Below are 57,671 nucleotides of genomic sequence, written 5' to 3'. Positions count from 1 at the left end.
CAGCCTGATTTTATCAATTAAATACAAATATTTTGTTTGGTTTGTTAATAGTTTGTTTATTGAGATTATAGGAATAAAAGGTGTTTTAACTATCTTTAGTATTTTTTTTATATTATTATTGAAATCATTACCTAGAATTAATTCGTAAAATTGACCATCCAAAAAGTTGAATTCTTTAAAATATGACAAGTTTTTTGCTTTATTTTCATAAATATATAAATTAATTCCAACACTTTTTTTTGTCAGATTTAGGTTATTGAATAAATAATGTTTAACATCATTTAGTTCTTGTTTTTTTATTTTATCTATTTTTTTAGAAATATTATTAATTAATAAACCTGAAATATTAAATAAATCTATTAATTCATTAATAATTTTCTCAAGTTGATTTTTTAATTCTAGCTTTGATTCTAAAATATTATTGAAATCGAATTCCTGTGTATATAACAAATCATTTATTTCTTCAAAATTATTATCTTTAAGTTTATGGTATTCTTCTTTTAACTTTTCATTATTAATAATTTCATATTTTTCTATTAATTTACTGATGCTTAAAATACTAGAGAATTTTAAGTTATATAAAATATTTACATTTTCAAATTCTGATATTGTATTGATTAAAATCCTTAAATTATCTAAAGATTTCATTTTTTGATTTTCGATATTATGATTTTCATTAGAATACAACATATCTTTATTAAAATAATATAAATATATATCTGGAATAATTATGTTTATATTATGTGAAACTAATGCAGTTTGTTTGATATCTTGAATTAATTTTTCATAATAATTAATAGTATTATTTAAATTTAAATCTGTGACTATTTTTTCTTCTAAAAAAATATAAGTATTATTCTTCTTAAAAGAAGTTTGTAATCAAGTATGTTTCAAATATGTCAACATCTAGAATCTCCGTAGTTTTTAAATCAAAGTCAACAAAAGAAAGGTTAGTTAAAATATTTTTAATTTTATTTATTTCATAGGTTCTTAATATTTGGAGTAATTTCTTATACCTTCATTCTTGTATATTTAGTTCTTGTGCTATTTTATAATCTGAATATTTCAGTTGTTTTAATAAATAAATAGAAAAACATAAATTAAAAATATTAAATAATTGAGATACTAACAAAATAATTGAATCACCTTCGTTAGTTCTCTCTTTGTATTTTTCATAAATTTTAGATATATTATTTGTTTCTAGGGAATTCATAAAAGCAAAAGTTTGGTTTAAGTTAAGATCAGAAATGTAATTATCTATAAATTCTCTTGTTATGATTTGATTTGTTTTTAGAGAATTCAATTTTTCTAATTCATTTAAAACAAAAGTTAAATCCTTTGGGTTTTTTTCTATAAAATAGAATAAATCTGTTTGTGTTATCTTGATATTATTTTTGAATATAAATTCATTTATTTTTTGATTTCATTGATTTGATATAGTTTTTTTGAATTCAAATACTTCAAAATTATTTATTATAAAGTCAGTGAATTTGTTATTTGATGGTTTTTCTTTATTTAATACAAAAATCAGGGTATTTTTTTGTTTTTTAGAAAATGTTTGTATAAACAAATCTATAAAATTACTTTCTTTTTTCGTTAGTTTAGAACTTAAAAACAAAGGAAAATCATAAACTATATATAATTTTGGAATATCAAATAATGATTCGGATAAAAATGAATCTAAGAATTCTGTTATTTCATAATTTTCTTTTAAAATTATGATATTTTCTTGTTTGTATACTTTTTGCAATTCAGAAAGTTTTTCATTTATATAATAATCTTCTTGTCCATATATGAAATACATAGAAATTATTATATATTATTTTTATAATAAAACATTATGAACATAGTTTTACCATATAACACACAAGAAAAAATTTCTTTACTATATAAAAAGTCAATCTTAATATGAATAATAAAATAAGATAAAAAGTAAACTAAATCATATAATAAATCACTTAAAAAATATGAAGCAAAAGGAAATCAAAATAAAGCTAAAAACATTATAATAAAACATTCAAAAAATATGGATAAAAAGAAGTTAATAAACAATGATAAAATGTTTATGCTTTTATTATTTATGACTAAAAATAAATTAGAAACTATTCACAAAAAAATCATAAAAAGAATTTTCTCTTTTATTTTAAATTTCTGATTAAAAAATAGAAATAAATAACTTAATGTAAAGCTTATAAAATAACCGATTCCAACATTCAGACTATTATGAAAAACAAGACACACAACTGAAATATATAATAATTTTGTTTCTTTTTGAATTTTTTGGTTTTTTATTTTATTAGGTAATATCTTTTGTAAAATAGCTCTGTTTGAAGAAATGCTTCAAACTGTCAAAATCCAAAACAAAAATAAAATTGCTTTGATTAATTTCTTTTTGTTTTTAAAAATCTTTTTCAATATATTATTTAATAAATTAAAATGTAAACCACTAATAATCAAGAAATGCAAAATCCCTATGTTATTTGCGTTTTCAAATAAAGTTGATTTTGAATATGTATAACCAAAGGTTATTGGAATAACTATTTCTTTATAATTTTTAAAAGAACTAAAAAACTTAAAGATATAAAATCTAACATCAAAATTATTTATATAGACTATGCTTGGTTTATCAATATAATAAATATTATCTGAATACTGTAAATAACCATTAACATTAATTAATTGATAAAGATGCAAATCATAATTCTTTTTTAGTATAAATTTTAAATTATAAATATTTCTAACTTCTATAAATTTTTCCTTTATAGAAATGACTTGAAATGTTCCATTTATATTTGAGAATAAAGAAATGTTATACAAATATTTTTTTATTTCATATAAAAAAAATAAAATAAGAAGACAAATAATTATACTTATTAAATATGTTCTAAAAATAAGTATTTGTATAACAATTAAAATAATTATAGAAATAAGAAAAACACTTGATTGATTATTTAAAAAAGCATAAAAAAGTGAAATAATTAAAAAGACATTAAATGAACTTATTCTAGTATCAAAAAACTTTGGAGTTTTTCAATTGTTTTTACTCCAATACCAGATATTTTTAAGATATCGTTTCAACTAGGAACTCCTTCATTTTTTTCTTTGTAATCCATTATTAATTTCGCATATTTATTAGATAAACCAAATGAAATTAATTCATTAGCACTTCTTAAAGAATTTCAATAAAGAATCAAATTCTTATATGGAACATATATTTCTTGATTTTCAATTGCTATATCATCTAAATTAAAATCCCTTATGTCTGCATCAGACTTTAATTGTGTGAGAAAAAATAATTCTCTGTAAGTTAATTTTTTATCACTTATGTGGATTCCTGGTTGATCAAAAGCACCTTTAACTATATATCTTTTTGATTTAAACTTATCAACTGTTGTTATTTTTTGTTGACTAGAAATAAAAAAATAAGTTGTAAACCCTGTTATAAAAATTAAGAAAATACCTACTAAAATTCATTTAAAATAAACTTTCACATTAATTAAATATATTAATCATAAAAATTTACTAAAAAATAACTATATTTTATGTTTAAATAAAACAATTTTTAAGTAAAATATAGAAACATAAGGAGAAAATATGTCATTAAAAGCAGGAATAGTTGGATTACCAAATGTAGGAAAAAGTACTTTATTTAGTTCGATAACTAAAAAGGAAGCAGAATCAAGTAATTATGCCTTTACAACAATTGAACCAAATGTTGCTTCTGTTCCATTAATAGATGAAAGATTGCAAAAAATAGCAAATTTAGTGAAACCAAATAAAATAATATGAGCAACTTTTGATTTTGTGGATATTGCTGGTTTAGTTCAAGGTGCATCTAAAGGTGAAGGTTTAGGTAATAAATTTCTTGCAAATATTAGAGAAGTAGATGCAATTATTCATGTAGTAAGATGTTTTAATGATAATAATATAATTCATGTAGCAAATTCTATAGACCCAGTAAGAGATAAAGAAATTATAGATTATGAATTAATATTAGCTGATTTAGAAACAATTAATAATGTGTTAAATAGAATATCTAAAAAAGCAAAATCTGGTGATAAAGAGGCAATATTTGAACAATCTACTGCATTAAAAATAAAAGAGAAACTAGAAAAAAACATAGCAGTAAGAGAAATTCAATTAAATGAAAATGAAAATAAAGTTATTAAAGGGTATCATTTATTAACTCATAAACCTATTATTTATGTTGCAAATCTAAACAATGAACAAATTAAAGATTATGAAAACGATGTAAATTATAGTGCTCTTAAAAATTCTTTAAATGAAAATGAAAAAATAATTCCCATATCAGTTAAATTAGAATCTGAGTTAATTGAAATAGAAAACGAAGAAGATAAAAATGAATTTTTAAATTTATACGGAATTAAAAAAAGTGGTTTAGACTTGTTAACAAAAGAAGCATTTGAATTATTAAATTTACAAACTTATTTTACAGCGGGAGTTCAAGAAGTAAGAGCTTGAGTTTTCCATAAAGGTTGAAATGCACCTAGATGTGCTGGTGTTATTCATAGTGATTTTGAAAAGAAATTTATTAAAGCTGAAGTCATTTCGTATGAAGATTATATTAAAAATAATGGTGAACAAGGTGCAAAAAACTCTGGTAAATTAAGACAAGAAGGTAAAAATTATATTATGCAAGATGGTGATGTATGTCACTTTAAATTTGGAAAATAATTTTTTATTTTTGGGGGTTTAGTATAATGGCAATATAGTGGTCTCCAAAACCGATGATAAGGGTTCGATTCCTTTAACCCCCGCCATTTTAATACAAAAAATCTACCTATTAAAAGGTAGATTTTTTGTTATGTTATTACTAAATCGTCATCTGCACCAGAACTTCTAACTACATTAAATCCTGATAATGAATTAATTAGGTTAGTTTCTGTTGGATCTACTAAAATTTCTGTATTTGAATTAAATGTGTTATCGGATCAACCAAGTAATGTTCTTAAGTTGTTTATTCCACTACTATTTAATGAATGACCGTTTTCTTTTGCTTTTATTCTTATTTTTCTTGTAGTTTTACCGTTACTAAAGATAATTTTACTTTTTGGTCTTAAGTTAGGGTCTTTTTCTAAAATTTCATAGAATTGAGCATTGTTTAATTCATCAGAATCTATTTCTCAAACATCTGAATTATTATATAAAACAATTCTTGTTAATTTACGTACTTTATCTGGTCTTGTACCATCATTTTCTTGATCATAAAAGATTAAATTACGTAATGATTTAGCTGCCTTAATTCTTGATAAATCTAAACCAGTTGGATAACTATTTCCTGCATTATCTCTATCAGGATGATTACCTGGACCAAATTGTCCTTGGAATATTCTTTCATTATTTCTAGAGACATAGACCATTCTTAAACCATTGTTAATTCTTGTTGTATCTTCAATACCGTTTCAATCTGATTCATCAAATGAAATACTATTGAAATTAATACGAGAAAATGATTGAACACCAGGTAAATAGCCACCATATGAATTATAATCTAGTGTATTGACAAAATGAGTTTGTTTGAATGCTCAAGGATTAAATGAAAATCTTTCATCATTTGGATTCAATGAACTAAATAATGATAATTCATCGATAACTTTATTTTCAAGAGCAATTAAAGAAGATGTATTTGGTGATTCAAAGAATAATTCTAAAAATGGCAATTCATTAGGTAAAGCACTTAGTATCTCTTTGAATTTTTGAGTTGAATCTGATTTACCCATATTAGTTATTCTATAACCTGTAATAGGAATTTCTTTTTCTTTTAGTTTATTAATTAAAGCTAGTGTTTTACTATACCCACTTGGGTTAGAAGCATTTATTGAAACTAATACACCTTTATCAATAGAAGTTTTTGCTTTATTATCAGCATTTTTAGTTAATTCATATAATAAAATACCATCATTGTGATTTAAGTTATATTCTGGATTATTGTAGTATTCTGTTGATATATCCCTTTTTGTTCAACCAGGATAATTCCCGTTCCTAATATCCTCTGGGTTCCTTGATCAAACACTGTTTATACCAAAAACTCTCTTTTCTGAGTTATTACGTTCTCTTTCTGCAGTAACTTTATTAAATATAGGACTATATACTCTTGAATCCAATTTTCCATTTGCATCAATTATTATTTCGTTGTTATCTTCTGCTATATAATAACCATTTTCTAACTGTTTTTTTGCATTATCTGTTAGTTCAGTAAACTTTGTAAAATCCAAATATGAAATAATCGCTAAATAACTTAATTTAATTGGACGTAATTGACCATTTCTAGTTACATATTGATATATTCCTGAAATTGATCTTAATTGATTGTAATTAGCAACACCTTCTGGTAATAAAAACTCTTTAACTTTGTCTCCATTTTCTAATAAAGCACTGAATTTATCATATAAATGAACAAAGTAATCTTCATTTGGTCCTTTTAAAATACTATCATATGATTTTTCATGTAAATTAGGGTCCCTAAATAAAGCAAAAATATGTTGATTAGTATTAATTTGTCTATCTAGATTTTTTTGTCCATTTGCTATTGTTTTTTGTCTTGTTTCTTCTGTTACTTCTACACTTGTTACATCAGGAACTATTTCTGCATAATATGGTTTTCTATTTGTTATTCCTTTTTCAATATCAGATCTTAAATCTTTTCTTAAAGGAACATCTTTAACTTTAACTTTGATTGTGTAATTATCTCTTTCAATAACCACTTCTTTTTCTTTAGGTTTTGGAGTTTCAACTGGTTTTTCTGGTTGATTTTGTGGTTTTATTTCTACTATTGGTGAAACTTTAGGTTGTTCTATACGGGGTTTTTCAATTGGTTTTTCAGGTTCTTTAATAATAGGTTCTTCTTTTATTGGTTCAACTTTCGGAGGTTCAGGTAGTTTTGGTTCTACTTTTTTTTCTGGTTGTTTAATTCCCCTATCGAAAATAGATAAAACTCCACCATCTGCATTATCAATTGGAATTAGTGTTCCATTTTTGTAAGATGGATAATTGGAATCTTTACCTTGTCCTATTGATGAAGTGCTTTGATATAAAGTCAATGCAACTGATGAAGATGCAACAATAGTTGTGCCTGTTAAAATAGTAAAAAATTTATTTTTACGTTTCAAAATTTTATTCATAAATTTCTCCTACTTATTTTTTAACTATACATTAATATTATAAACTTTTATTATTAAAGTTTCATAGTAATTTATTTATAAGAAAAAATAACTATTCTGTCTTTTTTATTGATATCTTTGATTATTTTTATTTCATAATTATTTTTTTGTTGGTTCCATCAATTAATATGTTTAGGATTAATTTCAAAAAATATTTTACCTTCTTTAGTTAAGTATTGCTTTGCTTCTTTAATAATTTTTTCATAAAAATAAAGTCCATCGTTTTCTGCAAATAATGCATTATATGGCTCAAAATCAATAACTGATTTATCTAGTTTTTCATTAAAAGAAATATAGGGAGGATTGCAAACAATAAAATCATAAGTATCATTTATATTTTCGAATAAATCTGATTGAATAATTTTTACTGACAAATTATTTTTTAATTTATTAATTCTGCTTTGAATTATAGAATCATTTGAAATATCTGACATAGTAACTTCTGAATTTATAAAATGTTTTTTTAATGCTAAACCAATGAAACCTGAACCTGTGCATAAATCAAATATTTTTAGATTCGCTTCTTTTGGATAATTATTAAAAATTTCATAAATTAACTCTTCTGTTTCATATCTTGGGATTAAAACATTTTGTGATATATCTATAATAACATTAGCCATTTCAATATAACCAATTATTTTTTGAACTGGCATAGATTTATCTAATCATTCTTGTTCTTGTGTTGATAAAGTTTGTGGTAAACCATATCTTCTTTTTTCTAATAATAAAGTTTCTTTATTATGCACTAAATACCAGCTTCTTTTATTTTTTCGTTTTGCTCTTCTGTTAATAATGCTTCAATAATAGAATTTAGTTTACCTTCCATTATTGGACCTAATGAAGTTGAAAATGATATTCTATGGTCTGTAACTCTATCTTGGGGATAATTGTATGTACGAATTTTTTCTGCTCTAGCTCCAGAACCAGCTAGTTTTCTAAATTCTGATTCTTCTTGTTGTTTTTTTTGAATTTCAATATCATATAATTTTGATTTTAAAATTCTCATTGCTATTTCTTTGTTTTGAATTTGACTTTTCCCTTCTTGACAAGATACAACAATTCCACTTGGCATATGTGTTATTCTTACAGCTGAATCAGTTGTATTAACAGATTGACCACCGTTTCCACTTGATCTAAAAACATCAATTCTTATGTCATCTGATTTAATATCTATTTCAATATCATCATCTATTTCAGGCATAACAGTAACTGTTGCAGTTGATGTGTGAACTCTCCCTTTTGTCTCAGTAACTGGTATTCTTTGAACTCTGTGTACTCCTGATTCAAACTTTAGTTTTGAATAAGGTTTTTCACCTTTAACTGAAAAAGTAACTAAAGTAAAACCTCCTGATTCAGCAACTATTGAATCTAATAAAGTTGTTTTCATATCATTTTGTGAACATCACTTTAGATACATTCTATATAAATCACCTGCAAAAATGTTAGCTTCATCACCGCCAGCTGCACCTCTTATTTCAACTAAAACATCACGTTCATCATTTTCATCTTTAGGTAAAATCAATATTTTTAATTCATTTGATAATGATTCCATTAAAACTTCGTTTTCTTGTATTTCTAATTTTGCTAAACTTAATAATTCTTCATCTTTTTCTGTTTTTAATATTTCTTTAGCTTGTTTTAATGTATTTTCGCTTAATAAATACTTGTTAAATACAGTCACGATATCCTTAATAGAATTTATTTCTTTTGTAATTTTTGTGTATTTTTTTATATCAGAAATAATTTCTGGACTCATTGTTTGTTCTTCTAATTCAATATATTTTGATTTGATTTGCAACAAGGATTTATACATTGTTTGTTCCATAGTTCCAACTTTCTTTTTTTTATTTTAAATATTTTTCTGGTATTGAATATAAATTTATATGACAATAACCTTTTGGATTTTTCTTTAAATAATCTTGATGATAACCTTCTGCTTTTGTATCATCTGAAACAGGTAAAAATTCTATATAATTATCTTTTTGTTCATTCTTTTTAAATTCTTCATTTAATTGCTTGTATTCATTTAATAAACTTGAATCGTTTGTATAAAAACCAATTCTATATTGAACTCCTTTATCATTTCTTTGTTTATTTAATGAATATGGGTCTACTATATTGACAAATAACTCAAATATAGTAGATTCAGAAATTAAACTATCATCATATTTAACTTTTACCGCTTCAACATGACTTGAACCAAGACAAACTTCTTTATATGATACTCCTTCAAAACCACCATTTAAATAGTGAACTGAAGTTTCTAACACTCCTTTTAATCTATCATAGTAAGCTTGCACACCTCAAAAACATCCACCTGCTATATAAATTTCTTTAACCATTATATCTCCTTTGATTATTTGATATATCAAGAATTAAGACATAAAATATCTTAATATTAAACATATATATAAATATATTATAATTATAACATACAAAAATTTAATAATTTGATTAGTAAAGGTTGATATGTTAAAAAAAATAAATAAAAAATGATTAACAATAGCAGGAACAAGTTTATTTATTATTACAGCTGCATCAATTACAGCTGGTGTTGCTATTTCAAGTAAAAAAACTTCTGATGAAAAGAATGAAAACCCAGAATTAAATACAATCTATAAAAGTATTTCTGAAGTTATTAGAAAAGAAATAGATGATAAAGAAAAACCAGATGTTTTTTGAAATAAAGCTACTACTATTTATAAATCTGATGCTAACTTTGAAGAAAAAATTCAAAAACTTAATATGATAATGTCTGAAATAAAAAACACTATTATCGAAGAAATTAAACCTAAAATTATCAATAATATCAATAGATTAAAAAATCCAGAAGATAACACTGAATTCAGTATGCAAGTAAGAAATTTTTACACTAAAACACTTGATGAATTTTATAAAAATAAATACCTTGATCCATTGAAAGCACTAAGAAGAATAACTGGTTATATGAATAGAATTTATGAAAAATATGTAACTGCCGTAAGAGAAAATAATCAAGAGAGAATTTCATTAATACAAAGTTCATGAGAAAAATCTAAAGAAAAATATTCTGAATTACAAGAATTATTTAAACAATTATAACTATTTTAATATAGTTATTTTTTATACTTTTTTTTATATAATAAAAACATAAAATTAAGAAAGGAAAATTTTGATAAATAAAGATTATATAAAAAACAGAATAGGTTTAACTAATGAAGTTGCAAATAAACTATTAAAAAAAAATGGTTTAAATCAAATTAAGAACGAAAAAAAAGTAAATATCTTTAAATTATTCTTAAATCAGTTTAAAGACTTTATGATTATTTTATTATTAATTGCAGCTGTATTTAGTTTATCTGTTGCATTTTATGAAACATTTGGTAAAGCAGAAACTCCAAAAACACAAGATATTATAGTTTCCTTTGTTGAACCATTTATTATTTTAATAGTAATAGTATTAAACTCTTTATTAGGAACTTATCAAGAAATAAAATCTGACCAAGCAGTTAAAGCATTAGAAAAAAATAATGAATTATATGCAAAAGTTTATCGAGATGGAAAATTAATAAATATTCCGTCAACTGAACTTGTTATTGGTGATTTAATTGTTTTAGAAGCAGGTGATTTAGTTCCAGCTGATTGTAAACTTGTTGAATCGTTTAGTTTAGCTGTAGTAGAATCAGCATTAACAGGAGAATCACTACCTGTAGATAAAAAAGTTATTGATGAAAATGTAGAATCAAATAAAACTTTAGGAGATAGAAAATCAGAAGTTTTTGCGGGAACTCATATTACAAATGGTCGTGCTATTGCTTTAGTTATAAAAACTGGAAAAAATACTGAAATAGGAAAAATTAACCAATTAATCCAAGAACAAGAAGTAATATTAACACCATTACAAATAAAATTAAATAAATTAAGTAAGATTTTTGGAATCTTAGGTGTGTTATTATTATTTATAACTACAATTTTACAACTTGTATTAACTAACTCTTTTTCAGGAATATGAAATAATCCTGAAACTTATTCAAATTCAATTATTATCGGTATTTCTTTAGCAGTTGCATCTATTCCTGAAGGGTTGATTACATTTACAACAGTTCTTTTAGCTATTGGTGTATCTAAAATGACTAAAGAACACGTTATTATAAAGGCATTTCCTGCTGTTGAAACACTTGGTTCTACTAGTATCATTTGTTCTGATAAAACAGGAACTTTAACAGAAAACAAAATGAATGCTCAGAAATTTTTTGATGCTCAAAATAAATCAATTAAACCTTCTGATTCATTTGCTTTAAGTTGTTTAGTTGCTTGTTGTGATGCTTCTGTTTCTATAAATTCCAATAATGAATATATAGAAGTTGGTGATCCAACTGAAACTGGAATTTTAAGATATGGTTTAATGAATGATAATTCAGCAGACAAATTTTATAAAACTTATAATAAACTAGATTCCATACCTTTTGACAGTGATAGAAAAACAATGTCTGTGTTAGTTGAAAATATAAATAAAGAAAAAATGATTATTGTCAAAGGTGCTCCAGATGTTATTTTAAGTAAATGTATAAATAAAGAAGATAGGTATTTTGAAATAAATGAAGAATGATCAAAATCATCTTATAGAGTTATTGCTATTGCTTATAAAAATATAGACAAAGACAAAATAAGTATCGAAGATGAAAACGACTTAATTTTTCTTGGTTTAATTGGTATGATTGATCCACCAAGACAAAATGTCTTAGAAAGCGTTAAACAAGCAAGGCAAGTTGGTATAAAAACAGTTATGATAACTGGAGATCACTTAACTACTGCAATAGCAATTGCAAAAGAATTAGAAATATATCAAGATGGAAATCTTGCAATTAATGGAATGGAATTAAACAATATGTCAGACCAAGAATTAAAAGACAAAGTTAAAAATATTTCAGTATATGCAAGAGTAAATCCGATTGATAAATTAAGAATAGTTAAAGCATGACAATCACATAATGAAGTTGTATCAATGACAGGTGATGGTGTTAATGATGCAGCAGCATTAAAAGCAAGCGATGTAGGTATTGCAATGGGTATCACAGGAACTGATGTATCCAAACAAGCTGCTGATGTTATTTTAACTGATGATAATTTTGCTACTATAGTAAAAGGAATTAAAAGCGGGAGAGAAACATTTAATAGAATTAAATCAGTTATTTTAAATCTGTTAATTTCTTCATTAACTGAAATAATAGTAATGTTAGTTGGTTTATTTGTTTTTTCTTTTGTATTTAAAAATCAAATAAAAGAAAGTGAAATAATTATTCTGTCTGCTTCTCAATTACTTTGAATTAATTTATTAACTCATGGATTACCTGCTATTGCGCTTGGAATGACACCAACTGATGAAAATGTAATGTCTCAAAAACCATTGAACAAAAAAGATAGTATTTTTGCAAATGGAATGGGAAAAGAATTAATTATCCAAAGTTTAATTATTTCTCTTGCTTCATTACTATCTTATTTAATAGCAGCGTTAGTTGCTAGCAATAAAAATATCACTGGAGAAGATTTTATAAAAATAACTTCTACTTCAATGTTTATTGCTTTAGGAGTTGGTGCAAGTATTAATTCTATTAATTTAATGTCAAAAAACTCTATTTTTAAATGTAGTGTTAAAAAGTATAAATTAGTATATTTAGCAAGTTTATTCTCATTAGTTTGTGTTATTTTTGTTGCTTTTACTCCTGGAGTAAGGGAAATATTTAAAATGACTAATATCACAGAATTGAGTAATAATAACTTATATGATATAGCATTTTGATTACCTGCTTTATTACTTGGTTTTTTATTAACAATTTATAATGAAATAGTTAAGTTTTTTAAAAATACTTTTTAAAAAAAATAAAATTTAATTTTAAATATTCAAACAGAAACAACGTTGTTTCTGTTTTTTGTAAAATAAGAGAACTAATTTATAATGCTATAATTAAATTATTAAAAATAAATAAGGATAATTATGAAAAAAGTTTTAGTTCCAAAAGTTAGATTTAAAGGGTTTGGTGAAGAGTGGAAAGAGGAAAAATTGGAAAACATATATTCATTTGCTAGTGAAGGTGGTACACCTGATACAAATAAAGATATTTATTACAAACCTGGGTTATTTTATTTCACAAAAATAGAAGATATGGCAAATAAATATATATACAATACAAAATCAAAAATAAGTGAATTAGGACTGAAGAATTCATCTGCTTGAATAATACCTAAAAATAATATTCTTTTTAGTAATGGCGCAACAATTGGTAATGTGTCAATAAATAAGGTAGATTTATCAACTAAACAAGGAATTGTTGGAATGATAATAAAAAAGAAATTTAATCTTGAATTTATTTATTATCTACTTAAATCGGAAAATTTTCAAAGTAAGCTAGCAGAAAAAATAACAGTAGGAACTATACCAACAGTAGCAATTTTTAATCTTAAGAAAATAAAATTGTTATTAACAACAAACTCAATCGAACAACAAAAAATAGGAAAACTTTTAGACCAGATTTCTAATTTAATTACCTTAGAACAATCCAAACTCAATAAACTTAAGCAACTTAAACAAACTCTCCTACAAAAAATGTTCCCAGATGGTAATTCAAAAACACCTAGAATAAGATTTAAAGGGTTTGAGGGAGAGTGAGAAGAAGAGAAATTAGAAGAAATAGGACAAACATATACTGGTTTGTCGGGAAAAACAAAAAAAGATTTTGGTCATGGTAATTCAAGGTATATTACATATTTAAATATTTTTAATAACCCTATTGCTAATCTAAAAGGACTAGATAGAATCGAAGAAGATTGTAAGCAAAACAGTGTAAAGTATGGAGATATTTTTGTTACAACTTCTTCTGAAATACCAGAAGAAGTTGGAATTACATCGATTTGACCTTTTAAAGATAAGGAAAATATATATTTAAATTCATTTTGTTTTGGCATAAGGTTAAACAACATAAATAATTATTATATAAACTTCCTTGCATACAACTTAAGAAACAATGAACTAAGAAAATACATAGTTTTACTTGCTCAAGGTATTTCAAGATTTAATATATCTAATAGAAGATTTATGAAACTAAATATTCTATTACCGGATATTTCCGAACAACAAAAAATCGGAGACTTCTTTAGTAAGATTGATATACTCCTCAATCTTTACAATTCCAAACTCAACAAACTCAAACAAATTAAAGAAGCTTTATTACAAAAACTGCTCATATAATTTTATTTTAATTAAGATATAAAACTAATCACTTTGTTTTATATTCAATATATTAAACATCTTTTGTGGTAAAATTAGCATTATGAAAAATAATAATAAAATATCTATGGCCTGTAGTGAATGCAGAAGAAAAAATTACATTACAAATAAAAGTTTAGGTAATGTAAATAGAATTAATATTAAAAAATATTGTGTTCACTGTCAAATTCACACATTACATAAAGAGGAGGTTTAATGTCTAATAAAGAATTAATAAATAAAACAAAAGAGCCTCGTAAAAAAAGATATTGATTTAGAAAATTTATTAAAGAAATGAAAAGGGTTAGATGACCTGATACTCAAACTAATTTAAACAATTTAATAAAAATTATTATTTTTACTATTATTTTTACAATTTTTGTTTCTCTACTTACTTTTGGTTTTACAAAGTTATGAGAATTTATTAACATATAGGAGAACTATGAATAATTTTAAATGATATATGATTTCAACTGTTAGAGGGAAAGAAAAACAAGTTTTAGAATCATTGAATAATAGGATTGTAGCAGAAAACTTAACTCATGACTTTGATTTAAATGCAATACAAGATACAGGTGCTTTTAAAATGTTTTTAAGACCTTCTCTAACTGCAAAAGAAAATGAAAAAAGACTTAATGGACTTGATTATACAACTAGTTATATAAACTTATATCCAGGTTATATTTTTGTTAAAATGCATATGTCAGATCCTGCTTGATTTTTAATACGTAATACCCAGTATGTAACAGGGTTAGTTGGTTCATCAGGTAAAGGGGCAAAACCTACTCCTGTTAGTTCTTTAGAAATTAAAAAAATGTTTAAAAAAGAAGAACAAGCAGCAATTGATTTTCAAAACGGTGAAAATAACTTTGGATATACTAAAGGTGATATTTTAGAAATAATTGAAGGTTCATATAAAGGTTGAAACGGTATAGTAAATTCTGTAAACCATAAAAATAAAACAATTATTATGACAGTTGAAAAATACGGACAAAAAATTGAAGTCGAAATAAACATTACATCTGTTAGATTTGCAGAAAATGAATAGAATAAAAAAGCAACAATTTTAAAATTGTTGCTTTTGTTTTTCCTTATAAAACTAAGTATTTTTAACAATTATGGTCTTTTTAGACTTTCTTTTCTTAATAAAATAATATATACCTCATAAGATATAACCAACAAGCATAACTCCTAAATAACTAGGTAATAAAAATAAAGATTCAATTGTAAATTTCTCACCTACTAGTATTGGGAATAAATTTGATAATGTAATAAAAGCAATCAATAATAAAGCAATTATATAAACGATAATTTCTCAAATAGGTAATTTAAAATGTTTGTGTTTTAATGAGATTATTAAAATAGATAAAATAGTTAAAAAGTATTGAACTAAAAATACTATATTACCTGCATTTAAGATAAATGAAAATTGATCTTTGACTCCTAATATTATAGGAATCACTGTGAAAATAATCATAGAAATAAATGAAAAAGATGTTGATAAAATTAAAGCGTTTTTATATTCACCATTTTTAGATTTATGTGCAAATGTTTTTGGTATAAATCCATCTTCTGCTAATGGAACTATCATTCTAGCATAGTAAATATTTGATGATAATGTACTTGATATTCTATTAAATAAAGTACCTATTGCAAAAATTATTAAACCTGTAATTCCTAAAATCTTATTATATAAAATAGAAAATGTTAATGAACCTTTAAAAACTGATAAATCTAGTCCTAATAATAAAATATATAAAGTAAAATAAATACTTAAAACAGTAATAAATATTAGCATTAAAATTTTCTTGAATCTATTTGTTTGAACTTCTGCTCTAATTCCTGCTAGACCTTCTGCACCACCAAAAGAATAAATAAAGTTTAAAACTGATGTAGTTATTACAGAAACACTAATTTTATCAACTAATAAGAAATTATTTGAAAAATTATTAGTATATAACGATAAATATACACCAAATATAACTCCTAATATTATTGTACTTCATTTAATTATTGCAGATGCTAAAATAAACATCTTGGATACTTTAATACCAAAAGTAGTTATAACTGCTAACGTTAAAAAGAAAATTAAGGAAACTATTTGATAAATCAACTGGTTACCTTTATCAAATTCAGCTAGTAAATTAGAAAAAAACAAAATTGTTGTAGCTGAAAATAACGGGACTTGAGCAAATTGGTTTCATCCATTAAAAAATACTCATCATTTATTCTTTGATGCTTTTTTAGCATATACATAAGTTCCACCTAATTCTGAACTATATTCTTGTGAACCCCTTGCAAATGCTAAAATAACACTAAAACTAATGAAAGCAGTTAATGAAAAAATTAACATACCCCATAGTCCACGAGAAATAACACTAGTTATTGTTGCTAAAAAACCAAATCCAACAATATAATTTAATCCATATAAAAAAAATTGTTTTTCTGTTAATTTATTTTTCATAAATACCTTTTAAAAACATTATATTAAATTTTTAAAAATAAAAGTTATTATTTAAGTATTTTTTAACCTTTTTTATAACTTTTTTATTTTTTCAATTTGTTTTAAAAAACTTTTTTCAAATAACTTTATTATTAAATATTAAAAATTATAATTATTATAAATTGGAATTAATATGAAAAGATTTGCTATTGTTGGTAAAATAGGAGTAGGTAAAACCTGATTGCTAAATAAATTAAAAGAATTAAATTATTTAACTATAAATTTAGATGAATATATTAATAATTTATATTCTAATGATTCTGTATTAATAAATTTATTTAAAAATAAATTAGATAATTTTTTAATAGTTGAAAATAAAATTAATAAAAATAAGATAAAAGAATGGATTTTATTAGATAACAGAAATTTTAATAAAATTGAAAATATACTATATCCATATTTATTAGAAAAACTCAAAAAAGAAAAATATCATTTTGTTGAAATACCAATATTAAATACTGAAGTTGTTGATTTTAGTATTTTGTTTGATGAAATATGGAATTTAACCATATGTCCTAATTTTAGGAAAGAATATATTAAAACCCTTTCACTAAACAACCCAATTATTACTATATTAGATAAAAAAAATTCATATAATTGAAAAAAAGATGTTAATTTTAAAAATTTACCAATTGTTAATATTTCTAGAAGGAATAGAGATAATATAAAAAAAATTAATAAAATATTAGAAAAATATAATAAGTAATTTAAAATATAATTACACTCATAAATAGTTAGAAGGAATAAAAATGAAATCACTTAAGTTAGACTACAACAAATTTATAGTATCTAAAAAATTTAATATTACATATGATGATTTACATAACTTAAGACAATTTTACGGTATTTTCTTGGGAACTACTGCTGTTTGTTTATACCAATACTTAATTGATTTATTAAATGGTAGTTATGAATCAATTGTAGAATTTGATTTCAAAACTCTTGCACTGTTTTTAAATGTTCATGAAGATGAATTACAAATTGCTCGTAAGCGCTTAGAAGGTGCTGGGTTATTAAATACATACAAAGATAACAAAAAAGCACTAACTATTTTTGAAATACAAAAACCTATAAGTATTGAAGATCTACAAAAAAATTCCTTTTTAACAAATTTAATTGAAAGTAAAATAGGTGAAATTAACTTTAAGCGTTTAATTGATTCAAGAAAATTAAAATTATCTTCTAATTATGATAATTTTAATTACGAAGATATAACCACTGATTTCTTCACTATGTTCCAAAATGTATCTAAGTCATACATCAAAGAAATGGATAAAGATATTATTAAGAAAAGTGGTTCTACTTATATAAGTGATAATGAAGTAAAAGTTTATTCTAAAAAACAAAATTTAAATATCAAATTGGAAATAGGTAATATTCAATATAGCAACGAATATGAAGCGATCTTTAAACTAAGTGTTCAAGATTTCTTTAAACAAATAACAGAAAATAATTTATCTATGTCAGATTTAACTTTAATTGATTCTTGAAAATCTCAAATTTTCGATGAGAAAGTACTAAATTTAATTATTTATATTTCAAAACAAAAATACAAAACAGATAGATGGAAAAAAAGTGTTTCTATTTTAATAAAAGAAATTAATTCACAAAACTTGGTTAACTTCAGTGAAGTTGAAACTTATTTAGATGGTAAATTAAAAATGGATAGAAGATACTTACATATTTTTGAAACAAAAACTGTTTTAAAAAGATCATTTGAGTCTAAGGTTAATTAATGAATCGAAAAATTAATTTTCAATCACCATCTTTAAATTTTAAAAATATAAATAAAGCAAATTCAAAAAATGAAATACTAAATAAAATAAAAAGTGATTCAATTTTAGTTAAATTAATTACAAATTTAAAAATTTCAGACTCTGAAATTTTTTATCATTATACTGATTTACTTGAATACGCAAAAGAACAAAAAGAGCATGATAAACTATTTTATACTAATGTAAATAGAAAAAATGGTAGACTCGTTTTTTATAAAGTTTTAAATCAATATTCATCAAAAATTTATGATTATTTAAGAAATAACAATATTAAACTTAGGCATATTTCTCACCCAATTGTTGATATTCCTTATAATGAATTAAAATTAAAAAGTGATTATGAACTAGATATTATGGACTTTTTAAAAGAAAATAATATTGCTCTAATTTTAAATAACAAATTTAAAGGTTTTTTCTTATATGGTGATGCTGAAAGTTCAAGAAGCTTAATTTTATCAGCCATTGCTAATGATTTATCTTATTTAAATAAAACCGTTTCTTATTTAAATATAAATAATTTAGATACAGAGGTTAAATCACTATTAAACTCAAATAATTCAACTCAAGAAAGTAAAGAACTTTTAGACACGCTTACTTCTTTAGACATACTAATATTAGATGAATTAGGATTAAAAAAATATACTAATTGATTTTTAGAAAGTTTTATAGAACCTCTTTTATCTAAAAGATTTTTAGATAATAAAATTACTATATTTGGTTCATACTACACTTTAGACTTATTAAAAAATAACTTTTTTAAAGAAAATCATCTTGATAAAAACGGTAAATTAACTCCTCTAGGATCAAGAATATTTTCACTAATCAAAAGATTATCAAATGAATCATATATTTGAGTAGGTGGTTCCGATGAATAAAACTAAAATTGTTCTGCTAGGTACTCCTGAATTTGCTATTAAACCGTTTAAACAAATTATTGAAAATTTTAACGTTATAGCAATAATTAGTCAACCTAATAAACCCGCAAATAGAGGATATCAAATTCAAGAAACTCCTGTTGCAAAACTAGCTAAAGAATATGGAATTAAACTATATCAACCCAATAAAATATCAGAGATATATATCGAATTAAATGAGTTAGATTTTGATATTTTATTAAGTTGTGCTTTTGGTCAATATATACCAATGAATATTTTAGAACTACCAAAAATTGCTTCTATTAACATTCATGGATCTTTATTACCTAAATACAGAGGTGCTGCTCCTATTCAATATTCATTATTAAATGGTGATACAGAAACAGGTATTTCTCTTATATATATGACAAAGGAAATGGATGCGGGTAATATAATTTTTTCTGAATCTATACCTATTGAAAATACTGATACTTCAGATACTTTGTTTGAAAAACTATCTGAATTATCTTCTTTAAAAATAGTTTATTGATTAAACAAATTTATTTCAAAAGATTTTCAAGTAGTAATTCAAAATACAAATGAAGTTATTTTATCACCAAAACTAAAAAAAGAAGATGCTCTATTAACATTAGATTTGACCAAACAACAAGCATTTAATAAAATTCGTGCTTTTTCTAGCAATCCAGGTGCATATTTATATTTAAATAATAAACGTTTAAAAATATATTTAGCTTCTCTTAGTCAGATTAAAAATGCAATTGAATTAAAGTTTTCTGATGGTTCTTTATGAGCAATAGACTATCAATATGAATCTAAAAAAAGAATAAAAATTAAAATTGTATAAGGATTTAAATTCTTATACAATTTTTTATCTTAAACATATATAATTAAATAATGAATTACAAAAAAGGTGATGTAGTAATTGCAAAAATAAAAAGCATTAGTCAAAATGATATAAAATTAATAACTAATACCCAAAGTATTTTTATTATCACAAAGTCAGAAATTACTGATTTTGTTGATAAAAAGATTTCAAGTATGTTTAAATTAGGACAAGTTGTTAACTTTATATGTTTAAAGTTTAATAAAAATACTAACCAAGGTTTTGGAAGTTATAAAAGAAATCATCCTAACGAAATACAAAAACAAAAAAGTAAAAATCATCATAAACTAATTGAAACTCCTAATGGTTTCAAAAATCTTTATAACTATATGATGATGTTTATTGAAAATGACAACAATAAATAGGAAATAAAAATGTCTCAAATAAATATTAAAAATAAATTTAATGATAATTTATTTAGTCTTGAAAATAATAAAATAATTAATTCATTACTACAAAAATTTAAAACTTTAAATTTCTTTGGTTCTGAAAACTTCTCATTCGATGATATTGCAATTAACTATAGTATTAAAGGAATAGATAAAATTATTCAGTTTTGTAACTTGCTGTATAAAAATAAAACAGAAAATTTAATTGTATTATGTTCTTTTGAAACTCAACAATTAATTGAAACATCATTAGATTTTATTTATGGGAAATTAAATAATATAGAAAATAATAAAATCAAATTATTTTTTATAAATGATTCTGATAGTTACCAAGTTATGGAAAATAAATTAAATTATTATTTTTTTAAAACAAAAAATAATAATTTATCTATTTTATTTTTAGACATTTTTGTCAAAAAAAATAATCAAAGTAAAATTAAAATTATTTATAAATTAATTGATAAACTACATCAAAAAGCAAGTGATTTTCTTATTAAGAAATCTATTTATTTTATAGGTAAAAACAATTGGTATTTGAATTTTAAAAAATTCTTAATGACTAAAGAAAATATTTTAATTATTTCTGATTCTATACATAATGAATATCATTTTTTTTCTGAAATAATTTTAGTTCTTTTAGCAACCCAGGGTTTAAATATAAACAAAATAATAAATGGTTATAAACAAGTTTCAGATAGTATATTAAATGAAGATGTTTATTCGAACTTACCTTTAAATATTTTTTTGAATTTCTATAAGTTAGTTAATAACAATGACAAACTTTTATTAAATTTATTTTTATCTTATGATATATTCTTAGATGGTTTTGCTAAGTTATTTACATATGAATTAAATAAACTTACTTATAATCAAAATATAATTAATGATTGTACTTATTTCCCAGTAAACATAACATCAACTATACAACCAATTCTTTCTTTTCCATACTTAAAACAAATTATTTATCTTGATATTAAAGAAAAATACTTCGATTATCAACCTTCTTCAAATATAGAAAATGATGACGCAATATCTCATTTAAATTATTTCACTCTAAATTCTTTAAAAGAAATCAGTATAAATAATTTTAATAACTACTATCAATCATATACAGAATCTAGTTATGCACTTACTTTAGAAATACAAAGAAACACCGAAGAAGCACTTGGTAAATTAATTGGTATTTTATATTGAACTAAAATTTTTTATGGTATTTTCTTTGATATTAATCCTTTCCTTAATTAAAAATCTATGCAAATTGCATAGATTTTTTAGTCTATATTCATTATTATTGAGATTTTATTTAATTTTTCTGCTATCTTTTGTTTTTGGTTTTCTGTGTTTTCTCATGTCTTTTCATAATTAACTGTTTTATTTCTGTGGTTGGAATAACTATGAGTATTATAAGTTTCTTGCAATGTTATATTACTTAATATATTATTTATTTCTTGCTTTAAGTTATTTAACCTTATTTTTGCTTCATTATATTTATTGATTTTATTATTCAAATTTAAAATATCTGTATTTAATGAACTATTAAGGTTTTGAAGTTCTGTAATTTGATTATTATTCCTTGAAAGAATTGCGTTTTGTTTGTTTAGTTTACCTTTTTCTTTTTCATATAACAAAATATATTTACGTGTTTCATCTTGAGCATTTTTCAAACTATCATTTAACTTGTTATTTAAACTTGTTAAGTTGTTTAAATTATTCTGATTATTATTTTGTTGGTTTTTTAAATTATTTATAGTTGCTTGAAATTCATTAATCTTATTCTGTAAAATTTGCTTTTCATTTTCAAGCGAAATGATAGTAGAATTTTGTGTTTTTAAAAGTTCATTTAGGGTTGATATTTCCTGATTTTTATTTGCTATTATTTCTTGATTTCTTTGATTTATAATTCTTAATTCATTTATTAATGAATCTTTATTTTTTAATAATTCGTTGTTATTATTATTTACTTCTTTTAATTTTTCTATTTCTTGATTTTTTCTATTTATTAAATTTTCTAAATCAGTTTTTTGTTGTTTTAGTTTATTTATTTCATTGTTATTTAGTACTTCATTGTCTTGAAGAGTTTTAAGATTGTTTTCTAAATTTTCAATAACATCTTTGTTATCTAATAATTTGTATTCCAATTGATTTATTTTATCTTTTAACAAAATAATGTTATTAATGTTATCTAAATTTAGTTTTTGTAATATTAAATTAGTATTAAAATAATCAATAGATTCACCGTTTTTCTGATCTAAAGTTGAAAAATTTTGTCTATATATTTCTAGTTCTTTTAAAATTTTAGAATTTATGTCATCTAATTTTTTCATACTTATATTTAAATTATTATTATTTTCTTTTTCCTCATTTTCTAAAATAATTTTCTTCAAAAGAAGTTCATTGTCAGAATTCTCTTGTATCTCTTTTTTTAAATAAATTAAATTTAATTTATTGTCTTTTAATTTTTTTTGTATATTTAAAATGTCTAAATTTAAATTATTTAATTCTGTTTTTAATTTATTGATTTCTTGTTCTCTTTTATGCAAGCTATTTAATTTTAATTTCTTATTCTTAATAATTTCTATTTCTTTATTTAAAATATTTTGCTTTAATTCAAATCAAATTTTTGAATTTTCTCAAAAAATACCCTTTATATGATTTTTAATCTTGCTGATTTGTTCAAGATCATTTTTTATGCTTGTATTGTTTTTAAATAATTCTTTATTTTTTTTATTTTCTTCTTTGAATTTTTCTAATATCTTTTGGATTTCTATGTTTTCGTTATTTGTTATACCTTCATTTATTAAGGTATCTTTATGATCATAATCATTATTTATTAGTTTCTTATAATTTTCTACAAACTCTCAATAAAGCGATTCTTTAATTCCAGTGGAATAACTAGTATCCTTTAATGTTTTATATAGTAATTCTGTAGATTTCTCATATTCATATACTATTTTTTTATAGTTGTCTAAATTTTGTTGCAAAAGATTGTAATTATTTTGCAAAGAAAGACTAATAGAGTTATATTCTTTTATATTTGAATTATAAAATGATTTTAAATTAATATTATGTTCATATAAAAAACTAAAATTTAATTCTATTAGTTTAATCAAATTCAATAAGTTATCAAAGTTCTCAGTGTAATATTTATAGATATCTATTAATTCATAATCTTGAAAGTTAAACTCTTTTAAAAGAGTAATAGATTTTTCCAATTCGATATTAATATCTATAATTTTGTCTAAATTATCTTTAAATTCTAGAGTACCTGAATTAGTATCTTGTAATAAATCTTGTAATATTTTTTTATATTCAGAAATTCTGTTAGTGTAATTTTCATACTTAATTAATAAGTTTTCATTATATTCATTGAAAAATGATTTTATTTTCTCACCTTCTTCTTTAGATATGTCTGAATTGTTTCGTAATTTTAAAATCAAACTTTCATTGTTAAAATTATTAAAGTTATTAGTTAAATCTTCTTCAATAAATCTTATATTTAAATTAAATGAACTATTTAATTTAATGTATTTGTTTAAAGAATTATTATAATTGTTTTCTAAAATTGTGTCTTGTTCTATTTCTTGATTAATATCTAATATTGTTTCATTAACTTTATTTTGTTCTTTTGATAAATCGTCAAAATCTATTTCATTTTGTTTTGATAAATCAATATCATTTAATATTTTTTCGTATTCAAAAGAACTCAAACTAACATCTTTTATTATTTTATGATTATTTGTATATTTATCTATTGCTAATTTAATTGGATATACTGAAGAAGCACCAATTACTCCAACAATCGATAAAGTCGTTATAATCTTTAAATTCTTTGTCATTTTTCCCTCCATTTATAAAATAATTATTTTGGATTTGAAAACAAAAAAAGAACAAAAATCAATTTATAGACAATCAAGTATTATAAAATTTATATATGTTATAATTAAAAATAATAAATTATTAGTTAAAGGATTTTAAATGTTAATTGAGAACAAAAAGAAAAGTAGAAGAGAACAAAGATTGCAAAATATAGCTGTTATTTACAAACATGAACTACTAAATTATGACTATAACATAAGTGAAATAGCTCAGGAATATGATTTAAATAAAGAACAGATTGATCATATTTTAAGTGTTATTAAATGAGATAATTTCAACAAAAAAGTTCTCAATAAATTTTTAAATACTGATTGAACCTTAGAAAGAATTAGTCCATTATTAAGAGCTATTATTTTAAATGCTTGCACAGAATTCCACACATTAAATCCAAGGATTGTTATAAACGAAGCAATTGAAATTACCAAGTATTATTTCGGGAAACCAAATGAATTAGAAAATGCTAAACAAAACGAAGAAAAGTACTATAAATTTGTTAATGGTGTTTTAGAGAATTTTTATAAAGCAATTATTTCTATAGAAGCAAAAACTATTAATGCTAAATAAATATAAAAAACTAAAAGAAAAATTCTGAACATCATTATTTTTAATATCCTGAAAAAAAACTTTAAATTTTACTATACAAATGTTTAAAGAATTGAATATAGTAAAAAACATTGAATTGCAAAAAGAATGATTTTTACCTACAAATAAAAAGTGAAAAAACATTGAAGATTTTGCTACTGAGTTTTTAAACCACCTTACCTTTTTTGAAAACATTAATCCTTTACAAGAAAAAATGATTCAAAATTTTTATAATTTTATGTTTTATCAAGCTAAATACAAAAAAAATAGAATTCAGTATTTTTCATTAAATAAAATTATCAACACACATGACTATGAAATTGATTTTAATCATAAAAAAAGATTATATTACTATGATTTTTTAGATGAGTTTCAAAAAATTCCACACTACAATGTTTATTTAATCAAAATATTAAAAAGGATACTTTAAGTAAAATGAATAATGATATTAGAAAACAATTTGACATTCTAAATAAAATTACATATTTTGATAGTGCAGCACTTGTTTTAAAGCCTAAAATTGCAATTGATGCTATTCATAATTATTATCAAAACATATCTATTTCATCTAGAACTCAAGATACACCTTTAGGTAATTTAGTTAATCAAACCATATTCAACGTAAGACAAAAAGTTGCTAATTTAATAGATGCTAAAATTAATGAAATAATTTTCACTAGTGGAACTACTGAAAGTATAAATTTATTTGTTAACATGTTTAGTCATTTATTAAAACCAAAAGATGTTATTTTATTACATTCTTATAATCATTCTTCTAATTTAGTTCCTTGAATAGAAATAGCAAAAAAAACCAAAGCAATTATAAAAATATCAGATGATGTTGAATTGGATTTAATCAAAACTAAAAACATAAAAATCTTAGCACTATCTCAAGAAACGAATAATTTTAATAAATCATTTGATTTTTCTTTGATTTCCAAAATATGTAAAGAAAAAAAAATATGACTGTTTAATGATGCTGCACAAGCTATTTCACATTCAAAAGTATCATTAAACTTATTTGATATTGTTGTTTTTTCAACTAATAAGTTTTATGGGCCTACAGGTATGGGTATACTAGCTATTAAAGAAGATTTACTAAAAAAACTAAGACCTGTGAAATTTGGTGGTGGAACAGTAAACGAAATAAATAAAGATCATTCATTTGTCTTAAAAACTGATATATCAGTTTTTGAACCAGGGACACCCGATATTGCCGGTTTTTTTATGTTTGATAAAGCATTAGATTTTTTTAACTCTATTGGGTACCAAAGAACACAAAACATACTAAAAGATTTATCAATATATTTACATAAAAAACTTATGAAATTAAAGAATATTAATGTATATTCAAAACCTGGTCATTATATAGCATTGATTAATGTCAAAAACATAAATCCACAAGATGTAGCAACTTATTTAGGACAGAAAAATATTTACACTATAGCTGGAATATTTTGTGCACAATATTTAAAAAATGTTGTTTCAGAACATTCATTTTTAAGAATTTCTTTAGGTATTTACAATAACTATGATGATATTAATAAATTAGTTGATGAATTAGAAAAAGGAGGTGATTTTTATGCATTTTAATAAAGATCAAGCAAGAGAAATTATAATGAAACATTATATGAAACCTCAAAACAAAAAAGATTTAACTCCAAATCAAAAAAATACAATATATAGTAATAGTTGTGCAGATAAATTAATTTATGAATTAACTTGAGAAAATGATGTTTTAGTAGACGCAAAATTTAGTGGTAATGGTTGTGCTCCTTTTGTTGCATCAACTGATTTATTTTTTGAGAAAATAAAAGGTAAAACAAAGGATGAAATAATTAGTTTTATTAACATATTCACTGATTTTGTAAAAGGTAATGATGTATCAGAATACGAAATTTCCCTACTAGGTGACTTGTGAGTTTTTTATAATATTAAAATTCAACCAAATCGAATTATTTGTACTTTATTACCAACTAATGTTTTTATAAATGAATAGACCTTATATTTTTCACATTGATTTTGATTCATATTTTGTAAGTGCCATTCGTTCATTAAAACCTCACTTAAAAAACAAACCTGTAGCAATTGCAAAAAAAGGTGAACATGCAATTGCTGTTTCAGTTAGTTATGATTTAAGGGAAAAGGGTTTTAAAGCAGGTTGTAGTGTTAATGAAATTCTTAAAAAAGTTCCTAATGCATATATAGAAGAACCAAGGTTTGATTTATTTATTTATAAATCTAATTCTATTTTTAATTTTTTAAAGAAAAATTATGCTAAAGAATTAGAAGTAGGTTCAATAGATGAATGCTACTTAGAAATAAATACATTTGTTAAAACCGATACACAAGCACTAAATTTAGCAAAAGAAATTCAATCTGTTATTTTAAATGAATTTGATATACCAATTACAATTGGTATATCAAAAACTAAATTCTATGCTAAAATGACAACGAATTTATATAAACCTAATGGAATTGGAATAGCAAATAAAGAAAACTATAAAGAACTTTTTTTTGATTTAGATATCAGTAAATTTCATGGTATAGGGAAACAATTATCAAAAAAATTTTATGAAATCGGTATTCAAACAATTGGTCAATTATATCAACTCAATAAAAATGATTATAAATTAAGAAGTATTTTTAAAACTTCAGGTTATAAATATTTAGATTTACTGAACTATGATTTAGAAAGTAAAGTTATCTCTACTCCTCCTGAACCTAAAGGTGTTGGACATGATATAACATTTGGATATTATGAAACTGAATTTGATATTTATAATCACATTAAAGAACAAAGTATTAAAATTTCAAATAAACTAAACAAAATCTATAAACTTGGTAAATTAATTACTTTCGGAATAAGAAACAAAGAAGATAATTGAATATTTAAACATAAAAAACTAGATAAATATACTTCTTCAGAGGACAAAATCTATAATGAAAGCATTTATTTATATAAAAAATATTTTATAAATGAAAAAATAATTGGTATTTCAATTAGAATTTCAGAATTAATCAATATCTATGAAAATTATGAAAATCTAAGTTTATTTGAAAATAAAAACCGATCTAATACAAACACAAAAATTCAAAATATAATAAATAATGTAAATTTAAAGTTAAAAAAGAAAAAATTAGAAACATTAAATGAATATAATATTAAAAGAATAAAGAAAAATAGAACACAATCTAGTTCCATAGAAATTGGTGTTTTTAAGAGGTAATTATGAAAATAGGTATTTTTGGTGGGTCTTTTGATCCCATTCACAAAGGGCATATAAATATAGGTAAATTCGCAATAAAAGAGCTTAATTTGGATAAATTATTATATGTTCCTACCTTTGTTTCTCCATTTAAACAAAAGTCAAATAAAATTTCTTCTCAAGATAAAATAGCAATGATTAATTTAGTTTTAGAGGAAAAAATGGAATTATGTGATTTTGAAGTAAAACAAAATACTGTAAGTTATACAATTAATACAGTTAAATATCTAAAAAACAAATACAAAAATGATGAATTATACTTAATAATTGGATCTGATAATATAACAAAATTAAATAAATGAAAAAATATTGATGAAATAGCGTCATTAACAAAAATAGTTGTGTTTAAAAGAAATAAAAATATCAACAAAATCAACATAAAAAAATATAACGGAATATTATTAAATAATCCTATATGAAATTATTCTTCAACTGACTTTAAAAAAGGTAAACTGAATTATGTAAACGAAAAAGTTATGGATTATATTCAAAGTAAAAATTTATATTTAAGTGAAATAATTCACAATTCAATGTCAGCTAAAAGAGCTAAACACTCTGTTTCTACTGCTTCATTTTCTGCTGAATTAGCAAAAGTTCATAATGTGTCTGCTAAAAAAGCCTATACAGCTGGATTAATACATGATATTGCAAAAGAATGAGATGAAGTATATTCTAGAAATTTTATAAACAAATATGAACCCGATACTATGAATACCCCTATTCATTTTTTACATCAACTAGCAGGATATGTTTGAGCAAAATATTGTTATAGAATTAAAGATGAAGAAATTTTGCAAGCAGTTAAATATCATACAGAAATGCATTTTAATATGTCAAATTTAGATAAAGTAATTTTTATTGCAGATAAAATATGTCAAGGAAGAAAATTTCCTGGTATCCAAGAATTACGTAAATTGTGTTTTGAAGATTTAGATTTAGGTTTTAAAAAATTGGTTAAAGCAATATATGATTGAAATGTTTCAAATGGAGTAATTTTTAGCCAAAAATCAGAAGAAATTTATAAAAAATATATGGAGTAAAATGCAAAAAGAAAGATTACAAAAAATACTATCTCAAGCAGGTGTTTGTTCAAGAAGAGAAGCAGAAAACTTAATTAAAGAAAACAAAGTTAAAGTGAATGGGATGATAGCAAAATTAGGTGATAAAGCATCATTTCAAGATGAAATTTTAGTCAATAATATTCCAATAAAAGAAGAAGAAAAAGTTTATTATGTACTAAATAAACCTAAAAAAACTATTTCTACTTTAAAAGATAATTTTAATAGAACTTCTGTTGTAGACTTAATGGATGTCCCATATAAAATTTTTCCAGTTGGTAGATTGGATTATGATACAACGGGGGTTTTAATAATGACCAATGATGGTGAATTAACTAACAAATTATTACATCCTAAATATCAAATACCAAGAGTTTATCGTGCAAGACTAAATGAACAATTAAATAAAATTGAACTAAAAAAACTAAACGGAATTGTTAAAGTTAATGGTGTTAAAAGTGTTCAAAACGTTCTTCCAATTAATGAAGAATCTCCTAAATCTTACTTTGTTATTTTAACCCAAGGAACATACCATCATGTCAAAGAATTATTTAAAACCGTAAACAAAATTGTTATAAGTTTAAAAAGAATTGAATATGCTGGAATTACTGTCGACAAAATGCCACTAGGGACATACAGAAAACTTACAATAAAGGAAGTAAAAGATTTAAAAAACCTTGTAAGAATACAAGAAGAAAGATTAAATAAAATGAAATCTTAATATTTCATTTTTTATTTTCTGTGTTAATTTACCTCTTGAAAAAAACTAAAAAAAATATATAATTTAATAAAATTTTAATTTTATTAAATTCAGTGAGGCATTATGGAAAATAAAGATAAAAAAACAGAACTAGAGAATAAGTTCATTGAGTATGACTATGAAGAAAATAATAAAGTAGTTTTTAAGTCAAAAGAAGTCCTTGTTGATGAAGAAGAAATTGCACCTCAAAATAGTGATGAATACCAAGTAACTTCTCAAATTATAGAAAAAGAGCAAGATGGTTTATTCCCAGTCATTATAGATAATGAAATGCAAAATTCATTCCTGGAATATTCAATGAGTGTTATTGTGTCTCGTGCTTTACCAGATGTAAGAGATGGATTAAAACCAGTTCATAGGAGAATTCTTTATGATATGTCAGAATTAGGTATATCACCTAGTTCGCAACACAGAAAAAGTGCACGTGTTGTTGGGGATGTTCTAGGTAAATATCATCCTCATGGTGATAGTTCTGTTTATGAAGCTATGGTCCGTATGGCTCAAGACTTCTCAATGCGTTATCCATTAGTAGATGGACATGGTAATTTTGGTTCAATTGATGGTGATCAAGCTGCTGCTATGCGTTATACTGAAGTAAGAATGTCAAAACTTTCTGCTGAAATGATAGAGGGTATAAAAAAAGAAACAGTTGATTTTGTAGATAATTATGATGCCAGTGAAAAAGAACCTGTTGTTTTACCATCAAGATTTCCGAACTTATTAGTTTCAGGTTCTTCAGGAATTGCAGTTGGTATGGCCACTGAAATTCCACCACATAATTTAGGTGAAGTAATTGATGCAACTATCTTGCTAGCAAAAAAACCTAATTCAACTATTAAAGAATTAATGGAACACTTAAAAGGTCCTGACTTTCCTACTGGTGGAATCATTTTAGGAAATAAAGGAATTATAGATGCTTACGAAACAGGAAAAGGTAGCATAATTGTAAGATCAAAAACTAAGATTATTGAAAAATCAAATGGAAAATCTCAAATTATTGTTTCTGAAATACCATACGCTATAAAGAAAACTACTTTAATTCAAAAAATTGTAGAATACCACAAATCAAAAGATATTGATGGAATAGCTGATCTAAGAGATGAATCAAACCGTGAAGGTATTAGAATAGTTATAGATATAAAAAGAGGTTATAATCCAAATATTATATTAAATAAGTTGTTTCAAAAAACCTACTTGCAAACAACATATAGCGCTAACTTGGTTGCACTTGTAAATGGTGAACCTAATGTTTTAAATCTAAAAACCGCTTTAAATGAATATATTAAGCACGAAAAAATAGTTATAACAAGAAGGTTGGAATTTGATTTAAGAAAAGCAGAAGAAAGAGCACATATCTTAGAAGGTTTAAAGATTTGTATTGCTAACATTGATGAAGTAGTTAAAATTATTAAAACTTCTCAAACTGACCAAATAGCTCAAGATAGACTATCAAAAAGATTTGACTTATCAGAAAGGCAAACAAAAGCTATTCTAGATATGAATCTAAGAAGACTAACAGGTTTGAACATTGAAAAAATGGAAGAAGAACTTTCTGCTTTATTAATTGAAATTAAAAACTATAAAGAAATATTGTCTTCTGAAGAAAAATTAATAGATTTAATGGTAACTGAATTAAATGAAATTAAAGATAGATTTAATGACTCAAGAAGAACAAAAATAGACTTATCTGGAGTAGGTAGAATTTCTGATGAAGATTTAATACCAGAAACAGATATTATTATTACTACTTCAGTTAAAGGCTATATAAAAAGAATTAATTTAGATGAATACAACACACAAAAAAGAGGTGGTGTGGGTTCTAAGAGTATGAAAACATACCAAGATGATGATATTGCAATGATTTTGCAAACCAAAACTCACACAGATTTATTATTGTTCTCAAATTTTGGTAAAGTTTATAAACTTCGTGGTCATCAAATCCCAGAAGGTTCTAAACAAAGCAAGGGTGTGTCCATTGTTAATATTTTAGAAAATCTGGATGTTGAAAACAACGAAAAAATTATTTCTATAATTAGCATAGATGACTTTAGTGATGATAAATATTTAACTACTATAACAAAATATGGAATTATTAAGAAAAGTAATTTAAGTTTATTTAAAAATATTAGAAAAAATGGTTTAATTGCTTTTAAATTAAATGAAAAAGATGAATTAGTTAGAGCTTTTGTTGTTTCTGATTCAGATGATATTTTAGTTGCTAATAATTATAAAAACATTGTGTTATTTAAAGCAAATGAAATAAGATCTCAAGGTCGTAATTCACTGGGTGTAAAAGCTATTAAATTAATTGACAATCAACATGTTATTTCAGCATCAACAAATAATGATGGAAATTATATCTTATCAATTGGTTCAAAAGGTTTTGGTAAACTTACTTTACAAGATGAATTTAGACTCACTAAAAGAGGTGCAAAAGGTGTTTCTGGTATAAATACAGAAAAAGCTGGTAATTTAGTATTTGCTAGTTTTGTTAAACCAAATGATGAATTAATAATTATTACTTCTTCTGGTATTACTATAAGAACTGAAATTAATCAAATATCAGAAACTTCTAGAAATACAAAAGGTGTAAAAGTTATTAAATTAAAAGATGATGATGAAATAGTCGCAATCGATGTTATTAAATCAAATGATTAGGTAAAAAATGAAAAAGAATAATTTATTAAAAGAAAGTCTTAAAGAATCAATTAAGTTTTTTAAAAAAGGTAATATGATTCTTCTAGCAATTGGTTTTATTACTGGTTCTGTATTTAGTGCAGTTGTATCATCTTTATCAAATGATATTATCTTATCTGCTATTGCTTATAATATATTAGGAGATAAGTTTAAAGATTTAGAAAGTTTGAGTTGAAACGGAATTAAATGAGGTAAATTTTTAGGAACTTTTATTAATTTTATTGTTGTTACATTAGTTTTATTTATAATACTGACTAGTTATTACTCTATAAAAATTCTTATACAAAGAAGAAAAGCAACTAAAATGCCAGTAGATAATGAAAATAAAGAAGTAATTAAAAAGTCTTCAGATGAGTTAATTATTGAGCAATTACAATTAATAAATGAACAACTGAAAAATCAAAATAATAAAAATCCATGATAAAAAAGTTAGTATTAATTTAGGGACTGTATTATATTTTGTGTAAATTCTCTTTAACTTACTTTTTAAAGTAAGAGAAAAGTGATAGCAAAACACAAATCTGGTTCTATTATAACAGAAAAAACCAAACAAAATGTCAAAAAGACGGAATGTCATTTCCGCTTTTTGGCTTTTTGTTTGGTTTTTGTTTTTTTAACCCTTCCGTCCCTTGATTGTAATCAAGGGAGACCTTACTTTTTTGAAAAAAAGTAAGACAAAAAACTTTAATTTTAAAAACAATTTTTAGTTGTTTTCTTTAAATATTATTAATAATTGACTTAAGATTTGTCCTCAGTTTGGAGTAATTTTATCTCATTTTGCAAGTTGATTATTTATAGCAAAATATACTGATTTCATAAGTGATTCTTCTGTTGGAAAAGAAGTTTTTGTTTTAGTAATTTTTCTTATGTTTCTATTAAGGTTTTCAATAATATTAGTTGTATAAATTAACTTTCTTATTTCTTTTGGGAAATTAAAAAATGTAACTAATTCTTCAAAATTATCTCTTCAACTTTTAATGGCATACATATATTTATCTTTTCACTTATCTTCAAAAATTTGTAAAAATCTTGTTGCTTCATCAATATTATTTGCCTGATAAATATTTTTCATATCTTTTGTAAACTCTTTTAAGTCTTTGTAATTAACAAATTTAACTGAGTTTCTGATTTGGTGAACTACACATTTTTGTATTTGGGTTTTAGGAAAAACTGCTTTAATAGCATTTGATATACCTGTTAAGTTATCACTTGAAATAATAAAAATTTCTTGTACACCCCTTAATTTAAGGTCATTTAGTACTTGCATTCAGTATTTTGCACTTTCAGATTCACCTATTCAAAAACCTAAGACATCTTTTTGTCCTTCAAGTGTATAACCCATAACTATATAAACAGATTTTTCAACCAATCTATTTTCTTCTTTAACTTTAAATCTAATCCCATCTATAAAAACCATAGCATATTCTTTTTCTAATGGTCTGTTTCTTCACTCAATTATTTGTGGCTGAAATCTTCAATATTTGAATTATATAACTGTATAGAACCTAAAGTTTTGTCTATGCTGCTTTTTGTTAAGGTTAGTTGCTCTTTTCCACTTATATATTGATAAAATGTTTCTAATCATTTATATTTTGGATTTTTCTTAACGTGTGCCATTTCTCCCCTTTATGATAAAATTAAAAAATGAAAAAAATAAAAATAAATTTAATTGTCTTAATAATCTGTATTATTTTAACTATAACATCTATAACACTATTCATCTTAAAAAACTATTTAGTAAGCAGCAACTACGATAACTGAAATTTTTTAAATACAACATTTAATGAAAGAGAGGATACAGAATTACTGCTTTATGCAAGTGAAAACTATGGAGGTTTTAATGGATACACTAAGAAATTCCCGGACAAAAATATAAATGATTTAACAAAAGAATTTAGGGAAAAGGTTTTCGATAACCTTGCTTATAATGTTTTACTTCCTAAGTTTTATAAAGCAAATGATTCATACATTACATTAGGAGATCTATTCATTTCTGCAAATAGCATTCTACTAATTAGTGCTGTATTAATTGGAGGACTAAACTCTTATAAAATAGTTAAAAATTTAAAATTAAAGCATTCTAAATAAGAGTGTTTTTTTATTCATCTCGTTTTGCTTCTTCTAGTTCTGCGCTGCTTTGAAAATTAAATACCTTTATAACTCTTCCTACTTGTTCTAATAACATTTTGTCTGTTTTTGGTTTAACTTCTGGTTTATACAGTAAGAATTTCGGAATAAATAAAGTATTATAAGTTTCTAAATTTCCTTTTATTTGCGCATTGTCTTTTAGTTTAATAAAATTTATGCTTTTACGTTCGTCTTTATATTTGTCATTTTCTACAATATTTTTTTTGCTTAGTGGGTTAATTTTGTAATCTGTTGAATCATAAAAATTTAATAATGTATCTGCATTAAGTCCGTTTTTTAACTCATAAGTTAATTTAATCTCATTAATTGCACCGTTAATTTCTCCATTAAAACCAGTGCAAATGTATCTCCCATCATACTTTACATTATTAAAATTTAGAATAACTCCATCTCCTAAATTAAGAAACGGTTTAGTTGTTTGAATTTTTAAAGTTGTATTAATATATGAATTAAGTGCTAGATTGTTTTTTGCTTGCTTAAATAAATCATTATAAGTTGACAAATCGTTGCTTTTTTCATACCTGTAAACGTCTCCATAAAAATTATTTAATTTTTTAATTCGCTGGACTTCTTTTGAATTCTCTAAAGTTATTGCTTTTTTTCCTTTAGGATAATAATTAATATATAGACCTATGTTTTCTTTATCTCAATCTGTTGAAAAAGTTAACTCATTCTTTCCTTCTTCATAATAAACGTGATAGTTTGCTCCGTTTGAATATTCTTCCTTTGAAACGATTAACAATGAATGATGCTCTGTTGGATTATCTAAATAATAAAAGTAATTCCCCTCATCTTTTGAAACTTCTTGTAACTGTCCGAAATTGTATTCCAAAAATAATCCTTTTAATGAATTGTTTAAAACAAAATGCTCTTGATATGGACGGTTATCTAATATGTAATCCGACTCTAATCTGAAAGTATTAAAGTAATTGTCTGCATCTTGCTGGACATCAATATTGTAAATTTGTAAATCTTCTAAATTATCTGGGTTAATTTCTATTGCTTGTTGATTTAAAAAATCATTCTCAGACTTATAGTTAATTAATAAATCTCCATATCTGTTAGTTGTAAAATATAAGAAACTCCGTGTCTGTTTTCCTATTACATCTTTAAGAATTGAATAAGGGGACTTACTTGTTGTATCATATGCAAAAATTTTGTCATTATCAGAAAAACTTACATTCCCTATTTTAATTTTTGGTTCATTTAAAAACCTTATAAATCTCTCTAATGCTCTATATGGAGTTATATTTTCAAATACAACATCGGTCGGACTTTTCTTTGATAATCATAAACGGACGTCTACTATTTCTAAGGACTTGTCCTTTACTTTATTTGGGTTAAGCGAATAACGACCAGAACTGTTAATAATACCAGTAAAAAAGGGAACTCCATTACTCTTTAGTGTTGCAATTGAAAAAGTCTCTGTAATATTTAAATATGGATGGTCTCTAAAATGTAAACCGTCAGATATAATGCTTTTATTAATAACATTATTTAGAATTACTTTAGAAAAATTAGTTGCGTGATAGTTGAATTTTATAACTTTATCAAATGCTCAATTTTCGTGTCCGTTAATCTCTAAAGTTATGTTTCCATAAAACTTTTTTAAATCCATTTTTAAATTTTCCCGTTATTGTTTCCGCTCTTTTCTGTCATTTCTCTTCCGAATCTATCTTCTGAAATTTGAATGCTAACGTTTGTTGTCATATCTGTTCCGGTGTTTGTTGCGTTTTCTCCAATGTTAGAATTTTGAATTGAATTTATTGCAATACCAGTTCCAACACCCATCGCTAATAGTGAACTCAATGCTGCTGCTCCTATTCCAAATGCTAACGGCGCCGCAAATACTGAACCTAATGCTAATGCTTTACTTATTCCGATTGCTGTGTTTGAAATAATCATTGCTGATTTATATAAAGCATAAAAAGTTAAGAAAGCGGTCAATGTGCTTTTAAGTCCTCCGAAAGCATTAACAATTGAATTTATAACCGTCATAAAACTTTGTCCTAATGCTTTTTTTGTATCCTCTGTTGCTTTCTTTAATTCAATCATTGTGCGTATGTTTTCAGGTATATTATCTCGTTGTTTTTGAAACATTACGTTTCCCTCTTTTAAAACATAATTTAAACGTTCTTGTGCGGTTGATTGACTTAAAATACTCTTAGTGTTTGTATCTAAATAAATTCCCAGTTGCTGTAATGTTGTTGCTCGTCCTGTTGTAATAAATTGTGTGAATGCGTCGTTTGCTTGGTCTGCACTGTATCCTATTCGTTCGAAATTATCTGCGATATTAAAAAGGGATTCTTGTGCTGCTTTGCTAAATCCTTGTGACGTTAGATTTGCTGCAAGCCTCATTTTTGACATGTATTCTTGTATGCTTGCATTTGCTCCACTTAGTAAAGTCCCTCCAATATTTAAAGATGAAAAAATACCCTTAATAGATGACATCGTTTGCTTCATTGCTTCTGAAAATCTTTCCAATTCGCTTTTTGCTTTTGCTGAATTGACTTTGATTCCAATTTCTACTGATTGTTTAGCCATTTCTTCTCCTTTAACTCATCATAACCGCAAAACTTTCTAGGACGTCTGGTTCATTAGTATTATTTAATTTGAACTCATTTTTTATTCTGATTTGCTCTATTGTTAAATTTACATCTGGTGTATTTCTTAGCATCATTATTTTTATAATGTTATGCTTTTCAGGTAAGTTGTTTAGGTATGCATTAAATAGCGCTGGTTTTAATTCTGAAACTTCGTGTGGTTCTAAATTATATTCACTTTTAAATGCTGCAATAATTGAATAAAAATCATCAATATAACTAATAATAGGGTCTATTGCTTTTTTGTTGTTTGTTCTTGGTTTAGTTTTGTTCCTTTGAACGTTCTATCATTTCAAAAATTAAATAATTTTAATAATATAAGGTGCGCTGCTTCTAAACTGTAATTATTTTTTAATTCTAATAATAATCAAGTTGCATCGTCAATATCCTTCACAATTATTCTTAAAAATTCCTCGTCTTCTAATTTATCTAATAAAGGACTGAATGTTTCAAAATTTCTATACTCTTTGGTGAAATTCTCTAATTTGATAACTGCGCGCATTGTTGTATCTAGTTCAATTTCTGAATCTCCAAAAATAAAATAATCCTTTTCTTGTGGTTTTGCTATTTCTAAAACGTCTAGTTTCATTATTCCCCTATGTTAGTTGTATCGTCTATTTCTTCTGTGGTTCATTTGTTATCTTGTGGGTAAATATCAAATTCCAATTTTTGTAATTCATCTGCGCTACCGCTTGGGAAGTGATTTTTGAAATTCAAGGTTGCTTTTCCGCTTACTACAAGATGCTTCCCTATTGTTTTTGATATGGTGCGAATATCTAACTTTATGTATTGCGAATTTGTTAAATGAATATCCCCTAATAATAAATTTAGTAAATATTTGTGCGCTTCATTGTTATTATCAAAATCTAAACTAACTGAAAGTGATTTGCTTACACCTGTTGTAATGCTTGTGCTTTCTCCTAAATTGTGAAAATACATGCGATCTTCTTTTTTAGGTGAATAATTAAATTTTAGTGCTGTTATACTTGTTATTTCTTTGTATTTCTTTTCTTCATCTGTTGAACCTAAAGGAACAGTTGCTATATATAACCTATTCCCGGCGTTTGTTTTAAAAATACTGCTCATTTATTCTCCTTTTTTATTTTCCAATATTCCTAAATTAAAAAATAATTTATATTCTTGTTTATTTGTATCAACATAAGGACTTGAAATATATGCTGAATTTTTAAACATATATGAATTATTTAATGTTATTATTTCATTATTTATCTTTTTTAAGATTATTTTAAATTTTCCTACTTCTCATAAGTCTACTAACTTATTAATTAACTCCCTAAAACTCTTTAACTGTTCTGGATGGTTGTTTAAGTTATCAATGTAAGAAATTGAAAAATTAACAAATTTTAAATTAGTGTGAAAGTATTTATTTATATCTGAATTATTCTCCATTGAAAACAAAAGACCCTGTGTGCTGTTTTCTTCTAATTCTGCAACTTGAAAAAAGAACTTAGGTAAATTTTTTATTTTTAACTTTAAATATTTATAAATCTCATAAGCGAGCTCATTTTCTCATAACATTATTTACTCCGTTTCCTGTTTCACTCTGGGATTAAAAATTCGTTTATATATCTATTAATTCCTTTTATATTGCTTCCTCAGATTTGATTTTTTGCTTTTCGTAATGGATTGCTCTTTGCTTGTGGATTAGAATACTTCAACTTTATTTTTCCTAATCGTGTTTTTTTATTTCCGCTAATTGCTACATAACGACCTCGTAATTTACTCATATCACTATAAACGTTTTTATTGATACGAATTACATAACTCAACGTGTTATTGTTTGAATTTTGTTTTTTTGCTTTTGGGACTATTTCTAAATTATCAACTGCATGTGGTTCGTTTTTATTATTTCTTACTTTTGAAAATCTACTATCAGGGAACATAGATTGTGCTCTTTGTTTTATTCTTTTGGAATAATTTAAAAAATAATTCTTGCTGCTTTCACTTGTTAGAATTTCATTAAACAATTCTCCGCACTCTTTTTGTAAATTGTTAAGTAATTCTTTAACTTCTTTTTTAGAATACTGCAAAGTTATTAAACTATTGTCTGTCTTCATTTTCCTTTAATTGTCTAACTTCATTTTCTAAACTTGTAATTATTTCCTTTAAGTCATTGCTTAAATTATTCATTAATTCATTAACTTGCTCTAAAGACAAATATAAAACTAAAGGTCTTTGAATCTCTTTACAGTTAACAAATTCAACATATTTTTTTAATTCGGGATTGTCTGTTAATTGTCCTACATATAAAACTTTTATTTTTATTTCTTGTAAATTAAACTGGTCGGTGTCAATATTAAGAATATTAAAAATTTTATTATCTCTAATAATTCAATCTGTTTTTTGAATTTCGAAATTAGGTTTTAAAAATTTTATGCTTAGAGTTTCTTTTGCTTCTCTTTCATTTGATGAATTTTGTAATTCGTGCGTTTGAATAATAGAACCGTATAATAATTTAGAATTATAACTTGTTTGTGTTCTTAGTCCTGTCTCATCATTTATGAAAGTCTTAACAACTAAAAACGGTTCTCTATATTCTCTCGGGTTAATGTGATTAATTCTTGCCATATGATATACGATCTCCTAATATTCTATAAATCATGCGTTCGTCTATTATATTATTCCCTCTTTGTGTTATATCTGGGTTCATAAAATAAGTTGCTGCTAAATGTAAAGTTGCTAACATTGTTTTTTTGTCTCACGCTCACGGGTGGTCTTCTGGTATTTCTCCATTTTTGAAATCTAACTCATAATATTGCAACCAGATATTCTCTCTTGCTACTTCTATGTAATCTAACAAAACGTTATCACGTAAATTATCTGCAATTGCTAAATTTTGCTTTAACTGGTCTAATCATAAATAAATTAATTCATTTGGATACATAAACTAAAAAACAAGAAAGAAAGCATTATAGAATTCCTCCTCGTTTCTCCTTTTGTTATTGTTTAATTTCTACAAATCTACTATGTACGTGCGGGTCTACTAGTTTAATTTCACCACGTGTTCTTATATATGTGTTAATTTGGTCTTTAGACATATCTTTATAAGGATCTGATTCAATAATGAAATTAAGTCCATAAGCAACAATTGAATTTTTGTCAAATAATACCGCTACTTTTTTTCCTTGTGTGAATTCTTTTTCAGGGAAAAGAGATGTAGTTATAATTTGTAAACCTCTATATTTTTTATTAATTGTGTCATATACTGTATTAATAAATGATGCGGTGGTTGAATTTAAAAATGGTTCTTCTAATTTTGCTAATACTTCTGGATGCATTGCAATGATGAAATCTTGTACTTTGTCTTCTCCGTAATTGTCTTCTATTTCTCTAACTAATGCATCTATATCATTTCAACTAAATTTTCTTGAAATTTGTGTGGTGTATTTTGCTTCCTGTGTCACTCCACCAGTATATGTTCCATCTGTTGGAACTGTTACTGCTGCATGTGTAAAAATAGAACTTCAGAATTTTTTTTCTGATTGATTTTCTAATTGAATTTTTAGCATTTTCAACTTGCGCACTTCATAACTCTGCTCCATGTGTTAATGCATTATTTTGTGTGATAAATGTTGAATATCTAACCGGAGAAAACTTAACTTGAAATGTTTTTCCTCCTAATGCTGTTGAATCTGCTCCTTCTTGTATACTTCCAATTTCTTTATTATCTGGGACATAAATGTTTTTAACTAATGTATCAAGTCCTGTTAGATTGTATTTACTTGCTAATTCTGTAAACTCTGGGAATAGAGATGTTCAATCTTTTAAAACTCCAGGCATCTGCACTGTTTCAATGACTGCAAGTCCTTTTTCATTTGTTGTTGCATCCAATGCTCTTTTTTCTAATTTATCAAATGCTACCGGGTGCAATTTTCTTATTTCGTATTTATCTTCTTCACTTAGAAAATCAATCATTGCATTGTTTAGTGCATTAATATCTTCGTTTGTTGCTTTTCCACTTCTTGCTAATTCTTTAAATTCTGTATAACTTTTTACTGTTTGGTTCATTGTGTTTTGCTCCTTTACTTTTTTAAATCTTTCTTGTGCTTGTTCTTCTAATTCGTTTTTTAATTTTTCTATTTCTTTATTTCTTTTTTCTAATTCTTCAATTCTTGCATTTAGTTGTTCAACTTCTGCATTTGTGGAATTTTGTAATTCGTTAGTTTCTTCTTTTGTTTTTGTTTCTGTTTCTTGTGCTTCTTTGGTATTTTTCAATACCTCGTCTTTCAATTCTTCCGCTTTCATTTCCTGCTCCTTTTGTTGTGCTAAGTATTCTAATGTATCAATGTTATTTTTATCATACACACGACATTTATATTGCGGATAAAAACCTTCATACACAGGATCGATACTTATTAATTTTGCTTTTTTGTAAATTATTTCTGTCTGTAAATCATTATTATTTTCAATCTCGTTTATTTCAATCTCTAAAGGTTCAAAAATAAATGAATTACTTTCTATAACTCCAGTTGAAATTAAATCCGCTACTTTCTTAATTTGTAAATTATTCTCATCAACTGGAATTGTTGCAATTAATTTATTGTTAATTTTTTGAACTGTCATTGTTTTATTTTTAGTTGATGCTAATAAATGCTCTATGCTTACTTTATGGTCTAAATAACTATTTATAAACTGTTTACTAATTTCTACATCAAAATCAAAACAATCCAATGCTATTTTTTCCCTGAACTTTATTCCTCTACTATCATAAATCGGACTTCAACTGTCTAATTCAACCGTTAACTCTATCTTTCGTCCTTCTTGCTCTGATTGTGTTAAAGGTTTATTCTTCATTTGATAAATAAAAGTCTTATTTGTCATTCTTGCTCCTTTTTTTAGTTATTAAATTATTTTTTAAAACATTAACTGGAGTAAGCGTTCCATTTGCTAATAATGAATCCCCATCTTTATGTTTGTCCAGTCCAATAAGCGCCCTAATTTCATTTATTGTTGCATAACCACTATTAATTGCTGATGCTGCGAACTCCTGGATACTCTTTAAATCTAATGAAAGCAAATCCAGAGTCCTAAATGTTATCTCCTGGTTCGGTTCATTTTTTAAAATACTCTCACTAATTCTTTGCGTTATATTAATCAATAATGGTTTAAGAGCATTATCTACATATGCACGGTTTAATTCACTCGAACTATTGTATTTATTAGGGTCGTCAATTCCTAATTTAGCAGGAGGGATTCCTAAAAATGCTGCAAACTCTCTTCCTAAACTGTTTCTCGTTTGAAAGTCGATCCTTGTGTTTACTATATCTGCTGCTTTTCCTATATCTCACTTATCATCGATAACTATTCCAAAGCTTCCGGACTTCTTTTGATTTTCAATCATACCTTTAAGAGCTTCATTTGCTAATTCACGTTGCTGCTTATTAGTTGCATCTTTAATTTTAATAAATATGCTTGCTGATAAATCGTTAGTTATAGCATTAAGCATTGACAATTCGTTCTCTTTTATTTTACTTATTGTGCTTTTGAATAAACTACGGGTTGACACATTTTCAAAACCCGGGATAACTTCGTAATCAATTCAAATCACCTCATCTTCGTAAAAAACAACGGGATCATTATCTAATCTTTTGAATTTATAAATTGTTTTATTATTTCCCTCTGTGTGCTTAGTAATGAAAGGTGGGAATACTGGTAATAACTCAATTATTTTTTTGTTTTCATCTCTGATTTTTAAGAGTGGTGCTACTCCGTAAATAATTAAATTTCAGATTATTATTTTTTTAAATTCTCAAGGAGTTTGCTTATCATTTGGTCTCTTATTTAATATTTGCAAAATATCAGATTATAAATATTTTGAACTTCTCCATCCTCTGTTTGTATCGTGTGTCTAAAACTAACTCTTGCTATATCGTTTGCTATTAATTGAATTGCTCTTGCACATACTCCAAATGTAAGAAATTCTGACGGAGTTAATGTTCTTATGGTATTAGAAAGCATCGGGGAATTTAAAGGTATAGAAAAATCACGATAACCTAATTCGGGATTATCGTTTTCATTCTTAGGACTAAAAATGTTTTTAATACTCTTAAGAAAATTTCCCATCATTACCTCATAAAATAATAATGAGACCTTCTTTCTTAATAACTCAATCTAACTCTCAGCTATACCTTTAATTTATATAAAATAATTTTATTACTATTAACCTATTATATTTATATTATATAACAAAATTTAAAAATATAAAATAATTTAATTTATTAAATCAAAAAAAGACTCTTGTTCCTGTGCTTGAATATTGTGTCGCTCTGCAATTGTATTTAGCATTGAAACAAATGCATCTATTCTGCTTTGCTCTCTTAATTTCTTAATAAAAAAAGTTTGACTTATGCTTTGTGTGTATTTTATGGAAACATTTAACATCTGCGAAATTGCTAAATCGTTATCATCTATAAAATAAACTTTATTTTTTTGGAGTTTGCTTTCAAATTGTCTAAATGCTGGTGTTAAATGAACTCCCTGTTTTACAGGTTTAATTTCATCATCATAAAATAAATTATTATTTAATAAATAAGTTTTTACACTGTAAAACTGTCAGGGGTCATATAAAAGCGTTTTAATTTTATATTCATTTTTTCACTCTTGTATTTTCTGAATTACTAAATTGTAATCTATACTCGTCCCATCACTAAAAGTTAGAAATCCTTTATTGTGTCAATCTCTGTAATTTGCTTTGTCTGAAACTTCTTTTTTTGTAATTGCTTGTGATGGAATAAATGAATGAAATTTAAAAACATAAATAGACTCTCCATCATCTTGCGGAATTTCTCAATTTAAACAAATTGCGGTGGTATCTGTTGTCGATGATAAGTCAATTCCTAAAAGTGCGGTATGCTCTTTTATTTTTCCACTACTTATGAAATCATTAACAATCTCCCGATTCGCCTCTTGCGAAACTAATAAATCATGTAAATTGAAATATGCTGAACCTAAAGAACTTCATAACCCTAAACGCTTTGCTTTAAATTCTACTTCTGCGCTCTTTGTTGTTATTTGTGCTAATTCTTTTTTTAAATCATCTAAACTTACTGTAATACCTAAACCAGGATTGCTCTTTTTTCATAAATTGGAATCTCGCCAATTCTCCTCGTCTTCTTCATCTAATTCTGCGCAAAATAAAAAAAGTGAATAATTAACATTAAGTTCTTGTGGACTTTCCATTTGCTGAATTAAAAAACTCTTAAAGTCTTTCTCTTTTTTATAACATACGGAATTTAAATCCAGACCTTTTGTTGTGTCATATACAATCAGTTGATTCTTTCTACTTAAATTTTTTGCTGTCATTGCTGACTCTTGCATTGTATTATCTTTATGCAAATGATACTCTGTCAAAATCGTAAGGGACGGGTTCTTTCCTTCTATCCCTCCTTTTTCAAAACTTAGAGCTTTAATAACTCCATATTTTTTGCTTAATATTCTTATGCTATTTGCTTTTATAAAAAGTTTAGAAAGTTTTAAAGAATTACGAATATAACCCAAGCACATATTATAAGGAATTTTGCTACTATCTTTGCTTGCACCACAAAAATAAACCTCCGAACTTCCATCTTTTAAAAGACCTAAAGTCGTTGCTAATGAAATCATTGCTCAATAACTGCTCCTGAGTTTCTGAGTTGAAGACCAAATTTTTAATTTTTTTAGAATCTATATATGTATACATATATAGAAATTTTTATTTTTTGTTTTGAATACTATGATTACAATGTATAATTATTATATGAAAGTGAATAATTACATAATTGGAAAAAGCAAAAGAGCAAAAGGAATATATATTTTTGCTGGAATTTCTGGTGGTTATGGTGCTGGTACTAAGAAACAAATTGGTTTGGGTTGGTTAGAACAATTAGAACAAATTAATCCTGATGTTATTTCTATTTTAAAAACAAAAGCAAAAGAACTTACAGAAGATATGGAAAAAGATTTCGTTAAACAAGAATTACTAAATTCTATTCAAAATCAAAAAATTACAGTTAATTCAATTAACTATGGAATAGAAGTTATTTATAAATTTATAGACAAACTACAAATCTTTGAATCGATATCAAAAACCAAGCATAAGGATTTAAAATCAATTTTAGAATATTGCATTGCTTCTAGAATAATTAATTCAAATAGTATCATTAGAAATTTTGAAATTAAAGATAACTTTATTAATACAATAAAATCACAAAAAGATGCATTTTATTCTCTTTTAGATGTATTAGTAGAAAATGAAAAAGGTATTTTAAAGAACTTAAACAATAAATTAAGTAAAATTACTAACAGAGAAATTGAACTTGTTTTCTTTGATTCGTCAACTGTTTATTTTGAAACTTTTCAAAGAGATGGATTGAGATTTCCTGGTTATTCAAAAGACGGAAAATTTAAAGAAGACCAAGTTGTTTTGGGTATGGCAACTGATATTAATGGAATACCAATTCATATGAAATTATTCAAAGGAAATACAGCAGATCCAAATACTTTTATCCCTTTTATTTTAGACTTAAAACAAACTTATCAAATTAATAACATAACCATTATTTCTGATAAAGGTATGTCCACAAATAGAAATATTCGTTTTTTAGAAGATTTAGGTATAAATTTTATTATTTCATATAGAGCAAAGTCAGGAAGCGCTGAATTTAAGAACTATATTTTAGATCAAAACGGTTATGTTGGTAATTCTGAATTTAGATATAAAGAAATTGAATATAAGTCATTATGAAACAACAAAAGATTTAACGGGAAAACTAGAAGAAGAATTATTACTTATTCAAAATCAAGAGCAATTAAAGATAGAGAAGATCGTAAAATACTCATAAATAATTTTGAGAAAAGACAAAATAAAGACGGAATTGTTAGAGGTGAACAAATGTTTGCTTCAAAAAAATATAAGTTTTTTAAACAAATAGGTCGTAGTGATTTTGAACTAAATTGTGAAAAAGTCTTAGAAGATAAAAAGTTCGATGGTATTTATGTATATGAAACAAATAGAACTGATTTAACACCACAAGAAGTAGTTCAAATTTACCAAAACCAATGAAGAATTGAAGAAAATTTTAGAACATTAAAAACAGCGTTAAAAGTAAGACCTGTATATGTATGAACCAATTCTCATATTAAAGGTCACTTTATCTTGTGTTATTTATCTTTAGTAATAATTAAGACAATAATTCACTTATTGAATGAGTCATTTAAAAAAGATGCAGGACTTATTGATTTTAAAATAACAACTGATAACTTTATTAAAGCTATATTAACAGCTAACAAAATAGTTAAAAAGGTTGATAACAAAATAATAGAGACATTATTTGAAACAAATGAAAATAACAAAAAAGATTTTCAGAATTATGTATTAATTAAAAAATTCACAGATTTTATACATAGTAAATTAGATATATAAAAAGACGAATTTCCCTATTTCATAGGGTTATTCGTCTTTTTATCTTAATTAACTCAGAAACTAAGGAAATAAACCTCCGAACTTCCATCTTTTAAAAGACCTAAAGTCGTTGCTAATGAAATCATTGCTCAATAACTGCTCTTCCATTGCTTCCTGCTTTCTATATCGAAAACTTCAGATGTCATTAATTTATCTGGATCGCTTTTATATACTCAACCAAAAACAAAACCCGAAATAAACTTCCTAAAGTCCGTAAATATAAATTGCTTTTTAGTTTCTGGAATAATTATCATTTTAGAAAAATTTAAAATATTCTCGTATGCGCTTTTTTTGTAAGTAAATAAAAAATTAGGATCGTGAACTTCCTTATATAAAAAAAGTAAGTGGCGGGCACATTGATAATAAACCATTTTAGATGTAAGAATTAAATTACTTATTACATCTATTGCGTATTGCGTCGGCTCGTCAACATCATTTAAATTTTTAGCAAATTCGAAAACTTTGCGTCAGTAATCGTTATTAAAATAGTTCATCTTCGTCTTCTTCTTTATAACTTTCTAAGATTTGTTTTAGTTTCTCTTTTTTGATGCTTACCTGGAAAGTCGATTCAATGCTTAATTGTATATCTCTAAAAATTTTATAAAACTCAGGTGCTCTATCAATTAAAACCCCTCTTTCATCAGAACTAAAAAATGCGTTTGCCGATTGAATAATTAGCATTTTATTTTCTGCTTCTTTGAGGTCTTTTTCAATTGTCAAAATTAAACGAGCTGTTTTATCTGTTCAATGACGGAAACTTGAATATTTCATGCTATCATCCATAGGAATTTCATTATCAAATTCTGCTAATTGTTTTTTTAATATTTTATTTTCTTTTTTTAATTGCTCCTTTAATTCTTTAACCTGTTCATTTCAAAATTTTATCTTATCTTTATAAAAAATTAATTGCTTAGGTCTTACTTTATTTATTCAGTCATTTTGAATCTTTTGCAAATGTTGGTATTTTTCTATTTGAACATTTAAGCTTCCAGTGTAATTTGTGAAATAGCAGAATTAAACTCTGCATCAGGATTAAGTCCCTTAAGTTCTTGCTTTAATAGTGTAATTATTTCGTGTTCTTTTTTGTCTTTTTGAGTCGATTTTTTTAATGATTTTTTAATCATCTTTTTGAACTCATTTTTGTGTTATAAAAATATAAACACAACCCCTTAATTCAATTATAGCAAGAAAAATAAAAAAGTCAATAGACAAAAAGCAAGAAAATGCAAAAAACCAAAAAGTTAATTTTTTGGGGGTATTACCCCCCTTTTTTTGAAAAAGTATCAAAAAGTTTTTTTTGAAAAATGGAACTCGTTTTTGTCATATTGTTATTTTTACCCTATTTTTTCCTATTTTCACTATTTTAATATATATTAAATAATATATATATTTATTAATTTTAATATTAAAATATATAAAAAAATAACTTTTTAGTCAGAAATTAAGAAAAAGGAGGTCAATGTCGATTTTTCAAAATAAGAATTTAGACCTTCACTAGTACTAGAAATTCGATTTTTGATACTTTTTTTTATGATTTTGAATCTAAATTGCTATTTTTTTAAAAAAATGGACTTTTTATAATCTATTTTTAATGTCATTTTTAGGTGTATTTTCACTTTTTTTTAACTCAATAAATTAGCATAAAAATAAAATAATCAAAATAAAAAAGTGGAATTATTTCTCTATTTCTGAAAACAGGAAAAAATGGGTGTTTATGTAGGTGGGGGAGGTCATTTCAAAATATTAATTTTTTTATATACTCCCCCCTTTTTTTTATGTTTTTGTTCAGTAATTCTTTGCAATTCAATAAACTTAATTCAATCAAAATTTTAAACATTTATATTATTCAGTTCAACAATTAAACAATTAAACAATTAAACAAATTTAAACCCTAACTATATTTTTAATTATTTCAGTTATTAAAATATTTAATATATTTATTTTTCTTTTTCATTTATTTATATATAATAATATTAAGGTGGTTGTTAGAATATTTAAATTATTCAAAATTAACACGACCGTTTCTTAAATATGCTTAAGAATAAACCATTTTAATAAAGTACGTTTATATGAGATCCTTTCTTCTATCTAGATAAATATTAACTCAATTAATAGTTCAAGTAATCAGCTATAGATCAATTTTTTATTTAGTATTTTAAGAGATTCATTTTTCAAGCAATACACACTTTAAAATAATTTGTATAATAATTTAAGAGCAGAATTTAACCTCCTGCTCTTTTCTTTATTTTTTTTTTATTTATTTTTATGGTATAATAATTATGTAAAAGAAGCAGGGAACAAATAAATAAGTGATTAAATTATTACATAATAGGTTTTATGTATATGTTTATTTGGGCTTAATACATTATGTGTAAAGTCTCCATCGTTAGTTATTATTAATAATCCTTCGGTATCTTTATCTAATCTACCGACTGTATGTAACCCTTTATAAGTCAAATAATAAGAATCCAGCAAATCAAAAACTGTGTGATTTATTTTATCATTATTTGCACAAATATAACCTTTAGGTTTATTCATCAGAAGATAAATATACTTAGGTTTTTCAATTAATAATTGTTCGTTAATAAAAATTTGATCGGTTCGATTTATATTAATTATTTTGTTAATAAATATATTATTAAATTTTATCTTTTTATTATTAATTAATTTCTTAACATCATTTCTTGAATAATTAGTCATATTTGATATGTGTTTATCAATTCTTATCATAATTAATAAATTATATTAAGTTAATTAAATTTATAATTAAATAAAATTAATTTTTAGTTAATGATAATATAATTTATTATTATAAGGTTACATATCAATAAAAAAATTGAATGAGGACAGTTCTTTACACCTAAGGTAATAGTAGATATTGTATATAAAATGATAGATACAAATAAAATTGAATTTGATTTTATTTGTGATACATCTGCTGGTAATGGAGATTTTGTTATTGATACTTTCAAGGAAAAGTTCATTTATATTGATATAGATACTAAATACTATGAAAATGTTAAAAGTAATTTTAAACTTCATAAAATCTGAAATAAAAACTCATTATTAGATTTAGAAAGAAATCATATATGTAGTATAGATAATAAACTTTTAATTGTTGGTAATCTTCCATATAATAATTGGACTTCATTTTATAAAAAGAATCAAAAAGGGGAATCTGAAATTAAAAATGAACTTGTTTCAAGAGATATGGGTATTTCATTTTTAAAATTATTTAATTATTTAAAAGCAGATTATGTATGTGTATTACATCCATTATCATATTTGATTAAAAAATCTAATTTTAATCAACTAAAAGAATTTAAAGATAATTACATATTAATTGACGGGATGATTATATCTTCAAATGTATTTTTAGATACTTCTAAAAATACTCCTTTCCCTACCTTAATAGGTTTATACAAAAGAAGTCAAAAAAAGGAATGACTTATGAAGATGTCAAAACATTCACATTTTCTGTATATAATACTAATTATAAATTTTCATTAAATCAGTTTTTATGTATAGAAGATATATATAATAAATATAAAGATAAAAATATTACAGTTAATTATAAACATTTTTCAACTCTTAGAGATATGAATCAACTTGTAATCAATAAAGGTTTTTTAGAAAAAGAAAATAACCAATCTATTAGGGTTAAAGGACAAACAGCATTAAAGGTTTTTAAATATTTAGAATATTTAAAAAAATGATATTCAAAAAATCAAAATGAATTTTATTTTTTTGGTAATTTATCACCAATAATAAATAAAGAGATATGAAAAAAAGTTAATTTGTTAAATGGAAACGAAATTATTCAAAATATAGATTCATTCTTTAGAAATGAATTATCAAAAAATAATTCTATTTTAAGTTTGTTTGGAAATAGATTAATATGAAATTTTACAAATATATATCCAACAAGTAAATATAGATTTATAACAAAAAATAATATAACTAATCAAAATCAAATACTAACTTCCAAAACTCAAACCATAAACGAAAATGATTTTCTAGAAATTCAAATAAGTTATGATAAAAATATTGAGGATTTTTATAATAAACCATCTATATATAAATTAGCATTTAAAAATAACAAAGAAGAAAATAAATATATTTTTGAATTATCCGATATTTTTTATTGAGGTTTAATCAAAGGTTTTATCAATCTTGAATATTTAAAAAAATTAACAACCAAAGTGCAAAGTATTAAAAACACAAATAATGATGAATATAAAATATCAATAAGAAAAAGAAATCAGAATAATCATATGATTATTCCATTAACATTTAATGAATATGAAATTGTTAAACCAGTTTTAATAAGTGAATATATAGATAATGATTTTATTCCCGTGTTTCCCACTTGTGTATAAAAAAACAAACAAAATACTCTAAATTTTAACTCTCACTATATATTTATTTATAAATATATAGTGCATTTAAAAATTTTTTTAATTTTATATTTACATTTATTTACAATTATGTTATAATATTAATATGAAGGAAAAGAGTAATAATTTAGTTTTGTTTAATGTATGAGGCACAAAGAAAGGCGTTGTTTATAAATACGTTGGATATGGTAATGGTTATGGAACAAATCCCACAAGATTATTTAGTTTAGGAAATCTACAAAAACTTTTAGATAAAAATCCAAATGCTGTCGAAATACTTAAAGATAAACTAAAATCATTTACAAGAAATGATGATATGGAAGTTGTAAAATCAGCATTACTACAAAGTTTAGAAACTGAAAGCATTCTTAAAACAAGTAGAATATTTGGAGTAGATTTAATTTATAAATTTTTAAACAAACATGAATTTAAAAATCTCTTCGATAATACAAAACAATTAAATTCTTATGAAATTTTTAGTTTCTTAGTTTCCAAACGAATAATTGATCCGTCTAGTATTTTTAATTCTTTTAATGAAAAAGATGAATATTTTAATGATATTAAATCTTCTAAAAATGCTTTTTATAGAACATTAGATGTTGTTTATAAAAATAGCAACCAGTTGTTAGAACATATCAGATTAATGGTAGAAAAAGAATTAAAAGAAAGAACGAATGAAATTTATTATGATACATCTACTATTTATTTTGAAACATTCACTAGAAATGGGATAAAACATCCTGGTTATTCAAAGGATGGAAAATTTAAAGAAGATCAAATAGTTATTGCTCTTGCTTGTGATAAATATGGAATCCCATATCATTTTAAGTTATTCAAAGGAAACACAATTGATTCTAAAACATTAATTCCTTTCTTTATAGAAATAGAAAGAAAATATGGAGCAAGAAATATAACAGTTGTGGCAGACAGAGGGATGAGTACTGCTGCTAATATAAGATTCCTGGAAAAGAAAGGTTATAAATTCATTATTTCTTATCGTGCAAAAACAGGTGGTAATGAATTTAAAGATTATATTACAGATGAAAAAGATTATATTCAAATAGACAATGAATATAAATATAAATCATTTTCTTTTGTATCTACTTATAAAAAGAAAAGAGCGGATTTAAATCATTTAAGACTTAAATTTATTACTCACAGTAATAAAAGGGCAAAAAAAGACAAAGAAGAACGGCAAATTTTAATAGATAATTTCAATAAGAAAAGAAACAAAGATGGAACTGTGGATTCTAATAAAATGTTAGGTTCTAAGAAATGTAAATTTTTTAAAGAAATATCAAAACTAAAATTTGAATTAGATACTGAAAAGGTACAAGAAGACGCAAAATTAGATGGTTATTATGTATATGAAACAAATCTATTTGACTTAGAACCTAAAGAGATTATTCAAAAATATGCAAATCAATGAAAAATAGAAAATGACTTCAGAATTTTTAAAAGTTTTCTTAATATTAGACCCATCTTTTTAAGAGTAGATGATCACATTTATTCACACACACTAATATGTTTTACTTCTTTAGTTGTTTTAAAACTACTAATACATAAAATAAATAAAACAATGATAGATAATGGTGTATTAGATGAAAAATTAACTGAAGAAAAGTTTATTAAATTACTCAATAAAGTAAGAGAAAGATTAGATTTAAACTCAAAAACAAAAGAAATTTTAAAAAGAGAGAGGGAGGATTCACAAAGTTTTAATAACTCTTGATATTATTTTGATATTTATTCAAAAATTGTAAATAAATAATTAACAAAAAATACTTAAACATCTATAATGTAGGTGTTTAAGTATTTTTTTTAATAAACAAGTTGGAAACTCAGGAGGGAAGATACTATCGTTTAAATCCTAATTTAATTGAATTTAAAGGATTACAAAATAACAAAAATATCGGAAATTAATCCGATATTTTTGTTATTTCTTACCTAACATCGCAAACATATTTTTCTTGTAAACTTCAACTCCGGGTTGATTGAAAGGGTTTACACCTAATAAATAAGCACTCATTGTTAATGCTCTTTCAAAAAATATAAATAAAGCACCAAGTGTAAATTCATTAAATGAATCAAATAATAAGTGAATATTAGGAACTTTACCATCGTTTTTATGAGCATTTGCTGTTGCTTCAAATGCTATATTATTTACTTCATGCAAGTTTTTATTTGCTAAATAATTTAATTTATCATAATCTAATTCTTCTTGAGTAAAATCAATATTATATTCAGGGTTTTTTAATGTTAAAACTGTTTCAAATAATATTTTCTTACCTTCTTGAATCATTTGTCCTAATGAATGTAAATCAGTTGTAAAAATAGAACTTGTAGGTCAAATACCTTTTTGATCTTTTCCTTCTGATTCTCCAAAAAGTTGTTTTCATCATTCTGCAAAATACTGTAATTTAGGTTCATATGAAACCATCATTTCAATATTATAATTTTCTTTTGTGTGCAAGTGGTATCTAGTTGCTGCATATAAATAAGCAGGATTAGATTCTAATTTATCTAAACTAAGTTCTTGATTTGTTATATTTGCACCTTCTAAGATTTGTTTTGCATTAATACCAGCACATAAAAACGGAAATAAGCCAACTGCAGTTAATACAGAAAATCTTCCTCCTATATCATCAGGAACTATAAATTTTTGATAACCTTTAGTTGTTGCTAAATCAAACAAGACACCTTTAGATTTATCTGTAGTTGCTACTATATAATCTTTAGCATTGTTTCCTAATTTAGATTCTAATAATTTTCTAAATTCTCTAAACGCTATAGAAGGTTCTAAAGTTGTTCCTGACTTAGAAATAACATTTATGGCAAACTTTTTATTTTTTACATAATGTAATTTTGAAACTAATGTTTCTGCTGAAATATCATTTCCAGCAAATAATAATTCCATTTTTGGTTGTTTAATAGAATATGGTCCGTAAATAAAATCATAACCTGATTTAGCACCTAAATAAGAACCACCAATTCCTATAACTACTACTACTTCTATACCATCATTAAATCAATTATTTGCAACTTCTTCCATTTTCGCAAATTCATTTTTATCATATGTATTTGGTAAATCATATCAACCTAATCAGTCTTTTTCTGGTACATTTTTATTTAAGACATTATTATGTATTTGACTTACCTTACTTTGTAAATAACTTAATTCTTTTGTACCTTTACTTAAGGCTTTATCAATGTTTAAATTTAAATATTTCATTTTTCTCCTTTTTATCTATGTTATTGTATATTCGTCATCTTGGTTTATCATAGAAACTTGATAACCAAGTGATTTAAGTTGATTACCTAATTTACTTGATTGGGAATCTATTTTAATTTCAGTTCTATTTAAACCTTTTGATAAATTAAATAATACACTTAAATTTGTTATTCCTTCACTATTTAATTCATCTAAACCTGTGATTCTAACATATTTAGTTATTCCTTCATTACTAAACATTATTTTAGTTGGTGGCATTGTGTTTCCATCTAAAATCATATGGTCTTTAAAACCCGCTTTATTTAATTCTAAAGCAGAAATGCTAAATGTATCTGAATCATTAAATAATATTAGTCTACGTAACTTTCTAGCTTTATTTTGTAGTTTTTCAATATCATGGAAGATTAATCCTTTTAATGATTTGATAGATTTAGCGCGTGAAAAATCTAATCCCATAGGATAACTATTATTTCCTTCGTCATGATCTGGCTTTAAACCAGGACCAAAACCACCTTGGAAAAATGGTTCATTATTTCTTGTATAATAAACTATTCTTAATCCATCATTTATTCTTTTATATGGATCTGCATGACCTTTTAAATAATCAGTTTCTTCAAATGCTAATGTATCAATGGTTAATCTAGTTGCAACATCTGTGTTCTTTTTAAAATTAAAACTAACGTTATAATCAATTGAATTAACTCATGCTGTTCTTTTTATTGCTCAAGGGTTTAAACTTCAAGAATCTAATAATGAATTACCAAGTGTATATAAACTTAGTTCATCTATGTATTTATCTTCTAATGCTATTAGAGATGAAGTATTAGTAGCAGAAGCATCAAAGAATAATTCTAATTGAGGTAATCTTTTAGGTAAAGCAGATAGTATATCCCTAAATTTTTGTGAAGAATCATTTTTACCCATATTAAAAAATCTATATGAAGTTATTTCCTTATTATCTGCTTTTAATTCTTCAATAAGTTGTTTAGTTTTAGTATATGCATCATTCTTAGAGGTATCGATTTCTACAACATAACCTTGATTTCGTTTGCCTTCAATAGGTGTATCTCGTTGCATAGAGAAGATTTTAATTCCAGTTACATTAGATACATTATACTTGCTAAATTCAGGAGATTGACTTATGTCTGTTTTAGTTCAACCTGGATATTTTCCTTCTTGGATTGCTCCTGAAAACCTTCATTCAGCTGAATCATATGTAAATGCTCTTTTTTCATTATTATCACGATACATTCTTGATAATACTCCATTAAATTCAGCTGGTAGACCATGAGAATAAGAACCTATTTCTCCTTTTTCATTAATATAAACATTATCTTGATTAATTGAATATCCTGTTTTTAAGTAATTTTCTGATTCAGGATTTAATGTATTAAATTTAGAAGTATCTAAATGTATTACTAATCATGCTTTTTCTTCATCTATATCATTGTTAAAATCTTTTATTGGATAAACTTCTGCTGCTTCTTTTTTTAAGAAATTTAAATAAAAAGGATCATTTTTATTTTTCATTATAACTTCTATTAATCTACCAAACCTATCTCAAATACTTCCTCAATAGTTTTTTCTGGTGATGCTTTTATAACCATTTTGATCATAAAATTCTTTATCTTCTATGAATGTATTAATGAATATACCTGTATTTCTTTGGATTCCAGTTAGAGCTTGTCTTTTGTTTGCTTCACGTAATTCATCTGTTACTTCAACAGATATTATTTCACCTACAAAATTATTGATATATGGTTCTCTATTTGCTAATCCGTTTTCTTTATCATAATTAGAAATAATTCTAGGAGGTATTTTTTTATTAACTTTCGCTTTAACGTAAACACCAGCAATTTGAATTAATGTCTCTGAACCACTAGGTTTTGGTTTAGGAGTTGGTTCTGGTGTAGAAACTGGTGGTATTGTTTTAGGATGTTCCTGAACAATTGGTTGACTTTGTGTTTCAATGACCTTAGGAATAGGTAAAGGTGCAGGTTTAGGAGTTTCGATTTGAGGTTTTTCTTTTAGAGGGCTTAAAATAACAATTGGTTGTTCTGTTGGTTTTTCAGGTTTTTCTATTATTTCAACTATTTTATTAGGTTTTTCTTTTAGGTTTTGATCTTTATTACTAATTAAGGAATTATCAAAACTTAAATTATTACTTTTATTTAATAAGGCTTCTGCTTTATCATCATAAATAAAAGAATGTTGATTTTTATTAAAATCAATATTATATAATAATGTCCCTATTGAACTTGAAGCAATTATTACACTACTACTCATTAAAAGAAAAATCTTAGATTTACGTTTTTTTAGCATAAGTCTCCCAATAAATATATATATATATATATATAATTTATAAACTTATTAAAATTATACATTTTTTTATAGTGTAATAAATTAAATAATATAATATAAATATTAAAAAATGGAGGTTAAGTGAAAAAAATAAGAACTCGTTATGCACCTAGTCCTACTGGTTATTTACATTTTGGTGGTGCAAGAACTGCATTATTTAATTATTTATTTGCAAAGCATTTTGGTGGTGAATTTATTTTTAGGTTAGAAGATACAGATATTAAAAGAAATATAGAAAACGGGGAAAAATCTCAATTAGAAAATCTTGAATGACTTGGTATTATTCCTGATGAATCACCTTTGAAACCAAATAATAAATATGGAAAATATCGTCAAAGTGAAAAACTTGAACGTTATAAAGACATAGCAAATTTTTTAT

59 protein-coding genes, 1 tRNA gene and 2 pseudogenes (2 of these 62 running past the window's edge) are annotated in these 57,671 nt (G+C 24.3%); 29 read left to right on the top strand and 33 right to left on the bottom strand.

Features of this window, described 5'->3' with window-relative positions; all coding sequences use genetic code 4:
* The 4 genes from RRG59_RS03060 to RRG59_RS03045 form a co-directional block, all read right to left on the bottom strand.
* Positions 1 to 906, bottom strand: partial view of a hypothetical protein gene (locus RRG59_RS03060; RefSeq protein WP_322902080.1) — the 5' portion only. The gene continues 330 nt to the left of window position 1, outside the view; only the first 906 of its 1,236 coding nucleotides appear in the window; the start codon lies at positions 904 to 906; its stop codon lies off the left edge, out of view.
* A complete protein-coding gene (holA, locus tag RRG59_RS03055) occupies positions 863 to 1,804 on the bottom strand; it encodes a DNA polymerase III subunit delta (protein ID WP_322902078.1) in 942 nt (313 codons plus the stop codon). The genes RRG59_RS03060 and holA overlap by 44 nt, the downstream gene beginning before the upstream one ends.
* Before the next feature lie 8 nt (positions 1,805 to 1,812).
* A complete protein-coding gene (locus tag RRG59_RS03050) occupies positions 1,813 to 2,817 on the bottom strand; it encodes a hypothetical protein (protein ID WP_322902077.1) in 1,005 nt (334 codons plus the stop codon).
* A 182-nt stretch (positions 2,818 to 2,999) separates the two neighbouring features.
* A complete protein-coding gene (locus RRG59_RS03045; protein ID WP_260621896.1) occupies positions 3,000 to 3,491 on the bottom strand; it encodes an MAG0490 family ComEA-like DNA-binding protein in 492 nt (163 codons plus the stop codon).
* Between the two features lie 103 nt (positions 3,492 to 3,594).
* On the opposite strand from RRG59_RS03045, the gene ychF reads away from it, so the two are divergent.
* Complete coding sequence (gene ychF / locus RRG59_RS03040; protein ID WP_322902075.1) at positions 3,595 to 4,695, top strand: redox-regulated ATPase YchF; 1,101 nt, start codon at positions 3,595 to 3,597, stop codon at positions 4,693 to 4,695.
* A 12-nt stretch (positions 4,696 to 4,707) separates the two neighbouring features.
* Positions 4,708 to 4,781, top strand: a tRNA-Trp gene (locus tag RRG59_RS03035).
* Between the two features lie 42 nt (positions 4,782 to 4,823).
* Here RRG59_RS03035 and RRG59_RS03030 read toward each other — a convergent pair.
* The 4 genes from RRG59_RS03030 to msrA form a co-directional block, all read right to left on the bottom strand.
* The gene (locus tag RRG59_RS03030; RefSeq protein WP_322902073.1) at positions 4,824 to 7,142 is read right to left on the bottom strand and encodes a putative immunoglobulin-blocking virulence protein; all 2,319 of its coding nucleotides are present in this window, start codon (positions 7,140 to 7,142) and stop codon (positions 4,824 to 4,826) included.
* A gap of 71 nt (positions 7,143 to 7,213) precedes the next feature.
* Entirely contained in the window at positions 7,214 to 7,927 is a 714-nt protein-coding gene (gene prmC / locus RRG59_RS03025) for a peptide chain release factor N(5)-glutamine methyltransferase (protein WP_322902072.1), read from the bottom strand.
* Complete coding sequence (gene prfA / locus RRG59_RS03020; protein WP_036430384.1) at positions 7,927 to 9,006, bottom strand: peptide chain release factor 1; 1,080 nt, start codon at positions 9,004 to 9,006, stop codon at positions 7,927 to 7,929. The genes prmC and prfA overlap by 1 nt, the downstream gene beginning before the upstream one ends.
* Positions 9,007 to 9,025: 19 nt before the next feature.
* On the bottom strand, positions 9,026 to 9,523 hold the full coding sequence (msrA, locus tag RRG59_RS03015) for a peptide-methionine (S)-S-oxide reductase MsrA (RefSeq protein WP_322902070.1): 498 nt from the start codon (positions 9,521 to 9,523) through the stop codon (positions 9,026 to 9,028).
* Between the two features lie 127 nt (positions 9,524 to 9,650).
* Between msrA and RRG59_RS03010 the strand changes: the two genes are divergently transcribed.
* The 6 genes from RRG59_RS03010 to nusG all read left to right on the top strand — a co-directional run bounded on the left by RRG59_RS03010 (position 9,651) and on the right by nusG (position 15,472).
* Positions 9,651 to 10,262, top strand: coding sequence for a hypothetical protein (locus RRG59_RS03010; RefSeq protein ID WP_322902068.1), 612 nt, complete (start codon positions 9,651 to 9,653; stop codon positions 10,260 to 10,262).
* A gap of 73 nt (positions 10,263 to 10,335) precedes the next feature.
* Positions 10,336 to 13,035 carry a cation-translocating P-type ATPase gene (locus tag RRG59_RS03005; protein ID WP_419198144.1) on the top strand — a complete coding sequence of 900 codons (2,700 nt, stop codon included), beginning with the start codon at positions 10,336 to 10,338 and terminating at the stop codon, positions 13,033 to 13,035.
* Positions 13,036 to 13,155: 120 nt separating this feature from the next.
* Entirely contained in the window at positions 13,156 to 14,406 is a 1,251-nt protein-coding gene (locus RRG59_RS03000; protein ID WP_322902064.1) for a restriction endonuclease subunit S, read from the top strand.
* A gap of 82 nt (positions 14,407 to 14,488) precedes the next feature.
* Entirely contained in the window at positions 14,489 to 14,641 is a 153-nt protein-coding gene (gene rpmG / locus RRG59_RS02995) for a 50S ribosomal protein L33 (protein WP_322902063.1), read from the top strand.
* Entirely contained in the window at positions 14,641 to 14,859 is a 219-nt protein-coding gene (gene secE / locus RRG59_RS02990; protein ID WP_036430519.1) for a preprotein translocase subunit SecE, read from the top strand. Before rpmG ends, secE begins: the two co-directional genes overlap by 1 nt.
* A gap of 7 nt (positions 14,860 to 14,866) precedes the next feature.
* Positions 14,867 to 15,472 (top strand): transcription termination/antitermination protein NusG, encoded by a 606-nt coding sequence (nusG, locus tag RRG59_RS02985; RefSeq protein WP_036430517.1) that lies wholly within the window; start codon positions 14,867 to 14,869, stop codon positions 15,470 to 15,472.
* Positions 15,473 to 15,523: 51 nt separating this feature from the next.
* Here nusG and RRG59_RS02980 read toward each other — a convergent pair whose 3' ends face one another.
* A complete protein-coding gene (locus tag RRG59_RS02980; protein WP_322900329.1) occupies positions 15,524 to 16,888 on the bottom strand; it encodes an APC family permease in 1,365 nt (454 codons plus the stop codon).
* Between the two features lie 172 nt (positions 16,889 to 17,060).
* Here RRG59_RS02980 and RRG59_RS02975 point away from each other — a divergent pair, with 172 nt between their 5' ends.
* Genes RRG59_RS02975 through RRG59_RS02950 form a run of 6 tightly spaced genes read left to right on the top strand, consistent with a single transcriptional unit; the run spans position 17,061 to position 22,094 of the window.
* Positions 17,061 to 17,633: a dephospho-CoA kinase gene (locus RRG59_RS02975; protein WP_322902062.1), complete on the top strand. Its 573-nt coding sequence runs from the start codon at positions 17,061 to 17,063 to the stop codon at positions 17,631 to 17,633.
* 43 nt (positions 17,634 to 17,676) lie between these two features.
* Positions 17,677 to 18,663: a replication initiation and membrane attachment family protein gene (locus tag RRG59_RS02970; RefSeq protein WP_322902060.1), complete on the top strand. Its 987-nt coding sequence runs from the start codon at positions 17,677 to 17,679 to the stop codon at positions 18,661 to 18,663.
* A complete protein-coding gene (locus RRG59_RS02965; RefSeq protein ID WP_322902058.1) occupies positions 18,663 to 19,577 on the top strand; it encodes a hypothetical protein in 915 nt (304 codons plus the stop codon). Before RRG59_RS02970 ends, RRG59_RS02965 begins: the two co-directional genes overlap by 1 nt.
* On the top strand, positions 19,570 to 20,421 hold the full coding sequence (fmt, locus tag RRG59_RS02960; RefSeq protein WP_322902057.1) for a methionyl-tRNA formyltransferase: 852 nt from the start codon (positions 19,570 to 19,572) through the stop codon (positions 20,419 to 20,421). The genes RRG59_RS02965 and fmt overlap by 8 nt, the downstream gene beginning before the upstream one ends.
* 50 nt (positions 20,422 to 20,471) lie before the next feature.
* The gene (locus tag RRG59_RS02955) at positions 20,472 to 20,825 is read left to right on the top strand and encodes a S1 domain-containing protein (protein ID WP_051619533.1); all 354 of its coding nucleotides are present in this window, start codon (positions 20,472 to 20,474) and stop codon (positions 20,823 to 20,825) included.
* Positions 20,826 to 20,834: 9 nt separating this feature from the next.
* Positions 20,835 to 22,094 carry a hypothetical protein gene (locus RRG59_RS02950; protein WP_322902055.1) on the top strand — a complete coding sequence of 420 codons (1,260 nt, stop codon included), beginning with the start codon at positions 20,835 to 20,837 and terminating at the stop codon, positions 22,092 to 22,094.
* Between the two features lie 26 nt (positions 22,095 to 22,120).
* Here RRG59_RS02950 and RRG59_RS02945 read toward each other — a convergent pair whose 3' ends face one another.
* Entirely contained in the window at positions 22,121 to 24,685 is a 2,565-nt protein-coding gene (locus tag RRG59_RS02945; RefSeq protein WP_322902054.1) for a coiled-coil domain-containing protein, read from the bottom strand.
* A gap of 139 nt (positions 24,686 to 24,824) precedes the next feature.
* Here RRG59_RS02945 and RRG59_RS02940 point away from each other — a divergent pair, with 139 nt between their 5' ends.
* The 9 genes from RRG59_RS02940 (at position 24,825) to RRG59_RS02900 (ending at position 33,515) form a co-directional block, all read left to right on the top strand.
* Positions 24,825 to 25,289, top strand: a complete 465-nt coding sequence (locus RRG59_RS02940) for a transcription antitermination factor NusB (protein WP_036430502.1) — start codon at positions 24,825 to 24,827, stop codon at positions 25,287 to 25,289.
* On the top strand, positions 25,279 to 25,737 hold the full coding sequence (locus RRG59_RS02935; protein WP_036430500.1) for a hypothetical protein: 459 nt from the start codon (positions 25,279 to 25,281) through the stop codon (positions 25,735 to 25,737). Before RRG59_RS02940 ends, RRG59_RS02935 begins: the two co-directional genes overlap by 11 nt.
* Positions 25,738 to 25,742: 5 nt before the next feature.
* Positions 25,743 to 26,900, top strand: a complete 1,158-nt coding sequence (locus RRG59_RS02930; RefSeq protein WP_322902053.1) for an aminotransferase class V-fold PLP-dependent enzyme — start codon at positions 25,743 to 25,745, stop codon at positions 26,898 to 26,900.
* Positions 26,890 to 27,306 carry an iron-sulfur cluster assembly scaffold protein gene (locus RRG59_RS02925; RefSeq protein ID WP_322902051.1) on the top strand — a complete coding sequence of 139 codons (417 nt, stop codon included), beginning with the start codon at positions 26,890 to 26,892 and terminating at the stop codon, positions 27,304 to 27,306. Before RRG59_RS02930 ends, RRG59_RS02925 begins: the two co-directional genes overlap by 11 nt.
* Entirely contained in the window at positions 27,299 to 28,537 is a 1,239-nt protein-coding gene (locus tag RRG59_RS02920) for a Y-family DNA polymerase (RefSeq protein ID WP_322900338.1), read from the top strand. The genes RRG59_RS02925 and RRG59_RS02920 overlap by 8 nt, the downstream gene beginning before the upstream one ends.
* Positions 28,538 to 28,539: 2 nt before the next feature.
* Positions 28,540 to 29,616, top strand: coding sequence for a nicotinate-nucleotide adenylyltransferase (locus RRG59_RS02915; RefSeq protein ID WP_322902050.1), 1,077 nt, complete (start codon positions 28,540 to 28,542; stop codon positions 29,614 to 29,616).
* Position 29,617: 1 nt separating this feature from the next.
* Positions 29,618 to 30,355, top strand: a complete 738-nt coding sequence (locus RRG59_RS02910; protein ID WP_260623674.1) for a pseudouridine synthase — start codon at positions 29,618 to 29,620, stop codon at positions 30,353 to 30,355.
* Positions 30,356 to 30,457: 102 nt separating this feature from the next.
* Positions 30,458 to 33,052: a DNA gyrase subunit A gene (gyrA, locus tag RRG59_RS02905; RefSeq protein WP_322902048.1), complete on the top strand. Its 2,595-nt coding sequence runs from the start codon at positions 30,458 to 30,460 to the stop codon at positions 33,050 to 33,052.
* A 7-nt stretch (positions 33,053 to 33,059) separates the two neighbouring features.
* The gene (locus RRG59_RS02900; protein WP_322902046.1) at positions 33,060 to 33,515 is read left to right on the top strand and encodes a large conductance mechanosensitive channel protein MscL; all 456 of its coding nucleotides are present in this window, start codon (positions 33,060 to 33,062) and stop codon (positions 33,513 to 33,515) included.
* Positions 33,516 to 33,794: 279 nt separating this feature from the next.
* Here the strand turns inward: RRG59_RS02900 and RRG59_RS02895 are convergent.
* Together RRG59_RS02895 and RRG59_RS02890 are read right to left on the bottom strand one after the other, a co-directional pair.
* Positions 33,795 to 34,565: pseudogene (locus RRG59_RS02895) on the bottom strand (IS256 family transposase); the annotation flags it as partial.
* Complete coding sequence (locus RRG59_RS02890; RefSeq protein ID WP_322902044.1) at positions 34,547 to 34,708, bottom strand: hypothetical protein; 162 nt, start codon at positions 34,706 to 34,708, stop codon at positions 34,547 to 34,549. The gene RRG59_RS02890 and the pseudogene RRG59_RS02895, both read right to left, overlap by 19 nt.
* 27 nt (positions 34,709 to 34,735) lie before the next feature.
* On the opposite strand from RRG59_RS02890, the gene RRG59_RS02885 reads away from it, so the two are divergent.
* A complete protein-coding gene (locus RRG59_RS02885) occupies positions 34,736 to 35,179 on the top strand; it encodes a hypothetical protein (protein ID WP_322902042.1) in 444 nt (147 codons plus the stop codon).
* A 10-nt stretch (positions 35,180 to 35,189) separates the two neighbouring features.
* Here the strand turns inward: RRG59_RS02885 and RRG59_RS02880 are convergent, their stop codons facing one another.
* The 15 genes and pseudogenes from RRG59_RS02880 to RRG59_RS02815 form a co-directional block, all read right to left on the bottom strand.
* Positions 35,190 to 36,857: a hypothetical protein gene (locus RRG59_RS02880; protein ID WP_322902040.1), complete on the bottom strand. Its 1,668-nt coding sequence runs from the start codon at positions 36,855 to 36,857 to the stop codon at positions 35,190 to 35,192.
* Positions 36,858 to 36,859: 2 nt separating this feature from the next.
* Positions 36,860 to 37,783 carry a hypothetical protein gene (locus RRG59_RS02875; RefSeq protein WP_322902038.1) on the bottom strand — a complete coding sequence of 308 codons (924 nt, stop codon included), beginning with the start codon at positions 37,781 to 37,783 and terminating at the stop codon, positions 36,860 to 36,862.
* Positions 37,784 to 37,793: 10 nt separating this feature from the next.
* Positions 37,794 to 37,916, bottom strand: a complete 123-nt coding sequence (locus tag RRG59_RS02870) for a hypothetical protein (protein WP_322902037.1) — start codon at positions 37,914 to 37,916, stop codon at positions 37,794 to 37,796.
* A 42-nt stretch (positions 37,917 to 37,958) separates the two neighbouring features.
* Positions 37,959 to 38,057: pseudogene (locus RRG59_RS04040) on the bottom strand (hypothetical protein); the annotation flags it as partial.
* A gap of 17 nt (positions 38,058 to 38,074) precedes the next feature.
* Entirely contained in the window at positions 38,075 to 38,431 is a 357-nt protein-coding gene (locus RRG59_RS02865) for a hypothetical protein (RefSeq protein ID WP_322902036.1), read from the bottom strand.
* Positions 38,431 to 38,928 (bottom strand): phage tail tube protein, encoded by a 498-nt coding sequence (locus RRG59_RS02860; protein ID WP_322902034.1) that lies wholly within the window; start codon positions 38,926 to 38,928, stop codon positions 38,431 to 38,433. Before RRG59_RS02860 ends, RRG59_RS02865 begins: the two co-directional genes overlap by 1 nt.
* Positions 38,929 to 39,381, bottom strand: coding sequence for a hypothetical protein (locus RRG59_RS02855; protein ID WP_322902032.1), 453 nt, complete (start codon positions 39,379 to 39,381; stop codon positions 38,929 to 38,931). It abuts the gene before it with no gap.
* Positions 39,381 to 39,920: a hypothetical protein gene (locus RRG59_RS02850; protein WP_260625955.1), complete on the bottom strand. Its 540-nt coding sequence runs from the start codon at positions 39,918 to 39,920 to the stop codon at positions 39,381 to 39,383. Before RRG59_RS02850 ends, RRG59_RS02855 begins: the two co-directional genes overlap by 1 nt.
* Positions 39,904 to 40,431: a hypothetical protein gene (locus tag RRG59_RS02845; RefSeq protein ID WP_322902029.1), complete on the bottom strand. Its 528-nt coding sequence runs from the start codon at positions 40,429 to 40,431 to the stop codon at positions 39,904 to 39,906. Before RRG59_RS02845 ends, RRG59_RS02850 begins: the two co-directional genes overlap by 17 nt.
* Positions 40,418 to 40,747, bottom strand: a complete 330-nt coding sequence (locus RRG59_RS02840) for a hypothetical protein (protein WP_322902027.1) — start codon at positions 40,745 to 40,747, stop codon at positions 40,418 to 40,420. The genes RRG59_RS02845 and RRG59_RS02840 overlap by 14 nt, the downstream gene beginning before the upstream one ends.
* A 55-nt stretch (positions 40,748 to 40,802) precedes the next feature.
* The gene (locus tag RRG59_RS02835) at positions 40,803 to 41,267 is read right to left on the bottom strand and encodes a hypothetical protein (protein WP_322902025.1); all 465 of its coding nucleotides are present in this window, start codon (positions 41,265 to 41,267) and stop codon (positions 40,803 to 40,805) included.
* Positions 41,221 to 42,684 carry an HK97 family phage prohead protease gene (locus tag RRG59_RS02830; protein WP_322902024.1) on the bottom strand — a complete coding sequence of 488 codons (1,464 nt, stop codon included), beginning with the start codon at positions 42,682 to 42,684 and terminating at the stop codon, positions 41,221 to 41,223. The genes RRG59_RS02835 and RRG59_RS02830 overlap by 47 nt, the downstream gene beginning before the upstream one ends.
* Entirely contained in the window at positions 42,674 to 43,657 is a 984-nt protein-coding gene (locus tag RRG59_RS02825) for a phage portal protein (protein ID WP_322902023.1), read from the bottom strand. Before RRG59_RS02825 ends, RRG59_RS02830 begins: the two co-directional genes overlap by 11 nt.
* Positions 43,645 to 43,926: a hypothetical protein gene (locus RRG59_RS02820; RefSeq protein ID WP_322902022.1), complete on the bottom strand. Its 282-nt coding sequence runs from the start codon at positions 43,924 to 43,926 to the stop codon at positions 43,645 to 43,647. The genes RRG59_RS02825 and RRG59_RS02820 overlap by 13 nt, the downstream gene beginning before the upstream one ends.
* A gap of 147 nt (positions 43,927 to 44,073) precedes the next feature.
* The gene (locus tag RRG59_RS02815; RefSeq protein WP_322902020.1) at positions 44,074 to 45,465 is read right to left on the bottom strand and encodes a terminase TerL endonuclease subunit; all 1,392 of its coding nucleotides are present in this window, start codon (positions 45,463 to 45,465) and stop codon (positions 44,074 to 44,076) included.
* A gap of 133 nt (positions 45,466 to 45,598) precedes the next feature.
* Here RRG59_RS02815 and RRG59_RS02810 point away from each other — a divergent pair, with 133 nt between their 5' ends.
* Entirely contained in the window at positions 45,599 to 47,263 is a 1,665-nt protein-coding gene (locus RRG59_RS02810) for an IS1634 family transposase (RefSeq protein WP_322901920.1), read from the top strand.
* A gap of 44 nt (positions 47,264 to 47,307) precedes the next feature.
* On the opposite strand, the gene RRG59_RS02805 is transcribed toward RRG59_RS02810, so the two are convergent.
* The 4 genes from RRG59_RS02805 to RRG59_RS02790 form a co-directional block, all read right to left on the bottom strand.
* Entirely contained in the window at positions 47,308 to 47,796 is a 489-nt protein-coding gene (locus RRG59_RS02805; RefSeq protein ID WP_322902019.1) for a hypothetical protein, read from the bottom strand.
* The gene (locus RRG59_RS02800; RefSeq protein WP_322902017.1) at positions 47,783 to 48,256 is read right to left on the bottom strand and encodes a hypothetical protein; all 474 of its coding nucleotides are present in this window, start codon (positions 48,254 to 48,256) and stop codon (positions 47,783 to 47,785) included. The genes RRG59_RS02805 and RRG59_RS02800 overlap by 14 nt, the downstream gene beginning before the upstream one ends.
* A gap of 26 nt (positions 48,257 to 48,282) precedes the next feature.
* Positions 48,283 to 48,426 carry a hypothetical protein gene (locus RRG59_RS02795; protein ID WP_322902016.1) on the bottom strand — a complete coding sequence of 48 codons (144 nt, stop codon included), beginning with the start codon at positions 48,424 to 48,426 and terminating at the stop codon, positions 48,283 to 48,285.
* Positions 48,427 to 49,615: 1,189 nt separating this feature from the next.
* Entirely contained in the window at positions 49,616 to 50,032 is a 417-nt protein-coding gene (locus RRG59_RS02790; RefSeq protein WP_322902014.1) for a pseudouridine synthase, read from the bottom strand.
* Positions 50,033 to 50,191: 159 nt separating this feature from the next.
* Between RRG59_RS02790 and RRG59_RS02785 the strand changes: the two genes are divergently transcribed.
* The 3 genes from RRG59_RS02785 (at position 50,192) to RRG59_RS02775 (ending at position 53,470) form a co-directional block, all read left to right on the top strand.
* Positions 50,192 to 50,812: a hypothetical protein gene (locus tag RRG59_RS02785; protein ID WP_322902012.1), complete on the top strand. Its 621-nt coding sequence runs from the start codon at positions 50,192 to 50,194 to the stop codon at positions 50,810 to 50,812.
* Positions 50,746 to 51,681 (top strand): hypothetical protein, encoded by a 936-nt coding sequence (locus RRG59_RS02780; RefSeq protein WP_322902010.1) that lies wholly within the window; start codon positions 50,746 to 50,748, stop codon positions 51,679 to 51,681. The genes RRG59_RS02785 and RRG59_RS02780 overlap by 67 nt, the downstream gene beginning before the upstream one ends.
* A 124-nt stretch (positions 51,682 to 51,805) precedes the next feature.
* Entirely contained in the window at positions 51,806 to 53,470 is a 1,665-nt protein-coding gene (locus tag RRG59_RS02775; RefSeq protein ID WP_322902008.1) for an IS1634 family transposase, read from the top strand.
* 165 nt (positions 53,471 to 53,635) lie between these two features.
* Here the strand turns inward: RRG59_RS02775 and RRG59_RS02770 are convergent, their stop codons facing one another.
* Both RRG59_RS02770 and RRG59_RS02765 read right to left on the bottom strand, forming a co-directional pair.
* Positions 53,636 to 54,931, bottom strand: coding sequence for a glucose-6-phosphate isomerase (locus RRG59_RS02770; protein ID WP_322902006.1), 1,296 nt, complete (start codon positions 54,929 to 54,931; stop codon positions 53,636 to 53,638).
* Between the two features lie 15 nt (positions 54,932 to 54,946).
* Positions 54,947 to 57,253: a putative immunoglobulin-blocking virulence protein gene (locus RRG59_RS02765; RefSeq protein ID WP_322902004.1), complete on the bottom strand. Its 2,307-nt coding sequence runs from the start codon at positions 57,251 to 57,253 to the stop codon at positions 54,947 to 54,949.
* A gap of 120 nt (positions 57,254 to 57,373) precedes the next feature.
* On the opposite strand from RRG59_RS02765, the gene gltX reads away from it, so the two are divergent.
* Positions 57,374 to 57,671: the beginning of a glutamate--tRNA ligase gene (gene gltX / locus RRG59_RS02760; RefSeq protein WP_322902002.1), read on the top strand. Its footprint extends 1,115 nt past the window's final position; the window shows 298 of its 1,413 coding nt (coding positions 1-298); it begins with the start codon at positions 57,374 to 57,376; its stop codon lies beyond the right edge, outside the window.

Origin of the sequence: Mycoplasmopsis felis (assembly GCF_034647055.2) — a bacterium.
GTDB classification, from domain to species: domain Bacteria; phylum Bacillota_I; class Bacilli_A; order Mycoplasmatales; family Metamycoplasmataceae; genus Mycoplasmopsis; species Mycoplasmopsis felis.
The sequence above is the reverse complement of the archived record's forward strand: the minus strand, read 5'-3'. Positions and strand labels throughout refer to the sequence as shown.